Here is a 57,671-nt window from a genome sequence, read left to right on the forward strand (position 1 = left end):
GTAGATAGGTTGGGGGTGGAAGTGCAGTAATGCATGGAGCTGACCAATACTAATCGGTCGAGGGCTTATCCTAAAAATAAAACGCAAATGAGTTTCGGATCCAGTTTTCAGGGTGTAACACCTTGAAACAAATGCTTAATATTCCCTGATAGCTCAGTTGGTAGAGCACTCGACTGTTAATCGAGTTGTCACAGGTTCGAGTCCTGTTCGGGGAGCCATATGGAGAGGTGTCCGAGTTGGCCGAAGGAGCACGATTGGAAATCGTGTAGGCGCCAAAAGCGTCTCGAGGGTTCGAATCCCTCTCTCTCCGCCATAATTCATTTGTAGCATGGCCCGTTGGTCAAGGGGTTAAGACACCTCCCTTTCACGGAGGTAACAGGGGTTCGAATCCCCTACGGGTCATAAAAATATCATGAAACAACTTGCAATAAAAAGTTTATTATGGTATAATATGAAAAGTGTTTCGGTGTGGAGGCTTAGCTCAGCTGGGAGAGCATCTGCCTTACAAGCAGAGGGTCGGGGGTTCGAGCCCCTCAGCCTCCACCATTTGAAAAATTAATATTTATTATTGTCGCGGGGTGGAGCAGTTCGGTAGCTCGTCGGGCTCATAACCCGAAGGTCGCAGGTTCAAATCCTGCCCCCGCAACCAATTAAAAATTATTATGGAACTGTGGTGTAGAGGCCTAACATGCCTGCCTGTCACGCAGGAGATCGCGGGTTCGAATCCCGTCAGTTCCGCCATTAGTATTATAATGTGTAATGAAGAGCCTTATTCTAAGGCTCGGTAGCTCAGTCGGTAGAGCAGAGGACTGAAAATCCTCGTGTCGGCGGTTCGATTCCGTCCCGAGCCACTTTTAATTGAATATTTTATGTGCCGGTGTAGCTCAACTGGTAGAGCAACTGACTTGTAATCAGTAGGTTGGGGGTTCAAGTCCTCTCGCCGGCACCATTTTTGGAGGATTAGCGAAGTGGCCAAACGCATCAGACTGTAAATCTGCTCCCTTACGGGTTCGGTGGTTCGAATCCATCATCCTCCACCAGTTTTATAGGGGCATAGTTTAAAGGTAGAACAACGGTCTCCAAAACCGTTGGTGTGGGTTCAATTCCTGCTGCCCCTGCCAATTATTCATTACTTGCGGCGGTCGTGGCGAAGTGGTTAACGCACCGGACTGTGACTCCGGCATTCGTGGGTTCAAGCCCCATCGGCCGCCCTTTACTTATTGGGGATTAGCCAAGCGGTAAGGCAACGGACTTTGACTCCGTCATGCATAGGTTCAAATCCTATATCCCCAGCCATCTTTATGCGGACGTGGCTCAGCGGTAGAGCATCGCCTTGCCAAGGCGAGGGTCGCGGGTTCGATTCCCGTCGTCCGCTTTGTTACACTCTGGCGCCATAGCCAAGTGGTAAGGCAAAGCTCTGCAAAAGCTTTATTCCCCAGTTCAAATCTGGGTGGCGCCTCCATAATTGAATACGCCGGCGTGGCGGAATGGCAGACGCGCTCGACTCAAAATCGAGTGGGAAACCGTGGAGGTTCGAGTCCTCTCGCCGGTATTAACTAAAAGAGTTCATTAGAGACATTCTCTAGTGAGCTTTTTTTATTCGAGTTTTAGTACCTCACTCATTGTTTGAGCTGAAGATACTTTCGAGTAGTACTCCAAATGCGAATAAATATTGGCTATTATTGCGTAATCACTGTGACCCAGCCATTCCTGAACTTCTTTCGTGCTTCCCCCTAATACATCTACATAAATATACTCCAGGTATTCAAGACAATAAGAATTGTCAGAAGATAAGCGATAGGATTCCTGTTATTCCTTCATACGAATCAGAAGCTCATAGAACGTGTCCACCAGTTGCAGTATACGGCGACTGGCTTTATTCTTGGTTCGGTCCTTTTCAATTTCAATATATCTACCATTCAAATTGCCCGATGTGGCGGTATGTTTAATATTAATAGTCCAATTCAATAAATCAATAGCCGACCATTTTAATCCTACGACCTCGCTTCGGCTTAGCCCATAAAAGGCAGCCAGGATAACGGAAAGCTCAATTCTTTCGCCTCGGATTACTGCGAGGAGTTGATCCAGCTCCTCGGCATTGTAGAAGCTCACGACGTAATTGTTCTTTTTTGGGCTTTCAACTAAGTCAGGGAGATTCGCTACAATCAGCTTTATTTTCACGGCATACTGAAGGGCTCTGCAAATGTTCGCGTGGTAATGAATAACGGTATTGGCGCTGACACCTTGCACATTCATTTCATGGGTATACAAGGTCTGAAAATCCTCTGTAGTTAAATCATCAAGCAATACATCCCTTTCTCTCGGAAAAAGGATCTACGCGGCCTTTTACAGTGTCGGAATAGGAGATATAGGAGATAAGCCCGATACTGTTTTCATCATCTCTAGCCATTGAAGCATAAAGTCTGCGAACAGCCTTTTGCTATTACCGGATGGAGTAGCCGCTTTTACTCTTACAGCATATCTTCGTTTTCAACCGCGAGTGCTTGTCCTTCCATATGATAATTCTTCCTGGCTTCCTGAAGCAAGATTTCGGCTCTTTTCTTGGTTCCTTTTATCTTAAGCCCCGTAGGGATCCATTTTGGTTATCGTTTACCATTCTCATCTTTACAGTTAGGCGGATGTCCCGTTGCGCTTTCTCCTCTTCCAATAACTCCAGAGGGTGAACCCGATCCTTTTTCAAATACCGGTTGAGCTTCGGAATGGATTTGTTACAAAAGTGGTAGCTGAATCCGCCGATGGATTGCTTTAGCGCCCAGAAGGTGCATTTGATTTTGAACCGGGCGGTATAAAGTTCGATGATCTAGGGCGCCTCCAGTGTCAGATCGGTGCTGGCTAGAATGGAGCATTGCCTGTTCGGATTCACCAGCAAAAACCACAGTTTTTGGTATACTCTTTGGCCCCATAACATATCCAGACACAGGTAACTGACGGATTATTCTTTGCCATACATGCTCACAATAGCGTACTCAAACGCGGCGATACGGCTTTAAAACAGCTCGGCCAAGCACCACCTTTGTCCTCTTTTTACGGTAGCGACCCCGGTCTGTGGCAGGTGTACCATGACGTTCATAGGCAACGGTATTGGATTTGGCTTCGGTTACCAGATCCATCCGGGTGCTGCCGAATTGGTTCCATTGTTCAACCCCCGCAAAGCAGGATTGATCAGAGGTATTCAAAACCATTTCCGGGACGTGCCCTAGTCAAAACACAGCGTGAGGCCGATGACAATGACAACAAACCCATGAAAAGCGCCTCCAAAATTGCGTCACATTTAACACAATTGATATTGATAATCAATATCAATTGTGTTAATATAATTTTGTTCACTAGTGAACAAAAAATAATCTAATGGTGACACTGAACTTGGTCTGCAACTACTACAAGAGAGGGGAGATTGGGAAATTGGAGTTTCAAAATCATTTTAAAGGTCATCTTTACGAGCAATATATTAAAATGCTACATCTGAATGAGCTGTATACTGAACAAGAATTTAACTCGTTTCGGCAACAGGCCAGAAAGTACCAGATTGACATGCTCTCCAACAATATTACTAGTGTACACGTTATTGATTGCATTGGTGATTATGAACCGATAAATCATACCGGGATTGTGGAGAAGATGGGGTTGTCCAAAGCTAGCATTACTAAAATTAGTGCAAAGCTGCTGGAAATGGGCTTCATTATGAGAAGTCAACTGAACAGCAATCGTAAGGAGATTTACTTTAGTTTAACGGATAAGGGAAGACACGTTTATCATTTGCATAAAGAACTGCACAAAGAAAAAGAAGAAAGGTTTTACCAATTCATTGAATCCTATTCAGAGGTTGAGCTGCAGACTATTGGAAAATTTATGAGTGATTTGGTGGCGCGTGCCGAAGAATACTCCGAAGGGAAGTTTACGATAAATGACGACATTAAAGATTGAGGAATTAAGATCCAAGATTGAAGGGAAAGAAATTTTAAAAGGGCTCACACTGGAGATTCATGGCGGAGAGATTCATGCGATTATGGGGCCTAATGGGACGGGAAAAAGTACATTGGCTTCAGCTTTAATGGGCCATCCCAAATATGAGGTTACTGGCGGTAAGGTGACATTGGACAATGAAGACCTTCTGGAGATGGAGGTGGATGAGCGTGCCCAGGCAGGCTTGTTCCTCGCTATGCAATACCCAAGTGAAATTGCTGGCGTGACCAACTCGGATTTTCTCAGAAGTGCCATCAATGCACGGCGTGAAGAAGGCGATGAGATATCCTTAATCCGTTTTATCCGTGAAATGGAGAGCAAAATGAAGGGGCTCGAGATGAACCCGGAATTTGTGCATCGTTATTTGAATGAGGGATTCTCTGGCGGTGAAAAAAAGCGGAATGAGATTTTGCAAATGATGCTACTTGAACCCAAGTTTGTGATCCTGGATGAAGTGGACTCAGGGCTTGATATTGATGCACTGCGTATTGTGGCCAATGGCGTAAATGAGATGCGCAGCCCGGATAGAGGCTTTTTAATCATCACCCATTATCAACGACTGTTGAATTATATTACCCCGGATTTTGTGCATGTCATGATGCAAGGCCGGATAGTTAAATCTGGCGGTCCGGAGCTTGCCCACCGTTTGGAGGCTGAAGGATACGATTGGGTGAAGGAGGAACTTGGGATTACGGATGAGACGGTAAGGGAAGCTTAAAAGCCGGAGAGGAGGAACAGCACGTGGATATACAAGCTAGAGTTTCAATGAATGTGGACGATTTACGCGCATGGTCAAGCGCTAAGGATGAACCTCGTTGGCTGATTGAACGCCGCGTTCACGCACTCGAACTGGCAGGGACGCTGGAGTTGCCTAAAGTGGAGAAAATCAATCTTGAAAAATGGGATATCTACGAAAGTGGAGATTACAAAGCTGAGAATGCGTGGTCTAGTTTGGAGGAAGTGCCGGAGGTTGTTCGAGGTTTGGTTGCTTCTCCGGTGAAAGGCGGACTAATCGTTCAGTTCAACTCGGATGTAGTGTATACGAAATTGTCCGAGAGCTTAGCCGCCCAGGGAGTCATTTTAACGGATCTGCATACTGCGGCAAAAGAGCATGAGGAGCTGGTTCAACGTTATCTCTTTCAGGCAGTAAAGCCAGAAGAACATCGTTTATCTGCTGCACACAGTGCCTTATGGAGTGGTGGCGTTTTTCTATATGTCCCAGACGGTGTAGAGGTTGAAGCACCTATTCAAGCGATCTTTCTTAACGATACAAGCGGTGTGTGTTTTGCTCCTCACGTCTTAATTGTGGCAGGGAGCAATAGCAAGATCACTTATGTGGATAATTGTGTATCGAGTGGTGATGATGTCAAGGTATTGCATAACGGTGTGACGGAGGTCTTCGCGGGGGCGGGTTCAAAGGTGCAAGTAGCTTCGGTTCATCAGCTTGCTGCAACTACAACAGATTTCACCCAGCGACGGGCGGTCGTTCTTGCTGATGGGGGTGTGGAATGGATTATCGGTGAGATGAACAATGGTTATACCGCCAGCGATACCAAGACTTTGCTACAAGGCAACGGGGCGGTCTCCGACAATAAGGTGATTGCTATTGGCATGGGCAATCAAAAATCGAGCTATACAACTCAAGCTCAGCATTTTGGCAGAAGCTCGGTAAGCCAGATGATTACGCGTGCAGTCATGCTTGAAGAAGCTACGGCCATTATCAACGGCATTACAAAGATTGAAAAAGGTGCAACCCATTGTGATGGTCAGCAAACAGAACGCGTGCTTATGCTAAGTCCTAAAGCTCGCGGCGATGCCAATCCGATCCTGCTGATAGATGAGGATGATGTAACCGCGGGTCATGCTGCATCCGTGGGGCAAGTAAATGCAGAGCAAATCTATTATCTGATGTCGCGCGGGATATCACGGAGTGAAGCCGAACATCTTGTTATTTTCGGATTTCTCGCTCCTGTCATTTCGGAGATCCCACTGGAAGGTGTTCGCAGTCGCCTAAAAGATTTAGTGGAAAGCAAGCTCGGCAGATCATAGCAAATCAAAATGAATCTTGAAAGGTTAAAAAGGAGTGATACTAATGGCTAAAAAAGCACCAGATATGGGCGAATATAAATATGGGTTTCGCGACAAGCACCAGTCTATTTTTCAATCTGGAAAAGGTCTGACGGAAGAGATTGTCCGGGAAATTTCCCGAATCAAGGAAGAGCCGGAGTGGATGCTCAATTTTCGGTTGAAAGCTTTGAATCAATTCTACAAAATGCCGATGCCTGAATGGGGAGCGGATTTGACCGGGCTAAATCTTGATGACATCCAGTATTACGTTCGCCCTTCTGAAAAACAGGGAAAGACCTGGGAGGAGGTTCCTTCCGAGATCAAAGCAACCTTTGACAAGCTGGGAATCCCTGAAGCGGAGCAAAAATTCCTGGCGGGCGTATCCGCTCAATATGAGTCGGAAGTAGTTTATCACAGCATGCGGAAAGACCTGGAGGATCAGGGCGTTATTTTCCTTGATACGGATAGTGCATTAAAGCAATACCCCGAAGTGTTTAAGCAACATTTTGGGACGATCATCCCTCCCGCCGACAATAAATTTGCGGCGCTTAATAGTGCGGTTTGGTCAGGCGGTAGCTTTGTATACATTCCGAAGGGTGTTCAGTGCGAGGTTCCTATACAAGGTTATTTCCGTATTAATTCTGAAAATATGGGTCAATTCGAGCGGACATTAATTATTGCCGAAGAGGGCAGCTTTGTCCATTATGTTGAAGGATGTACAGCACCTATTTATAGTACCAGTTCTCTGCATAGTGGAGTTATTGAAATTATTTGCCGGAAAGATTCCCGTGTCCGTTACACGACCATTCAGAATTGGGCTCCTAATATCTACAACTTGGTAACCCAAAGGGCTGTGGCAGAAGAAAATGCCACAATGGAATGGGTGGACGGCAACATCGGCTCCAAGGTAACAATGAAGTATCCGGCAGTATTATTGAAAGGACGGGGAGCCAAGGGGTCCATCCTGTCTATTGCCGTAGCCGGTAAAGATCAGCATCAAGATGCTGGCGCGAAGGTAATTCACCTTGCTCCCGAGACAACATCTACGATTATATCCAAATCCATCAGCAAGCAGGGCGGAAAAGTAAACTACCGAGGGTTGTCCAGCTTCAGCCGCGATTCCGCAGGGTCCAAGTCCAATATTAAGTGCGATACGTTGATATTGGACAACATGTCAACATCAGATACGATTCCGTACAATGAAATTAAAAACGATCAGATTACTTTGGAGCACGAGGCAACAGTATCCAAAGTGTCCGAGGAACAATTGTTTTACTTAATGAGCCGCGGGCTTACAGAACAAGATGCTACACAAATGATTGTAATGGGCTTTATTGAACCGTTTACCAAAGAATTGCCAATGGAATATGCCGTTGAAATGAATCGGTTGATTCAATTTGAGATGGAAGGAAGCATCGGTTGATTCATTAATTTAATAGATCAAACCTTTATCATTCTTTAAAGAAGTGCGAGGTGCTAGTAATGAAGAAAAATAATTCGGACGATTCAGAACTAGCTCAAATTACCCGAGAGATACGAAAACTTCAGTTCTGCTTCAATATGCTGTCAGGATTGAGCGCAAGTTGTGGTGTGATGATACCTTTAGACTCTATTCATACGCTTATAAGGGAACTTTCGGATCAAGAGGTCACTCTTAGGCAAAAAGCAAAGGATCACTCAGACGATCTAGGGTGAAAAAAGGTCTGAATTGACGGTTGGTAAAACAATGGGAGGAGTTGACATAATGGATGAAAATGGAGTTTTATTCGATGAAGTATCGGAAGTTCTTCTCAAACTACGTCCTTTCTTACTGCGTGACGGTGGAGATGCTGAACTGGTCGAGGTTGAGAACGGTATAGCAAAACTAAGATTTTTGGGAGCTTGCAATGGTTGCCCAAGTGCTACGATTACGTTAAAGGTTGCTATTGAGCGCGCAATTCTTGAGGAAATTGATGATATTAAAGAAGTTGTACAAGTATTCTAAATTCCTTGATACTGAGCAACTGAGTTAGTCCTGTCGCAGACCATAGCTACGGAAGTTGATCCCGCTGCTCAATACCAAAGTACATCGACAGATTACCTTGCGGGTCGAAATCGACGAGCAACACTTTTTTTACTTCATCAAACAAAGTATTATCAAGATTGTATTCGGTATCGAGTGGGAAACCGTGGAGGTTCGAGTCCTCTCGCCGGTATACACAAAAGGATGATAAAGTGCTTAAAAGCATTTTATCATCCTTTTTTATTATGTATATTCATGATTTTGGCAATAAGGCTAACTTGGATTTAGATTAGTTGAAGGCAAGGACTTTGCTTAGATCTTTTTTTGATAGATATAAATTTGACCAGGTCTTTGATTGTAGTAGGATGTTGGTACTAAAAAAACATGTATAGTTTATTAAGTACAAGAGAAATGAGGACGAATATGCAGGAAAGAATTTTAGAAGCTTTTGTAGAGGAAGCACATGAAAGTGGATTGAAATTTACCATGGATGATCTTGCGAAAAGACTAGCCATCAGTAAGCGTACTTTATATGAAAATTTTTCGTCTAAGACGCTCATTTTGGAAACACTTATTGAACGTACAAATAATGATATGATTCGAAAAACTGAGCAAATTATCGAAAACGATGAATTATCTTTGTTAGAAAAGATTAAGCAGTCGATTAGGGTCATGCCTCAATATTATAAGTTTTACGATTTGCGAATATTGGATCAGATGAAAAAATATTATCCTGAGCAATGGAAAAGGGTGCATGCCGATTTAAATGATTGGTCTCAGATTAGAACATTAATTCAGGAGGGCATCCGAGAAGGAATTATTGTGAACAAAAATGAGGCTCTTATCATGAAGCTTATTATTGATTCTGTAAATTTAATGCTTGATCAGCGTTTCTTTCTGGATAACAGTGTGACGGTAGAGGAAGCAACTTATGCTATTGTAGATATTTTGTTATTTGGGTTGGTCGAAAAATAAAAAATAGCCTCAACAATATGTTGCATATTTGAAGAGGCTATTTTTTATAAGGAAACTAGAAAAACAATTTAAGTTTTTTGTTTTTTGAAGATAGCTAATAAAGAGTTTATCTAATGATAAATAAAAGGGGTACTGAAACGGAAGGGTGGAAATATGTCTATACTGACAAAAAGTCGGGGAGCAATGCTGTTATTGATTCTTAACATTTTTTTGGCATTCATGGGGATTGGATTAGTTGTTCCTGTTTTATCTAAATTTATAAGCGAACTAGGAATGAATGGTTCCTCGATGGGACTGATGGTTGCAGCTTTTACGCTGACACAGCTTTTATTATCACCATTGTCAGGAAAGTTGTCTGATCGTTATGGACGTAAAAAGTTGATTGTTTCCGGGATGTTCATCTTCATGTTATCAGAGCTTGTTTTTGGACTAGCGAGTTCTATTCCTACCCTGTTCATAGCACGAATCATGGGCGGAGCAGGGGCTGCGTTGCTTACTCCTTCTATTATGGCCTATGTCGCTGACGTGACCTCGTTTGAGGAAAGAGGCAAGGGAATGGGCATGATCAATGCAGCGATCAACACAGGCTTCATAATCGGGCCAGGGATTGGCGGTTTGCTTGCCACATATGGAATACGCATTCCCTTTTTTGCGGCAGCAGGAGCTGCGGGAATAGCAGCTATCTTGTCTCTGTTAGTACTGCCTGAGTCTTTAAGCAAGGAAAAGCAACAATATAATAGAGAGCTTCCACGTCAAAAAGAAAATCTTTTGCAGCAATTTGCCAAGTCATATCAATCTCCATATTTCATGGGTTTACTCATTGTATTTGTCGTTGCTTTTGGGTTAGCAAACTTTGAAACAGTATTTGGACTGTTTGTTGACCACAAGTATGGTTTTACACCGATGGATATTGCCATCATTATAACGACAGGCTCCATTATGGGAGCAGTTATCCAAGCAACTATATTTGGATGGATCATTAATCGTTTTAGAGAGAAAAAAGTAATTCACCTCTATTTGGCTATTGGGGGTGTGTTCATTTTTCTGGCCATGGACATTCTTCGTCCGGCAGTAAGCACATCCTTATCACGGCAGGCCGGGGATGAGCAGGGGTTCGTGGCTGGAATGAACTCATCTTATACAAGTTTGGGTAATGTGATTGGACCATTAATTGCGGGGCTGCTGTTCGATGTTCATATTAACCTGCCTTATATGGTTGCAGCTATAGCGTTACTAGCTTGTCTCGTCCTTTCACTAGGCTCCAAGCAAGCGGGTGAGCAAGACTCAATAGCCCGTGCAGCAGAACAGCATAGAGGGTGATAGCCGCAGGTCTATATTCATCCCCGACTTAGGTCTAGGTGCAAAAACCGTCTGGGGTCCGTTTTGTGGAACGCTAGGTCAGCGTACAATAAGAACATAAGCAAGACACAGTGAAAGGCGGTGAGAGATGATGAGAGTTAACAAAGGGAATGGGTTAGCAATTGTACTGATCGTGTTAGGTTCGATTATGCTGCTCGGTAAGTTTACTCCGTTTTTCGGTCACTTTGTAGGACATCTGATTGGCTACTTAATTCCGATAGCTATGATCATGCTAGGCTACTATGGTGTGAAAAAAGGAAATGCGCTCTTCGGCTGGATCGTGCTTGTACTCGGGGTACTGATTTTGCTTGGCAAACTGTCCTGGCTTCTGGGGCCTCTGCTGGCAATCGGGTTAATCATATTTGGTGTTTCCCTGCTGAGTGACCGCAGAAGACGTTACTGATTTTAGCAGTTTGGCGAAATGAAGAAAGATTGCAGTAACGAAGTGCGAAATTATGAAAATACGAATTGTGAAAGGAGTAGACGCAAATGAGTGTTTTTCGAAGAATGCGCGATATTACGGTAGCGACCTTCAATGAGCATTTGGAACAAAGCCAAGACCCGGTGCAACTGATTGACCAGTTCTTGTATAATACCCGCCAGGAAATTGCCGAAGCGGAAAAACTCCATCAACAGTATGCAGTGCATACAAGACAGATGAAGCAGCAGTTGGATCATGCATTGTCCATGCAGACCAAACGGGAGGAACAGGCGCTACTGGCTTTGAAGGCTGATGAAGAACATGTCGCGAAGCTGGCCCTTCAGGAAAAAATGCTATATGCAGAAAAAGAAGAGCAGTATAGAGAGCTGTGGGAGCAGAGCCGTGAATCACTACGTGAGCTAGAACAACAGTTAGATACGTTAAAAACCGAATATCAAACGGTACACAGCAAGCGTCAGTATTATGCGGCACGTGTACAGACGTTGAGACTCCAGCAGCAAATGAACGAACGGGCTGGTACATACGGTGGGCGAAATGTTCCCCGAATGTTCAACCGCTTGGAAGACCGGGTAGCCGATATGGAAGCAGAAACGATGAGTCTGCGTGATTTACGTCGGGGTGAGGGCGACCATGCACGGGATGCTCAAGGCGGTGGATCGCTGCTCGAACAAGAGTGGGCGAGACTGAAAAGTAAGCTGAACAACAGCGGGAAGGAGTAAGTTGATTATGACCCGAATTTACAGATCAAGCCGGGATAGAGTAATAACAGGTGTATGTGGCGGTCTTTCTGACGCAACAGGAATGGACTCAACATGGATTCGTATTCTGGTTGTGATCAGTTTCTTTATTACAGCAGGAACCACATTTATGATTTATGTGATTGCGGCCCTGGTTATCTCCAAGGAGCCGAGATCTCCTTTCGATGGAGGATTTGGCCCTGACAGCGGACCCTACAATCAACAGGATCCACGCTATTATGGCAGTAACAATACAAGATCGCAGTATGGGCAGGGAACTGGTTACAATCAGGGCGGTGCATACGGCAATTCGAACCCATTTTTTGGCCAAGATGCCCGCAGCTCATCCAAATTTAACACAGGTCAGAACAGTGACCTGGATTCCATGATGGAAGATATCGAGAAAAAAGCAATGAAAAAAGAGTTGGCAGAGTTACGCAAAAAATTAGAGCAATTTGAGAAGGGAGATCGTAAATAATGGGAATCTTTAAAAGAATGAAGGATATGACAAGAGCATCGGTGAATGAAGTGTTGGATAAAGTGGAAGACCCGATTATTATGCTGAATCAATATTTGCGCGATATGGAGGCGGAAATTCATGAGGCTGAGGTAACGGTTGCCAAGCAAATGGCGAATGAACGACGTATGAAACAGCGTTTGGAGGAAGCGGTACGTGTATCCAATGAGCGTGAAAAGCAAGCTGAATCCGCATTGCGAAATGGTCAGGAAGAAGTAGCACGCAAGCTGTTGGGAGAGAAGATTTATTTTGTGCAAAAGCAGGACGAATACCGCGACCTGCATACACAAGCTGAGCTTCAAGCAAAAGAATTGGTACAGCAGCTTCACGACATGAAAGATGAATTCTATAAAATGCGCAACAAGCGCAATGAGCTGGTATCCCGTGCTCAAATGGCGAAAGCCAAAAAGCAAATGTCTCAAATCAATAGTCTGCACACGATTGAAAGTGGGTCTGCTTCACTGGGCTTCCACCGTATGGAAGAAAAAATCATGCAAATGGAAGCTGAAGCTGATGTACTGCGTGCTCCTTACCGTCAAGCTCCAGGAGAAGCATATGTTAATCCGGCTGAGGCTGAAAAACAGTTTAAAGTGGATGAGCAGCTTCAACAACTTAAGTCCAAAATTCAGACAGGTGCTAAACCAGTCGATATGAAGAAGGACTGACTACTCGGAAACAAGACATTATGATATGCTGTATGGAATGGACACTGGTCAATGATCGTGCTCAATCTGTATGGTTCGGGAAAGCCATATGGCGGAATGTCGCGCCACTATGGCTTTTCCTTCCTGTATAAACAAAAAGGGGGTGCAGCATGGAGAGAAGAAAATCAGCCTTGGCACTGGCAGGGATCGGTATCGGAGTTATCATTTTATTCGGTCAGTGGATTGGGTTCCTCTCCGTGGTTGCACTGATCCTGATGTTGGCCGGAATATATAAGATTCGCAATTCCAAGATCAAAAAGGGTTACACGATGCTCGCGATTGGTGCCGGACTGTTGGTGCTGGATCATTTGTTCCTGTTTGTGGTGGTCACACTGGCATCATTAGCTGTATTCTATTCACGTTCAAGGAAGCTGCATAAAGGTCAAAGCTCCATATTCAAGCACAATTTTATATCCAATCATAAATGGGATGAAGTGCCTTGGAGCTTGCGTAGCACAAGTATATGGCATGTGGTTGGAGATGTGGATGCGGATCTGACGTTGGCTCTCCCAGAGGAACGTGAATCCGTCATATTTTTGCAGGGGATCTTCGGTGACATTGACATCACGCTACCGGATAATTACGGTGTAGAGGTGGAGATGTTCGTATTGTTCGGGCAAATTCAGTTTGACCGGGATCATGAGGCGGGTATGCTCAATCGACTGGTTTGGAAGTCTCCACATTTTGAGCAGAGTGAATATAAAGTGAAGTTTGTCGTTTCGTACTTGGCGGGCGATGTCCGCATCCGATTTTATTGAATCAGGAGGAGCCGGGATGAATCATAAAAAAACGTCCAACATGGTAACCCGCAGTATGGGTGAAGGTATCCTCCTGTGTGTTGTTGTGGGCGTAGTTGTCTTTTATATGCTGTATACATATGGATATGTGAAGTCGTTCCCAACCTGGGGAATGATATTGAAATTTGCAGGAGCCGTTATACTGGTGCTGATTGGTACAGGGGCAATGTACGGATTTTATGAGAGCTATCGCTTTAAAAGCAGGCTGGAAATGTTGAGAGAGACGTTGCTGATGTGGGAAAAGGGGACTCCTGCACGTGAGTTGCCACCACTGGGGCATGATGAGCTAGGCAGGCTGGGAGAGCAGCTGGAACGGATCGGGCGTAAATGGCAGGAACAGGTTACGTCGTTACAACGCTTATCCACGGATAATGCTCAGCTGGCAGAACAGGCACGGATGACTGCGATTGTGGAGGAGCGGCAGCGGCTGGCCAGAGAGTTGCATGACGCAGTATCGCAGCAATTGTTCGCTATTTCAATGACGGCGACGGCTGTGGGCAGGACGCTGGATAAGGATTTTGATAAAGCACAGCGTCAAGTTGCGTTGATTGAAGAAATGTCTTCCGTGGCACAATCCGAAATGCGGGCGTTACTACTTCATCTACGGCCTGTCTATCTGGAAGGGAAACGGCTTGAGCAGGGTTTGCGCGATTTGGTACAGGAGTTGCAGGCAAAGGTACCGATGGAGATTGATTTTGAGATGGAAAGCGGCGTACAGTTGGTTAAAGGCATTGAGAACCACTTGTTTCGTATTGTTCAAGAAGCGATGTCTAATACATTGCGCCATGCCAAAGCAACCCGCATGGAAATTCGTATCGTGCAACGCCCGGATTCCATCAGGCTGACGATTCGGGATAACGGTATCGGATTTGAACTGGATGAGAAAAAGCAGACTTCATATGGATTATCCACGATGCAGGAGCGGGTCAGTGAGATTGGGGGAGCTATTCAGTATATAACGGCTCCGGGAAAAGGGACACGGATCGAGGTGTCAGTGCCAGTTATTAATGATGAAAGTGGAAGGAACGATGATCATGGAAACGGGATTACCGATTAGCGTACTGCTGGTAGACGACCATGAAATGGTACGGATTGGACTTGCGGCGGTGCTAGGGACGGAAGATGGTATTGAAGTGGTCGGCGAAGCCGGGAGTGGAGAAGAAGGCATACGGTTGGCTTCAGAATACAAGCCAAATGTGATTTTGATGGATCTGGTTATGGATGGTATGGATGGCATCGAGACGACACGCCAAGTGACACGCCTGCTTCCAGAGACTAAGGTGATTGTGCTGACGAGTTATTTGGACGACGAGAAAATGTATCCGGTCATTGAGGCAGGGGCATTCAGCTATTTGCTCAAAACGTCCCGTGCTTCCGAGATAGCGGATGCGATCCGTGCAGCTGCACGCGGACAGTCCGTACTAGAGTCACAGGTGGCCTCCAAGATGATGAATAGATTCCGCCAGCCACAGGCTGAGGCGCCCGCGCATACGGATCTGACAGATCGTGAGATGGAGGTGCTTCGCTTGTTGGCACAAGGGAAATCTAATCAGGATATCGCAGATGAGCTGATTATCGGGATTAAGACGGTAAAATTCCATGTCACGAACCTTCTCGCCAAATTAGGAGTGGAGGACCGTACACAGGCGGCGATCTATGCCTACAAGAACGGATTAGCAGAGTAGAATGTAGAACGAACGAATACAAAGAACCGGAGACGATGAATAGTCCTCCGGTTTTTTTGCGTTCTGCAACACGATGCTTAGATAAGGAGGAATAGAAAGGCGATTAAAGCCAGATCTAGTGCAAGCCCTGCCCCGTATCCATATCCACCGTACCCGCCGCCATAGCCTGCTCCACCATTTCCATAACCACCATAGCCCTTTCCAGCAAATCCGGCTGCGTCATAAGGGACGGATGGACTTAGAGGTGCGTTGGGCGGCTTAATTAAGGTATTTAGTTTGGCAGAGGAATGAGTTTTGTTTTTAGGATTCCTTTTTTTCTTTTTAGAGGGAATTTTTTTGGATGTTTGTTTTCCTTTGTTACTATAGCTCCCGGCATAGAGACTGCCAGGAAAGGAGGGGGGATATCCGTTCAACATCAGCTTGCCTTTGCTGCACCCACTTATGATGCCGATGTGTCGTGTACCATCATGCATAACGGCACAGACCAGCCGTCCGCCATGAGGTGCCACACTGGCTTCATTTACAGGATAAATGGGAAACATGATTTCACCTCTTTTGGTGTAAGATGCGTTGTGATCATAGTCTATTCTTACGGTGCCTACGATGTATGGTCGAACACCCAGTAGGCAGATGAATATTTTTGAAAGGTTTGCTGCGTTCCTGCGCGTATAAAACCTCTGACAACGGGAATGCTATTGATAGATTCATAGATTTCAATCCAGCCGAAAAAAAGAAAGTATACCATAGCAAATATGCGAGGAACGAATGGTTATGGAGGGGGAGGAACGGCAATGTTAAAAATAGAGATGATTAAAAAGGGAGTTATTACGATTTTGGTATTAGGAACAGTGTTGGTACTGGCTGGATGGCGCTACGGAGCCCTTCAGACAAACCGATATGATTCCCGCGAGGCAGAAACGGCTTTACGCTCATTGTTAATCATCTCGGATCAGACCCCGGGTACGTTGGATAAGCTGGTTGTGAAGTGGCAAGGCGATTGGATTTCTAACAATGAAGATCCGGCAGATGTGGCCGCACAGATAGCTGATCAACTGAATATACCCACAGTAAACAAACTCGTAGAAAATGGCCACACGGTTTATCGTTCTGTTCGTGATAGTGAGAACCTAAAAATCCGCTTAAATGTGATGGAACGTCAAACTGGACAATGGTATGTAGTCGTTCAACTGGAGAGCAATGATGCAGGACGTGAGCAGTTGATCCAGCTTCATAAGCTCTGTGCTGAGCAATTAAAGTCTGTGGGGGTTCAAGCGCAGTGGAACACAGCCGTTCAGCGTTCGCTGCATGCAAAGGAATCTGTGGATCAACTGATGAAACTAACAGAGGCGAGCTTAGCAGGGAACTTCTCCATGCAGGCCAAAGAAAGATATACAGATGCAACTACTGTGGCTGTATCCTACGAAGCTCCGGAGCTGCCGTTAATGATTCAAAGCGGTGAGCATCAGGTCCACATGCAGATGGCTGTACATGAAGATAAGGAGCAGCAGGATACACGTATAACGCTCGGTTTTCCGCTCATCACGATTGAATACTGACTTATAAGGTAAATTTATGATTCATCGGATAGCTTATCCATGTAGAATATGATAAAATGTCATCAAATCTTTAGTTCCATGTTTTTCGAAAATCAAGTATGATCTTGTATAAATATACACAATACTACATGCGGATTTCGGGGATTATGGATTGCGGAATCTTGACATGGGAAGAATGAGGTACTTCATGGCTGACATACCTGCTAAAGAATCTGTTGTGACGCAAGGCGCAGTTTTGTTTATTTTTGGCGCTACGGGCGATTTGGCTCGCCGTAAGCTATTTCCTGCTATTTACAGCTTGTACCGCGAAGGCAAGCTTGCTGAAGATTTTGCCGTTATTGGTGTAGCAAGGCGTCCTCGCACAGAGGAAGAATTCCGTAATGACCTGTACGCTTCCATACAGGAGTTTAGTCGCTACAAAGCAGAAAATGATCAAGAATGGCAGGCATTTGCCGAGCATTTTGAATATAAATCGCTGGATATCAACAATGTCGAAGGGTTTCATGAGCTGAGACAGCAGACGGAGTCTATAGAAAGCAAGTTTAACATACCGGGAAATCGGTTGTTTTATTTGGCCTTGGCTCCTGAATTATTCGGAAGCGTGTCGAAGAGCTTGAAAGAGGGCGGCATGATGGATGGCAAGGGCTGGAATCGTCTGGTTATTGAGAAGCCATTCGGTTACAACCTTGAATCTGCACAAGAGTTGAACGTAGAAATACGTGAAGTATTTGCCGAAGAAGAAATTTATCGGATTGATCACTATCTTGGTAAGGAAATGGTGCAAAATATTGAGGTGATTCGCTTCGCTAACGCCTTCTTTGAACCGCTGTGGAATAATAAGCATATTGCCAATGTGCAAATTACGCTTAGTGAAACGGTAGGGGTGGAGGAACGCGGAGGTTACTACGATCATTCCGGCGCCTTGCGGGATATGGGACAGAATCATATGCTGCAAATGCTAACGATGATTGCGATGGAACCACCTAGTCGTTTGTTGCCTGAGGACATCCGCGATGAAAAAGTGAAAGTGCTGCGTTCGCTACGTCCTTTTGAATCGTCCGAGGATGTGAAGACCAATGTGGTACGTGGTCAATACACCGAAGGCAGTTATCGCGGCCAGCAGTTGCCAGGGTATCGTCAAGAAGACAAGGTTGATCCACAATCGAACACAGAGACTTATTTTGCTTCACGCGTGTTTGTAGATAATTTCCGTTGGGCTGGCGTACCTTTCTACATTCGTACGGGCAAACGTCTTCCTGTAAAAACAACGGAGATCGTTGTGGAATTTAAGAGCATGCCAACGAATGTCTACCTCGGTCAAAAGCATAAGCTGGAACCGAACTTGCTCGTCATTCGGGTCAATCCGATGGAGGGCATTTACATTAAAATCAATGCCAAGAAACCCGGTTCGGAATCAGATATTGAGCCGCTGGCTATGGATTTTTGCCAAAGCTGTATGGTGGGTATCAACTCACCGGAGGCTTATGAACGGTTGCTGATGGATGCGATTGAGGGTGATTCGACGTACTTCACGCGTTGGGATGAGGTCGCCACAGCATGGGGATTCGTCGATCGAATCGCCAAAGCTTGGCAGCAGACCCCAGATACGCTGGAAACCTATGCTGCAGGCTCATGGGGACCGGAAGGTGCTCACAAGCTTTTGGAGCAGGATGGCTTCAAGTGGTGGCCGGTTAGCGGTCAGGACGAAGATAATGTCATCTGGCGAGTAGGCGGCGTTCAGTAATCCCGATTTGTCCAGCATCCCCCTATGTCCTTTCAGGATGTAAGGGGATGCTTTGCGTTCGGAGTATGCTATAATAGCTTAGTCTCAGGTTTTCAGTTTGCAACTGATTATAAGTTAAAGGCAGGCTAAAACATGTAAATAGATCGTATTTATAATGAATATGGTAACGGAGTACGCCGAATACTGGAGCTAACGGTAATGAGCCGATGAACTTATGAAAATAGGCGTGCATCATGGCCTTTTTATGAATAGCTTGAGCAGAAATGCAATGGATTTGATCATGAAGGGATATGTGAAATGAGTAAAACAATAGATTTACTTCAACAGGAAGTCGACAAACGCCGTACGTTTGCAATTATTTCTCACCCGGATGCGGGTAAAACGACACTGACGGAAAAGCTGCTGCTGTTCGGGGGCGCAATTCGTCTTGCAGGTACAGTCAAAGCTCGTAAAGCAAGCAAGCATGCGACGAGTGACTGGATGGAGATTGAAAAACAGCGGGGGATCTCGGTAACGTCCTCAGTAATGCAATTTGATTATAATGGTCATCGCATTAATATTCTAGATACCCCGGGTCACCAGGATTTCAGTGAAGACACGTATCGCACATTAACAGCAGCAGATAGTGCAGTCATGCTGATTGACGTAGCGAAAGGTGTGGAAGCGCAAACGATTAAGCTGTTTCAGGTTTGTGCGAAGCGCGGAATACCGATTTTCACCTTCATTAACAAACTGGACCGTGAGGGACGCAGTCCTTTTGATTTGATGGAGGAACTGGAACAGGTGCTTGGCATCCGTTCGGTGCCTATGAACTGGCCGATTGGTACAGGACGCGAGCTGTGTGGTGTCTATGACCGTGTCAAAAATCAGGTCGAGCTGTTTCAGGGAGATGACCATTCCACGATCAAAGTGCAAAAAGTGGAAGATTACAATGATCCGATCATTCGCGAGATGGCGGGCGAATATTTGCATGACCAATTATGCCAAGACTTGGAGTTGCTTGACGTTGCAGGTGACCCTTTTGACATGGAGAAAGTACAGCGTGGAGAATTAACACCTGTATTCTTTGGCAGTGCGATTAATAACTTTGGCGTACAAACATTTTTGGAAAACTTCCTTCAGCTTGCTCCTAAGCCGGAGCCGCGCCGCAGTACAGCTGGGGAAATTGAGCCAACGAACGAGAAATTTACCGGCTATGTATTTAAAATTCAAGCAAACATGAACCCGGCTCACCGTGACCGTATTGCATTTTTGCGTATTGTCTCCGGTAAGTTTCAACGCGGGATGAGTGTTAAGCATGTACGGATGGGTAAGGAAATTAAGCTGTCCCAGCCACAGCAGTTCCTGGCACAGGACCGTGATATTGTCGAGGAGGCTTTTCCTGGCGATATTATAGGATTGTTTGACCCGGGTATTTTCCGTATTGGTGATTCACTCAGTCAAGGTAGCGAGGTTGTATTTGATGAATTGCCGACCTTCTCGCCTGAGATTTTTGCTAAGGTAACGGTGAAAAATGCCTTGAAGCACAAGCAGTATCTGAAAGGTATTGACCAGTTGACCGAGGAAGGTATGATTCAGGTGTTCCGTACGGTAAGCTTTGACGATACACTACTGGGTGTTGTCGGCCAACTGCAATTTGAAGTATTTGAGTACCGAATGAAGGGTGAATATGGAGTTGATGTACAGCTTCAACGTATGCCGTTCCAATTTGCACGCTGGATTGTGGATGAACAGATTGATCCGAGTAAGTTCCGTATTAACTCCACGCTGGTGAAGGATAAGAAGGGCAATTATGTCGCCTTGTTCGAAAACGAGTATGCAATGCGTACGGCTATGGAGAAAAATCCGACAGCTAAGTTTTTGGAAATGGCTCCATAAGATTTAAGGAACAGTCTGATCTCAGTCATTTGATGTATACAACGAATAGTCCACTCGAGGTTAATGCGAGTGGACTATTCTCGTTTTCGAATACGGGTAGAATAATGAGCACAATTACAATTAAACCTGAACAAGAACTTGATTAGCTAGAGCTAGGTTAAGGGTACGGGTTTGATTTTATCAATTTGTTCATGTGCCAAATGGACGAAATCGTGCTGCTGGTTTGGACTCATATGCTTCCAAGCAATTTCAAGAATGACACCCAATCCAGGCAAAGCGGCCTCCGGTCCGTCCACTGATCCAATAATCATATCCGTAAGATCAGCTTCTGATTTGCCGTGTACTTTGTGAACAATTGCTTGTCGTAAATCCATTGTAATGGGCATGTGTACCTCCCGTATGTTGTAGTAGTGGTCGAATGTATTATGGCTTGGGCTGTTGTCCAGTATACATGGAGAAGCATTTGGCATAAGTATGTCAAAATTTATGTTTGTAGCATGATATGCTATACTATGACGGACAGTATGGTGATCGGGAGGTAAAGAAGGAATGGCAAAAAAACAGTATGCGGTCATTGGTATGGGCCGTTTTGGTTCCAGTGTTGCCAGTGCGCTGAGTGAGATGGGTTTTGATGTGCTGGCTATTGACTCGGACGAGCAGCGTACACAGGAAATGTCGAATATTGTGACGCATGCGGTGTCTGCTGATTCGACGGATGAGGAAGCGCTGCGAGCGCTGGGTATCCGTAATTTTGACGTAATCGTAGTTGCGATTGGTGAAGATATACAGGCCAGTATTCTGACGACATTGATTCTCAAGGACATGGGCGTACCAGCTCTTGTGGTCAAGGCACAAAATGAACTGCATGGGAAAGTGCTGCAAAAGATAGGTGCGGATAAAGTAGTTTATCCTGAACGAGATATGGGGCTGCGGGTAGCCCATCATTTGACATCTCCCAACATTTTGGATTATATCGAGCTATCCAAGGACTACAGTATTTTGGAGATGAGAGCCGCCGATTCCATGATTGGCAAAAATCTGAAGGAGCTAGACATACGTGCACGCTTCGGCTGCAATGTGATGGCGATTCGCAGAAATCAGGAAATGAACATTTCCCCTTATGCCGAAGATCGTCTGGAGTCGGGTGATGTGCTGGTCATTGTGGGCCACAAGGATGATCTGACCAAGCTGGAGTTGGCTTTTGCAGCCTAATGAGGCTTGATGTTCAAGTACAAGTGATGCATCATTTATTTTTTAAGAAACGGACAAAAGAAATGGAAGGTTAAACGAATGGAAATCATTTCACCGAATAATGCGCGTGTAAAAGAATGGGCGCAACTGCTGGAGAAAAAGCATCGCACACGGCAGCATAAATATATTGTCGAGGGTATTCATCTGGTGCAGGAAGCGCTGCGCTCAGACGCGGCTGTCGAAAGCATCGCTTATGATTTGGACAAGGGCATTCCCGCAGAGCTGAATGGCCTGGATCAAGCCGACCAGCCGGTGGAATGGATTCCCGTGTCGGCGGCGGTCATTGCGAAATGCACCGATACGAAGACGCCGCAGTCCGTCTTTGCAATCGTGCGTAAGGAGGAACGCAGTGCATTCCCGGCATTGCTGGAGCAGCCGGATGCACTGGTGATGGTGCTGGACGGGGTACAGGACCCCGGCAATGTAGGTACCATCATACGCAGCGCGGACGCTGCCGGAGCCGCAGGCGTTATATTGGGTCATGGCTGCGCCGACCTGTACAATCCCAAAACGATCCGCTCCACAATGGGATCGTTGTTTCACCTGCCGGTGATTGAAGGCAGCCTGGAGGAGCTTTTACCGCAGGCCAAAAGTAAAGGTGCCCGCTTGCTCAGCACCTCGCTGGATGCGAGCTTGTCATGCTATACCATAGATTTGCGCGCTTCCACTTGGCTTGTGATCGGAAACGAAGGCCAGGGTATTTCTGCTGCTACCGCGCGCATGGTGGATGAGTCGGTATTCATTCCGATGCAGGGGCAAGCGGAATCACTAAACGCAGCGATGGCTTCTACGGTGCTATTATTTGAGGCCATGAGACAACGAAACTTTAACAAATAAAAAATTCCAGTTGTGGGTTATATCATCAATTGAGACTAATTATATTATCGAATGAGACAGCTTATAACATCAAATGAGACAAAGCAAATGCCCGTAAAGCGAGTAAAGACGGAATAAATGAAAAAAAGTACCTGAGTGTTTATTATTCACTGATTCGAGTTTTCATGTTTTTATAGTGAAAATGGACAGGGTATTTTCTATATGATGTTATAAGATAAACATCTTCCTAAGAATAACTTAATAGCTTAGCTAACTTGACAGTCCCTATAAATAAAATTATTTTGGGGCTGTTTTTTAATTTTTAGACAGAAGGTGGAATAATGAGGAGTATAGGAGAAAAGTTAAAATATATCAGAAAGTTGAACAAGCTTAGTCAAACTGAATTCTCACAGATCATTGGGGTATCACAAGGAGTATTAAGCGAATTAGAAAAAGATAAATACAAGCCATCATTGGATCTTGTGATTGCTTTGAAAATGAAGTTTGATGTTGATTTAGATTGGTTTTTATCCAGCAGCCAAGCAGTTTATAAGTGTTATGGGTCAGTTGTATGGTGAGAGGATTTAATGTGTCTATATGTGATGGCTGCGATTATATGATATTTACGATGCTTTCAGCGCAGTTGTTTAGAATTGATAAGGCAGGCCATCCCACAAAGTATGGCCTTTAAACTTGCCGTTACAGACAGCGCGGTGAACCGTATCATAAGTAACGGAGGTTTTTGCATACATAAGTATGTTTCATAATAATTCCATCAAAAAAGTCCCTCATTGATTATTCATGTGCAACACTGGGCAGTACATGAATATGCATCAAAATACCCTCCAAATCTGCGGGATTAGAGGGTATTTTGATTCGAGCATAAGAAATTTATTCTCGGATACCGCAAGCTCATACGGATTAAAACTGTTCAACTTACTTCTCCCGGTGCTGCTCATGTGATTCATCAGCAGCGCAATATTTTGTACATAAGGATTAAAATGTTTACTAGAGCTTATAAAATCTTAACCCTGCTTTCTCTGAATTACTACCTTTCCCCTCTTAGGATTTGTTTCGCACCTGTGGTACGCTTCGGCTAATCCTTGAGATGTAAATGGGAAAATCCCGCTTAAATGAACCTTTAATTTTTCTTCATGTACGTTTCGAAGAATGGATAACAAATCATCGTGGTTTGGCTCTGCATGAACAAATTGAGCTTCGATTCCGCGAATTTTGGGATGTTCATTAATTGCCATGGCTACCAGTGAGATGAGCTTGCCTCCATCCTTCAAAACAGAGTAGCTTTTTCGCCCAGTTTCACTTATCTTCGCATCCAGAACGGTAGCTGATCTATCCATAACCATATCCAGTACAATATCTACTGGACTACTTATAGCCTTTGTGAAATCAGTTTTGGTATAATCAATTGCCTCGTCGGCACCTAACTGTCGCACAAATTCATGGTTAAATTCACGGGCTGTTGCAATCACATATGCACCTGCTTGTTTGGCGAGTTGAACAGCAATATGTCCCACACCGCCTGCGCCTGCATGAATCAGAATACGCTGTCCAGGTTGTAGTTTGCCATACTTAAACAAAGACTGCCAGGCAGTCAATCCAACCGTTGGCAATGCAGCAGCTTCATGAAAAGATATCCCTGGTTGGATTATCGCAAGTGCGTTTTCTTCCACTGCTACATAATCTGCATAGGCGCCACCATTATTAATAGGAATACCCATAACACGATCGCCAGGTTTGAAATGAGTTACCTTACTTCCAACCTCAGTGACCACACCCGCAAAATCTGCACCGAGAACATATGGCAACTGAACTGGCAAAATATCCTTAACAGCCCCAGAACGTAGTACATAATCTGCTGGATTTATCGAAGCAGCATACATTTCCACTAGCACCTGTGTTTCTGTAATTACTGGCACAGTTATCTCTTCATCTTGTAAAACTGCTGGAATTCCGTACTCTTTTAAAACAATTGCTTTCATAATAAATTCCTCCTATTTTTTAAATTTGTTTCAAACAATGAATGATTTATAAACACTTATTTACTTATTAACAACTGTCTGATATCGTGATATTAACAAAGTTACTTCTTCACTTCAATCGTTAAAATAACTGCATTTGATCATTAATTAACAAAATTCGATTCATTGTTCAATAACTAATAAATATTTCATGAACCCAAATGCATATGGTTAAATTCATTGGAAAAATTTTACGCTATATTTTAAGGAGGGTCTTATGGATAGACGAATACTAAAAACACAAAAAGTAATTATCGGGGCTTTTATCGAACTGCTCTCAGAGAAAGAATTTGAAGATATTACAATTAGTGAAATAGCAGATCGAGCTGATGTTAGCCGCGGGACTGTCTACTTGCATTACATTGACAAGTTCGATTTGTTGGATAAATGTATCGATATTTATTTTAAAAAATTATTTGAAAGTTGCATGACTCTCGACGGCACTGCGCTTTTACTTTCCAAATCCATTATGATCCGCACATTTGAGTATTTGGAACAACATGCTTTAATATATACTACTCTGCTGGTTAACAAAGGAATCCCTGCGTTTAGAAACCTCATGATGAATGTGATTCTAGGGAACCTTAGTGAGCTGATCGATGTCAGTAGCATAAAACAAGATATGAACAAGGAGGTGATGTTACAGTTTTTGGCTTCGGCTATTGTTGGTTTACTAGAGTGGTGGATTATCCAGTCAATACCCATTCCAGCTAAGGATATAGCAGAACAATTGTGGTCACTGCTGGAACGTATTCAAGTTATGCCTCATTTACCGGATTCTAATTAATCAGACAGTAGGGTACAAGGACACTATCCCTTATATATCTAGGAGGAAGTGCTAGCAATATAGGCCGAAGGGGTTCTAATAAAGCAAATTTCCTCAAATTAAAAACTGCAGTTAAAGTGATACGGTGAACCGTATCACAAGTAGGGCAAGTAGGGGCAAGTTTTTTGAGGAATAGCTCGCAGGAGGCTGTTAGATCAACGGGTAGAGAAAAAATCTCCTGGACGTTAAATGAAATTGATCAAATTAATTTTGAATAATTCAATAGCAATCATGCTGCCGAAAAGTGGATTCCTTTTGGACAGCATGGTTTTTTTGTAGGAGAATACTTGCGCTTTATTGGAGGTACTGCCTCTATAAGCGGTAAATATATGCTTTTACTCAGTAGTGAATGAGTTTAGCCGTTATAGCGTGTACGGTGAACCTTACCATAAGTAAGGCAAATTTTATTGGGGGAAACAACGGGGTTTATCATATCCTAAACGTGAACGTTTATATTTAAATCATTTTTGGTATAATATTTGGCAGATAAGGAAGATTAAATTTCTGTTTTTAGAAAATAGTGAGAGAAAACGAGGGATGGAAATGTCGTATATCGTTGATTTTAAAAATGTGTCTACGGTAGGCTTAGAGTCTTCACCTGTAGTAGAAGCGCTTGCTGGTTTACGTGCACATGGGCCAAACTCACCGGGTTGTCACTCTCATTACTACGCATGTCTTCAATATCCGCTTTTCGCCTCAACATTGCCGTTTCCTGCTCAGCCAGTTCACCTACTCGTTCCTTAAGCAAATGAACCTCCAGCATATCTTCCTCGGAGATGGTGAAAAGCCAGTTTGCTATGTCCTGTTTTGGACACTCATCGTATTTCCCTGTATTTTTATTTATGAAAAAGTCGGATGAGTGCGGATATTTCTTCTATAGTTTCTTGTTGACCATTCTTTATCCACATCACCCAAATTTCAAAAACACCGGCACTCATAAAATGAATCCAATAATTTCGTTTCGCACCTGTCCAGTCTGGAAAGGGAATAAGCTCATCATAAAATTGGGTAATATGATTTTTGAAGATTTGATAAAGTAGCCCTGTGTAATCACTCTCAATGGCCAATCGAAAATCATCAGAGAATGTTAGAAAAAAGTTGGTCAAATCTGTTATTTTTTGCTCGTGATTCTTTTTGTTCGCAATTTTATTGAAAATATCTGCAAATTTAGGCTCGTAGTACTCCACTAATACCTGTTCAAGACTTTCATAATTTCTATAGAAGGCCATTCGGCTGACGCCGGCTTTTCTAACGAGTTCTGAAATCGTCAGCTCTGATATTCTTTTCGTTCGCAATAGCTCCAGCAATGCAATAGTAATCCATTCTTTGGTGTCTTTTTTAATAATTTGTGCGTGATCCGTTGCTGCCATTACACTTCCTCCATTCTGTCACACATGCTTGTTTCTTGCTTGCTATTGATAATGCCTGGTCCTATTATAGTGTAAAAAGCGTTACAAGTGTAACGCCACCTGAAGGGAGTATTTAAGATGGCAGACTCTAGCAAACCTGTAGTGCTGGTGACCGGAGGTTCAGGATTTATCGCTGTTCATATCATTGTGAAATTACTGGAGAAGAAGTATCGTGTGCGGGCAACCCTGCGTACAATGAGCAGACAAGATGAAGTGAAAGCCATGATTATGTCAGGTGGAGTGACAAATATGGAGGATTTGTCGTTTGTTCAAACGGATTTGACTTCTGATAAGAACTGGAATAATGCGGTTAAAGGAGCGGATTATGTCATCCATGTGGCTTCTCCAACCCCCAATAGAATTTATAAAGATGAGAATGAAATGATTGGGCCGGCACGTGAAGGTGTTTTACGAGTGTTGAGGGCAGCACGTGATGCAGGGGTCAAGCGTGTTGTTTTAACTTCTGCTTTTGGAGCCATTGGTGTGGGACATAAGCATCACATAGGGCCATATACCGAGGATGATTGGTCCAATACAGATGCAAAAATTCATCCATATCAAAAATCCAAGACACTTGCTGAAAAAGCTGCCTGGGAATTTATTCAACAAGAAGGGAAGGGTTTAGAATTTGCAACCGTAAATCCTGTTGGTGTGATGGGACCAATTCTAGGCAATGATTATTCGCATTCAAATGATATTGTCCGCCAAATGTTAGAAGGCAAGCTAAAGTCTGTCCCCAAAATTTATTCTGATTATGTGGATGTTCGAGATGTTGCAGAGCTGCATATCCTGGCAATGGTTCATCCCGAAGCAAGTGGAGAGCGGTTTATAGCTTCTAGTGCAGAAAATCTCTCAACACTTGAGATCGCAAATATTCTGAGAAAAAATTTAGGGGAAGATGCGAAACACGTGCCTATGAAGGAAATTCCAAATCCTATCGTTCGTGTTGCGGCGATTTTCAATCCTAAATTAAGAATGATTGCAACACTCTTGGGCCAAGACATGTCAACGAGTAATCAAAAAGCCAAACGTTTACTGGGATGGACACCACGCCCGGCAGAAGAAGCAATTATAGCCACTGGTAAAAGTATGATGAAAGTTATCAAGGGACAGATGAAGGTATAAGTTATTGTGGGGACAATTTGCGTTTAACAACTGTCCCCTTTTATGTTAGATCGCCTGCACAGCTCCGGTGTTTTGGCAATCCTGCATTGGTGATCATGTCCTTGAGCTCGTTGACAAATGAAGTCAAACTGGTCGTAGAGGCCTTCCCGAATCGGTTCTCCCCGGTCAGATTCCCGATCGGTTTGGCTGCATCCTCTCTGTATTTGCTTTTTAGTATATGATCCACCACTCTACATTAAATCTATAATCTATTTTTAATTCTCAATTCTCCAACATAACTCCTGTAAAACCTCTTTCATCCTTCTGGTTTCTCATAATATGGGCTAACTTCATGTGATACTGAGCAAGTTGAGTGAATATGAATTGTGGTCAGAATACTACCATAACGAAGGCATGAGACACTTGTTTGTCGAACTGCCCTATTTTACCGCCGAATATTTGAACCTATGCACGCTGTCGTTCGATTGTGGCCGGTTCATTTTCAGAAGATAGATTGAATAGAGAGAGTTGTAGAATTTTTAATTCTTCACGTTGAGAGTTGATTTGTCACAAAGGTCTCGAACTGAGAGCAATAGATTAATGTTATCGCAGAAGGCCCCCTCACATTTTGCTTCAAGAAAATTTTGAGCTCTAATTGCATTGAATTTAAAGTTCTTTTTTATATCGACATGTATTTATTTATGGGAAGGGTAGGAAGGATACATGATGTTAGAAAAATCGGATATGGAGCTTTTGATTGAAGCAGAACGAGCTCCTGATAAGTCTTTAGCTGTATTAATATGTGGGATAGCGGATTCGGGGAAAACTACCTTTTCTCAAAAAATGGAGGAGTATGGGTACATACGCCTTTCCATTGATGAGGAGGTATGGTCCGCTAACGGATGATATGAAATTGATTTTCCTATTGAAAAGTATAGGGATCACTCGAATGAAGCACATATAGGTTTGCGTAATATAATTGTGCACTTCATTCAAGATAAAAAACAGGTTGCGGTTGACTCTAGTTTTTGGAGCAGGTCGGAAAGAAATGAATATAAGCGGCTTATCGAAAACGCCGGAGGGAAGTGGAGACTCATTTACTTGAAAGTGAATTGCGAAAGTGCCTTAAGATTCGTAGCCAACGCTTTGATGCAAATGCTGCCTTTATGATTACAGAGGAGTTGTTAACGACTTTTCTTAATTGATTTGAAGAGCCAAAAGATGAAGGAGAAATTGTCATAGATAATTAGAAAATCACTGACTGATATTTAAGTGACAAAAGGCAATCCTATAAGAATAGCCCTAAAACTTGCCGTTACAGACAGCGCGGAGAACCGTATCATAAGTGACGGCAATTTTTTTACAAAGTTTGGCAATATTTTGTCTCGCCCACACCATACCGTTGTACACAAAAAGGCCCCATAGGGGGCCTTAGTCTTGTCTATACACATTACCGCTTTTTGGAACCAAACGCGCCTTCTTCGTAGTATCAGAAGTTTTCTAAAACAATTTTTCCAATGGACCGTCCAGTTTCCAACTTCTCATGTGCTAAACGTAGGTTTGCTGCATTAATGGGTTCTAGTCGTTCATTTAGCGTAGTTTTTAATTTTCCATCATCGATTAAGTCCGCCAGGTCATTCAACAATTCGTGTTGTTTAATCATGTCTTTGGTATGAAACAAGGACCGTGTAAACATGAACTCCCATACAAACGTTACACTTTTAGAAAACAGCAAGTCCATTTTCAGGCTTCCTGCCCAGGTAGCCTTATCTGCAGGAACGATACAGCAAATTACACCTTGAGGGGTAATGACCTCCGCCATATTCGCTAGATGTTGTACAGTATCATTCAAGCAAAAGATATAATCTACGGTGTCTAGACCAACTTCCTTGAGCTGAGGTTGAAAAGGGTTGTTGTGGTTTATTATAAAATCCGCACCTAGACTTTTAACCCATTGAGTTGACTCTGGACGCGAAGCAGTACCGATGACAGTCAAACCTGCTAATTTGGCAAGTTGAATGGCAATCGATCCTACCCCTCCAGCTGCACCGATAATAAGTATACTTTTGTTTTCATTTGCGTTTAGGCTAATTCCTAAACGATCAAATAGGCCCTCCCATGCAGTTATCGAGGTAAGCGGTAATGCGGCTGCGGCTGCGAAATCCAAACTTTTCGGCATATTTCCTACAATTCGTTCATCAACCAAGTGAAATTCACTATTACTACCTGGTCGAGACACACTGCCCGCATAATAGATCTTGTCCCCAGGTTTAAACAATTGACAATCAGGACCAACTTGTTCTACGATTCCAGCAGCATCCCAACCAAGAATTTTCGGTGATTCGGCTTCGTAGTTATGGTTTTCGCGAACACCTACGTCTGCAGGGTTGACAGAGATTGCCTTTACATTTACAAGCAAATCACGGCCCGTAGGTTCCGGTTTATCCAAATGCAGATCAATAAGGCTTTCCGGATTGGATATTGGGAGGTATCGGTAAGCACCGACTGCTTTCATCTTTTGGTTGGTATTCATGGATATCCATCCTCTCAAATAGGAAATGTTGTACAGTTGCATTGTAAATCAATTCGATTACTTTAAGTAAGTACGCATATTTTTATGATATAGTATTAAAAATCAAACCTTTAGGGAGATGAGCTGATGGGAGACCGAAGAAACAAATATGGAGCGAGTCCGGATATGCAAGCATGTCCGGTTGAAACAACGCTGGATGTTATTGGTGGAAAGTGGAAGGGGATCATTCTCTATCAGCTCCTGGACGGAACGAAAAGATTCAATGAATTTAGGCGCCTCAATCCAGGAATTACGCAGTTTATGCTCACATTACAGTTAAGAGAGCTTGAACGGGATGGCATCATTCATCGAGAAATATATAAAGAGATTCCGCCAAAAGTGGAATACTCCCTTACTGATTTCGGTAGGACTTTGGAACCGGTCATTATGTCTATGAAAGCATGGGGGGAGTCTTATAAAATGCGGCTTGATGAAAATCGAACGATACAAGGGGAGGAAAGTTAAAGGCAAGTTGGGTAACAAGCTAGGGGGGGGTACAAGGCCACAGTTACAGGAAGTAAATAGAATAATACCAGGCCTGTTGATTAACTAAAAATAGGATAAAAAGAGCCGCCTTGAGCAGTGGAAAGGCTATCGCTCCGGCGTGGATCAAGCGTCGTTAAGTGGTTTGCCGACGGTTCATTACTCTACCTTCTCCGGGAAAGCCGTCGAGGTTCCTTTTGCTGTGTTCAAAACATGGTTTCACCAACTTCTTCAAAGCCGAGGACGAGCCGAACGGCGAACTTTACAGAATGTATTCACTGTAATTCTAAATTAACAGTTGAACAGTCACTAACCAGACTTAAAGTTAAAAATAATTTATATGAGATTGTAAATCAAATTAATTCCAACAAATATGATAGGACAAAATTAGAAGAACAAAAAAGAAACATACTATTAGCTAAGGACGTTGTTATTGACACAATCTCAAAAACTGAGGGAATCGTTAAAGAAACAAAAGAATTTAATAGTATAGAAACCTTTATAGAGGAACAAGTAAATCAAAAAATCGCGTATAATTACTTGTCTGTAGAGCAAAAATTAATAAATGAGCAGTATGAAAAAATTAATTCTATAAAAGAGATTTCTAAGGAAATTACAAAGGCAAGAAGACTTGGAGCTCAAAAGAGATCAGGAATTAAGAAGAGGTATTACGAGTTAATTAATGAATACGAAAGACACTTTAAAGACGTCAAGCTAGATGACATTGAATTCTATATCTTTAAAGAAGTTAAAGGGAGTGGTATGGACTCTAATAAAAAACTATTAGCTTTGTATACCCTCTATTCCAACTTAATAAATGAATTCTCAAAGGTAAAAATCCCATTTGCAATGGATTCATTTATAAAAAATGAAACTTCGAGTGAACTGAAAGAGAAAATGTTCAGTTTCTTATCTAAGTATTATCTATCAATTGAAGGGCAATCCTTCTTTTCAATAATAAAAGAAAACGTGGAGTACCTGGGTCCAGATGAAAATAAATATCACTTTGTTGACTTAAAAAAACCAATTTTAAAAGATATAGACGAGACAAATGGCCATTTAATTAAAGCATTTGATATTTTATAGTCGCAGCTTATAATGATGTTGTATTTCATTGTCCCTTTTAGAAAGCATTACTTCTTTCTTCAGATTTTGATAAAATCTCAGTTTGTTGTATAGAAAAAGTAGGTTTATCCTGACTCATGTTATAATTTCCTCAAATTCATGATATAAGAACAGCCTAAAATGGGCTGTTTTTGTCTCAATAGATGTTATAACTCACACCAGTTGTGGTTTATAACATCAAATGGGACAAGTTATAGCACTAAATGAGACTGTTTATAAGATCTGAATGAGACAGACATTCCCTTAAGAATCCAGTAACGGCGGGGATTTTGATTAAGTATTCAAATGAGTATCCTCAAAGGTGATTTATCTTGATGGAATTTTCGTATGAAAAACGATAGTCCATTTTTTATAACAAGAAGTAAGATAATCCTCTTTGAGGATATTCTTTTATTTAAGTACGCATTAGAGTTGCGACTTTTTTAGTGAGCAATTTGAGTAATTCAAATTCAGTTTCAAAGTCATAACCAGGCCACAGCCAAAGTTCTTAAAACTATAGCCAGATTCTATAGCAACAAGAGATGTATTGCTTGTAGTAAGTCGTTTGAAGGTTGTCACATATGTAAAATATATTTTTGTCACTATTATAAATCCTGGTCGTCAAAAACTTTGATGAATCAGGATTTCTTTTTGGAGAGTTATAGAAAATCATTGAAAAAAGAGTGAGACAAAATGGAATCAACCCGGGCAATACCAAATCTGCGCTGCTAAGTGTCATTTCCTCCGTTGTGGCAGTGTGGGTTCCTCTCCATAGGACGTCATGTACCAGGATTCATCATCTCTCACGTCTACATGTTGCAGCTCAGCCTCATCTACCGTTGTACCCATACCGGAACTCGTTGATACGATTGAATTCATTGGAATAGATGGATTTTAACCTGAAAAATATCGAGGGAAAATCATTTTTTTCATCACTATATTGTACAACCGGTTGTCTATAAAGTGGGATGTAAACGAATACAACATTTGAATTCATCATGTTATTATGAATCCACAGCAAGAAAGAAGTTAATCCTGCTGAGTAAAAGGAAATATAAAACAATTTGCAAGGAGGATTTTTTCAACCCTTTGGGATTGGAAATGGATTTAAACCTAGCTTCGAAAACTAACATACCAGGAGGAATTAACATGTCAAATTCAAAAATTAAAATCGCCGTAGCTTGTGGAAGCGGAGTAGCAACTTCTACTATCGCAGCAGATGGAGTGAAAGAGGTATTAAAAGAAGCAGGAATTGAACATTACGATATCATTAAAACGAGTATGACGGAATTACCGAATATTATTGACAACGTCGATATTGTTCTGACAACTAATAATTTTAAAACCGATGAAAAGCCATATATGAACATCATGGGATTTGTAACCGGGCTTAATGAAGAAAAATTAAAAAATCAATTGGCTGAAAAACTGCTGGATTTAAAAAATAGTTAAGGTGGTAGATCATAATGGATACTGTGCATAATATTATTAAATCTATTACTGATATGGGAGCAACGGCTATTTTACCAATAATAATCACCGTATTAGGTCTAGTTTTTCGAATGAAAATTGGAAACGCTATCAAATCAGGCCTTTTAGTTGGGGTAGGCTTCTTAGGTTTAACATTAGTTGTTGGCTTGCTCAATTCCTCTCTAAAACCGGCAGTTGATTATTATGCAAAAATCGGTTCTGGATTTACAATTGCAGATATTGGATGGCCAGCTGTAGGGGCGGCATCTTGGGTGCCTCCTTTTGCAGCATTAGCAATCCCTCTTGGTTTAATTATTAATCTAGTATTAGTTCGACTTAGATGGACAAAAACGTTAAATGTGGATATATGGAATTACATGCATTTTTTAATTCCAGGAGCTTTGGCTTACTTTCTTTTTGACAGTTTCTGGTTAGGGTTGGTAGTAACATTGGTGATGTCTGTTATTGCTCTATTCGTTGGTGATTTAATTGCTTCAAAATGGCAAGAATATTTTGGTTTAGAAGGTACAACCTGCACAACTATTATTTATTCAGCTTGGGGTTATCCGATTGCCTGGCTGGTAAATAGAATCATTGATTTCATTCCTGGTTTAAATAAATTGGAGTTTTCGCTGAGTAAAATTAATAAAAAAATAGGCGTTCTCGGGGACCCAGTTATTATTGGATTTATTGTTGGGTTAGTTTTAGGGGCAATTACTAAAAGACCTGTTACAGAGATAGTGACTATGGCCACAGGGATAGCTGGAGTTATGGTATTAATGCCTAAAGTTGTTGGAGTGATGATGGACGGGCTATCTCCAATTGGGAAATCGGCAAAAGACTTTATGATTAAACGCATGGGGAATAACTCCAATCTAAATGTGGGGATGGATATTGCGCTAGGCTTAGGCGATCCGACTACTATTACAACTACAGTCGTTTCTATTCCAATTGTTATGTTATTGGCACTCATTTTACCTGGAGTTCAGTTTTTTCCAATAGGACTGTTAATGTCTGTTACCTATATTTCTGTAATGTGTACGTTAACAAGTAAAGGAAATCTATTCCGTTCTATTGTGTCGACAGTAGTATTTTGTATTATCACATTTTATTTGGCAGGATTTGTTGCACCAGGTGCAACACAGATGCTTAACAGCGCAGGTGTCGAGTTAAAAGGTTTAGGGACAGATGTTACTTTTTCTGAGATATGGAACTTATTAATTTATTGGGTAAGCACTTTAGTTAAATAAAGACTAGAGAAGAGGAAAAATAATGAATCTGATTTTACCTTCAATATTTGCAGCAGATTTAATGAACTTAAAAAGTGAATGCGATGTTTTATATGAAGAAGGATTTCAAGTACTTCATGTAGATATGATGGACGGAAACTTCGTCCCTCATATCGCATTTGGACCAGAACAAATTAAAAATATAAAAAAACAAGTGAATATGAAATTAGATGTTCACATGATGGTATCAGCCCCAGAGCAGCATATAGCGAGTGTGTTGGACACTGGAGCAGAAATGATATCAGTTCACTATGAATCAACTCCTCATATTCGTTTTGTCATTGATCAGATTAAGCAACATGGAAGGAAAGCAGGGATCGTCATTAATCCTGGGACCGACACCTTTTTATTGAAACCTTTTCTAAACATCATTGACTATGTTCTAGTTATGTCGATCAATCCGGGAAGACCTAATCAAGTTTTTATGGAAGAAACGATTGATAGAATAAGAGAACTGAAAATAATGATAGGTCAACGAGATATTCAGATCGAAGTTGATGGTGGAGTCGATGAGAGTATAGCTAGTCAATGTATCGAAGCTGGAGCATCTTTGGTTGTCATCGGATCATATTTATTTTCGAATAACAAAGCACATGTGAAGAATTTGAAAAGTCTAGAACATGGAGAGAGAAAGGATGAGAGAAAATGAAATCATTAAAACTGTATGGTGCCAGAGACATACGTTTTGGAGGAGCGGAAAAACCTCAAATACTGGATGGAAAAGATGTCATTGTAAAAATAAAAGCATGTGGCATTTGTGGATCTGATATCTCTCGGTATAAAAAATTGGGTGCAGTCACACCTGGTCAGGTATGGGGACATGAATTTGCAGGTGTTGTAGAACAAGTTGGCGATCAAGTAACAGATCTAAAAGTTGGAGACCATGTTGCTGGATGTCCAGCACTAATTGAAGAAGATGATTATTATTATCGAGCAGGTCAACCAGCTAGAGCGAATTCATTGCATGCAATAGGTGCTAAGGAACCTGGTGGATTCGCCGAATACATTAAACTCCCAGAGAAGAATTTAGTTAAAGTACCTGATGATTTGGATTTCGAATCAGCTTCAATGGTAGAACCTTCTACTGTAGTTTTACATGGGTATTATCGAACCAATCTATCGGTGGGCGACGATGTGGTCATTGTTGGAGCAGGGGGAACCATCGGGTTGTTTGCTGTTCAATGGGCAAAAATATTTGGCGCGAAAAAAGTAATTGCGGTTGATATTGATGATGAAAAGCTTCAAATTGCGAAGGAATTAGGCGCCGATTATACGATAAATTCTCTGAATGAAGATGTTATGACAAAGGTCGCTGAATATACGGATGGCATGAATGCAGATATTGTAGTTGAAGCAGCTGGAACGCCACATACAGCAGCAACTGTGTTTGGTTACGCCAAAAAAGGCGGTGGAGTTGTGTTCCTAGGTATCCCTTATGCAGACGTTGCGATGGAAAGATTTTATTTTGAAAAAATCCTAAGAAGTGAGTTAACCGTGTGGGGATCATGGAGTTGTGTATCCGCACCATTCCCAGGTAAGGAATGGGCAACGACTGTTCACTTTATGCACAATAACAGATTAAATACTAAAAAAATGATTACACATCGTATACCGCTTGAAGAAGGTTCAGAAATGTTTGAACGATTAATGGAAAGAAAAGAACTTATCGGCAAGGTAATCATGTATCCAGAAAGCTGAAGGTGAACTTATGGACAAATTAATTAAACAAATGGAAGTCATTATGAAAGAATTAGAAAGAAGTATTTCCTTAATGAATGTTGGTGAAAGTGAACAAATTCTGCAGGCCTTGTATAATACAAAGCGGATTTTCCTTGCTGGTTCAGGGAGATCAGGTTTAGCGATCCGTGCTTTCGCTAATCGATTGTTGCACTTAGGTAAAACGATTTATATTGTTGGTGATATTACTACTCCAAGCATTCAAGCAGAGGATATTTTATTTATTGGTTCTGGTTCAGGAGAAACTGCTGGTCTAATAGTAAATGCAAAAAAAGCAAAGCAATCAGGAGCAAAGGTAATTCTTAATACAACGAATTCGCAGTCCACTTTGGGGAAACTAGCTGATTACATGCTTTTAATTAATGTTGACAATAAAGAAACGGATACTGATTTAATGGATTCTTCTATTCAACCAATGGGATCGGCATTTGAGCAATTAAGTCTTCTCTTGTATGATGCGATTGTTTTGGAATGGGTAGCTACTTTTAATGAAACCTATGATGACATGAAATTAAGACATGCTAATTTGGAATAAACGTTTGATTTGGAGGCAGAACAAAATTTCGATTCTTCACAGAGCGCCTCCAAGAGCAAAGATTAAATTGAGTAATTTGAATACGACCTAAACTTGAAGCCTCTTATAAAATCCTCTGGAGCAGTCAATATTATTATTAACAAGGAAGGAGGAGAGAGAGCCATGCAGCTTGATGATAGAAGCAGCAGCTTGCTGCAAGAATTGTTATCAAATCCAAGTGTGAAGAGTAAGAACTTGGAACATAAGTATGGTTTAAGCCGCAGGCAAATCAGTTACAGCCTTGAAAAAATCAATGACTGGTTAGAGGGCCAACGCCTACCAAAAATTGAACGGAATAAACAGGGTGTTTTTATTGTTGATGCTACTCTCTTCTCTGCTGTGCCTAATGAAGTAAACAAGCCTTCGACAAAAAAGTATATTTTTTCTGAAGCAGAGCGAGTAGAACTTATTATTCTGATCCTACTGAGTCGTAGTGAAGAATTATCTTTATTTCATTTTACCAGTTCCATTTACGTAAGCAAGAATACCATACTAAATGATCTAAAAGCAGCACAAGAATTAGTCGAACCTTATGATCTTAGTATCCGTTATTCCCGGTTATCTGGTTACTCAATTGAGGGTGTTGAATTTCAAAAAAGAAAGTTATTAATTGATGTCGTTAACAAAATTCATCACATGTACAATGGGGAAAAATGGGTTCAACAGTTAGCAGAGATCACTGAAAAAGAAGTGCAACAGATTCATGAACGTCTTGAAAAGATTGAAAGCCATCTGAGCTTAAAATTTACAGATGATAAGATGAAAACTTTGCCGCATATCCTACTGATCTTGCTGCGAAGAATCAAACTTGGGAAAACAATAAATTCCTTTCATATTAGCTATGAAGAATTATCGGATACCAAGGAGTACCAAGCGGTTCAAGAACTACTATCGGATTTGGAGCATATACCGACCGAGGAAAGATTATTCATCACACTGCAAATTCTTACGACGAATGTTTCCTCATCTGAGCTCCTTGGGGAAGACATTGTATCAGATTTAAATCAGGCATTGAAAAAGATGCTGGAGCGATTCGAGAAAATGTCCTGCATCCTCTTACAAGACAAAAAGCAGTTGTTGCATATGATCATGCTGCATATAAAACCTGCATATTATCGCATTAAATACAAACTTACTATTACTAATCCACTACAAGAAACAATTAATAGTGAATTCATAGAACTGCACCACCTTGTAAAAAAGTCAGCAAAACCTTTAGCTGATTACATTGGCTGTGATATTCCAGATAGTGAATGCACTTATTTAACGATGCTGATAGGCGGTTGGTTAACAAAGCAAGGAGACAGCATTCTGAGTAAAACAAAAGCAGTAGTGGTTTGCGCTAACGGAGTATCCGTTTCTAAGCTTTTACTAATTACTTTGAATGATTTATTTCCTGAGTTTATTTTTCTGGATTCCTTATCTGTGAGAGAATTTAAGATGTATGATTTGGAATATGACATTGTTTTTTCTTCCGTATATCTGCAAACGAACAAACGACTATTTATAGTCAAGCCAATATTACAAAAGGAAGAAAAGATCTCTCTACGAAAACAAGTGATGGAATTATTGCATGGATTCACTCCATCTGAATTAAGTTTGAAAAATATTCTGGAGATCGTTGAGAAATATGCAACCGTTCAGAACAGGCAACTTCTTGCAAAGGAATTACAACAATACTTTACAAGCCATCACTCGTTGTCTTTCAAATCACAACCCGAATTACAAAAGACAAATTTGCATGATCTGATAATGCCGGAGAATATTACATTGCTTCCTTCAGTATCATCTTGGGAAGAGGCTATACGATTAGGGGCGCTACCGCTGCTGCTTCAAGGGAGTATCCAACCTTCTTATGTAGAAGCTATGATCCAACATTACGATGTGGAAGATCCGTATATCATTATTAGTCCAAATGTGGCAATTCCTCATGATAGTCCCGAAAGTGGCGTAAACGAAGTAGCTATGAGCTTGCTCCGTTTAGAGCAAGGCGTTGAATTTGCAAGAAATAGGCCGATAAACATCGTTATTATCATAGCCGCTGTTGATAAACAACAGCACTTAAGGGCATTAGTTCAGTTAATGAAACTTGTTGAAAGTAAAGATGATTGTGAAGCTATCATTCAAGCCCAAAGTGCAATGGATATCCATAGTGTCATTAAAAAATATGGTAATTATTAACAGAAATAAATCTATGTTTTCCGATTTTTATAAAAGGGAGTAATTATTATGAGCGCAAAAACGATAAATGGACTCGTGTTTGATCAGGATTTAATTCAACTGCACGCACGTTACGAATCGAGGGAAGAGCTTATCAAAAGCTTTGGAAAAAAGATAGAAGAGAAAAATTATGCCAAAAAAGGATATACAGAATCATTGCTCCAACGTGAAATCGAATATCCGACCGGAATCAACATGGGGACAATTGGTATAGCAATTCCACATACAAATAAAGAATTCGTTAACGAAACTGCTATTGCCGTTGCAGTTTTAGATAATAGCATAGAGTTCGAGGATATGGGGGGATCTGATGAAACTGTCAACGCAGAAATCGTGATGGTACTTGTAGTGAAAAATCCTAAGATGCACATCTCATTTTTAAAGAACTTAACAAGTTTGTTTCAAGAAGAAAAATTCGTTAAACGTTTTCAAGATGCAACTAATCCTGCTGAGATCGAGGAAATACTCTTGAAGTTGCTTTAATAGAAACACATAAAATAATGTTGTAAAATTAATTAAATTTGTTGATGGGACCGGATATGAAATTGCAACATATAACAATGATGGAAAACTGGATTTACAGCCCAATACAGATTATCATCTCAAAGTAGAAGCGCAAGGCAATATCACTAAGGTTTATTTGAACAATAAATTAGTTATCGACACAAAAGATCAAACTTATAAAGAAGGATACTTTGGTCTCAATGTATGGGATACAACGGCTTTTTTTAATGATGTTAAAGTGAAACTAAAACATAAAGATGAATGATTAAGAAAAGTTAAATAATGATATTTGTATCTCTATGGATTTAGTTTGTGTCGCCGCACAGCGACACAAACTTTTTTTAATTATTTGGTCCATTTTCAGAGACAGAATACTTAATCCTGTTTGGTTCAATGTACATCGACACAAAGTTTCCAATCAAAACTACCTTATAAAATCCAAGCTTAGTAGGAAATTTGCAGAAACGGTTATGATTGAAGACGATACCTTCTATATATGGGGTGAAGAATACATTGTAAGCAAAATATCAAGTGGGAAAGGCAAGTTAAAAGAGCAATTTTTTTGTTTGTATTTAATCGAATTGAACAAACCAAACATAACTTAATGATGGGGGCATTATCAATGAAAAAGGATGATGAGAAATTACTGCAATATTATCTGAAACTCAAAGGTCCAAATGCGGGGGAATGGAACTCCTCTCCACAGTGCCTGTCCACACACAGTTGGTGACAAGAGATTACGTAAAGAAGACATTCGATATTTTTGATGAAATCCAAGTATGTAATGTTGGTATCGGAACTGGAGATTGGGACGATTACATTGGATATTGGCTTAAGGGAAGAGGTGGTTTAACCAGCATTGATATTGACGAAAGTATTTGCGAGATATTTGAGTATAGACAACAGAGGGAGCGGCATCCGAATCCATCAAAGGTTTTATGCAGGAGCATATTCGATTCCGATTTGCCTCAAGAAGCCTTTGATATTGTAACCCTAATGGGTCCGCTATTAATGAAACAGGGGACTTCAAAAAATGCTTAGATTCGTGTTTTAGTTTAATCAAGCATGGGGGATATTTGATGTTTATGGCAAGTTTAAAATATACACCCGTTGAAATGTTAGAGGAATACATATTAATACTAAATATCATATTGTGCAAAAAAATGTATACGAAGTGTTCCCTGAATATCCGTTTTTCATCAGCAAAATCAGAAAATAATCAGGCTAAGTGTAAATTGACTTACTGCAACCACTCTAATTTTTTCTTTCATTTGCGATATAAAAGTTTTCATTTGTAAAGTGATTATATATATTCTTACCTTCATTCAGTCATTTTCATCGACCTATCAATTATAAGGACGCGATGCTCTCGCTTCATTTTATTAATCGAGAGCACAGGGATGCGCATCATAAATAATAAGTTTAAATTTTCACCAAGCTTTCCGTCATTCATTAGAAGGTGCCCTGATCAGTAGCATCTTTCCAATGAATGACGGACCTCTACATAAAAAGGTGTCCAGCGACCTTAGGGATCGTCTGACACCTTTTGCTGTTTTTACGCTTCATTCCTTGATTCAACCTTGCGCTACGAAACGATTAACTTCTTCCAACGACGGCAAGGCTGCAATCGCTCCAACTTTAGTGCACACGATGGCGCCGACTTGATTGGCAAGTGTCACAAATTCCTGCTGCTGCTTCGCATTGGAGGTAAATGCCTTAGGCTGACTCAGCTGGCTGATTTGCTCCGACGAAGGCATCTCCGGCACCAGTAGAGTCGATCGATTTGACAGCAATACTGCCGATTAACGAATGGGAGGCACCACTTGAGATGAGAGTTCCCTCTTTCCCCAAGGTAACTGCCACCGTCTTGGCTCCCAACCCATGCAAAAGATCCAATGAAGCTTCGCGGTTGCTCACTGGAATCGAACGCAAGTATCGGACAATCCTGCAATAGGTTAACCGAGTGGGAACAAGTTATCAATTCATCCAAGGATGGATTACCAAAGTTAGAGACGTGAGCCGTGGATAATGTGCTGAATCAAATCAGCTTTGAATGATTGGGTATGCATCTAATGGAATACCACTAGAAAAGTTGTATCGTTGAAAGTTCTTTACCTCGGTTGGTGACGGTAAAGAACTTGCCAACGAGATCCGAAGGGGTTGCCTATGAGAGCGATACCTTGCCCCGCTCCGATGCAGTTCGGCATATTTCTACGTGTTTGTCCCATATAATTTCCTCCTTAGGCTTAGATTTTGTTCAATCAAGAATGAGGGTTGACACCTATATCGGGAACAAATATAATAAGGCTAATCAAAACATATGAACAGTTGATCATATGTTTATATAAATTCAATTCGTTTCTTTCAAACTGTATAGAGAGGGAATGAAAAGTCGATCGAAACAGTGGAAAGGTATTATGACAAACCATTCAATTAGTTTAAGGAGAGGATAACGGTGTCCGTAAACAATCACGGTCATGACCATGGACATAACCATGGACATAACCATAAGCATGTACATACCAACAATAAAAAAGTACTCCTGATTTCATTCATCATTATTACGGCGTATATGATTATCGAAGCGGTTGGAGGTGTGATTACCAACAGTTTGGCTCTGCTTTCCGATGCGGGTCATATGTTGTCCGATTCCATCGCTTTAGGGGTGGCTTTGCTTGCATTCACATTTGGCTCCAAAGCTGTAAACACAGGGAAAACATACGGTTACAGGAGATTTGAAATTTTAGCTGCAGCCCTTAACGGTGTTACGTTGATCGGCATTTCACTTTACATTTTTTACGAGGCGATTGAGCGGTTTATGAATCCTCCGGAAGTAGCCACCTTTGGCATGTTGATTATCAGTACCATCGGATTGCTTATAAATCTGTTGGTTGCGTGGATTATGATGCGTGGAAGTGACACCAAGGAAAACCTGAATATGCGCAGTGCCTATTTGCACGTGCTCAGTGATATGCTGGGGTCAGTTGGCGCCATTGCCGCAGCTCTTATGATGATGTTTTTTGGCTTGGGCTGGGCAGATCCGCTTGCTAGTGTCGTTGTCGCGGGACTTGTTTTACGTAGCGGTTACTTTGTCACAAAATCGTCCTTGCATGTTTTGATGGAAGGGACGCCCGAAAATGTTGATATGAACGAAATTGTCAATTCGATCCGAAGGGTAGATGGTGTTAAGGGAGTTCATGATGTACACATTTGGTCCATTACAAGCAGCATGAACGCTCTTACTGCTCATGTTGTCGTTAACGGAGAAAAATCGATCTATGAAACCGAAGTGATTCTAAAAAAAATCAAACACATGCTGGAACACAAAGAAATCTGGCACGTGACCTTACAAGTTATGTCCGAACGGCATGCTCACGATAGCTCGATTTTATGTACCGTCAAAGCCGATGTGACGGATGCGCATGCTCATCATCACCATTGATGGACACGGAATCGTCAACATCAACCGCTGTAGACGAAATGAATTTATTTCCCCTGTCCAGAGAAAATAAAGTCTTAGACTGGACTGCCTGTCATTATAGGATCTTTGAATAAAAAAATCGTCAGCCCATTCAAAAATAGTATTAGACTGACACTCCAAAACAAAACAGCGGCAACTAAGGTTGAAAATAAAGTCTTAGACTGCCGCTGCTTTTATTGAGCTATCGTATCCGTTAATTCAATAACCAGAACTTCTATTGATGATAGGGTTCAGCGCGCTGTCTGGATCGGCAAGTTTTATTTATTGAAGACATTGATTTTGACGCGTCCCATGTCCAACTTGAACAAACATCTCACGCACAAGCGTCAGGAAAGCTTCAAGAGAAGGAGACAGCCATTTGTCCTTATGCCAGACCAGATGCGTCTTAACCGTGAGATCTGAACCGCCCCAAGGTAGCCGCACAAGTTGTCCGCGAGAGACTTCTGTGGAGACGGAAGCCGCCGTCATGACGGTTACTCCCAGTCCATTTATAACGCATTGCTTGACTGCTTCAATACTGTTAAACTCAAGCATCGTCTTCGGGTGAACTCCTTCCCGGTTTAATATCCGTTCAAAATGGCTACGATAGCAGCAACCCGCCTCGGTTAAGAGCAGATCCATCTTCGACATATCGAGCGGAACAACAGTACGGTTGTTCGCCAGTGGATGATCGGGGGCCGCGACTACCCATACCGGCTCATATCCAAGCAACTCATCCCCAGGCCCTTCTTGGTGTTCTGCCTCATCGAACACAAAAGCCACATCAAGATCACCTGAATGAACGAGACGCCTAAGCTCCGCTACAGGGCTTGGACGAAAAATGACTTGCACTCCCGGATAACTTGCTCGAAATGCGCGAAGCAGAGAAGGAAGACGATAAATACAGAGTGTTTCCGTTGCTCCGATCCGGAGCGTTCCCGTTGGCTCTCCCCTCATGGAGACCGTTGCTTGGGCCTCTTCCGCAAGCAGCAGCAGTTTCTCCGCATATTGCAATAGCTGGCGTCCCGCGTCCGTCAACACTACTTGCTTGCCTCCCAGACGGTCGAACAAGGGCACACCCAGTTCTTTCTCCAGAACATGAATTTGCGTTGTGACATTGGATTGGACATAGTTCAGACTGAATGCCGCCTTGGTAAAACTCAGATTGGCAGCTACCGCACGAAATATCGTCAATTGGCGTAAATCCATTTACAACACCATCTTTTTCAGTGATTATAACAATCAATTCTAATCATTATTATTAATAATATCAGAACGGTATAATCAATTCAGCACCTAATTATGGTTTTAAAATACTTATTAATTACAGGAGGTATAACTATGGCGCTTACAAGAATTTCTATACGGAAGGGAAAGTCTGCCGAATACAAGCAGGCGATTCTTAATAGTCTGTATTCCGCGATGCGTGAGGTGTTTGACATAGCGGATGACAATGACTTTATGGTAATTCACGAGCATGAACACGACGGTTTTGTTTACGGGAAAAGTTACTTGAATATTGAACGTACCGACGACTTGGTCATCATTCAAATTACAGCAAACGATACGCGCACAACAGAGCAGAAACAGGCACTGTATTCCCGGATTGCCGAACTTCTTCAGTTGGAACCGGGAATCCGGCCCGAAGATGTCTTCATAAGTCTCATTGAGATAAAAAAAGAGAATTGGTCGCTTGGCTCCGGTCTGGCACAATATATAGATTAAGTAAATCAGCCGTTATCGTTTCTTATCGATTGTCACCAAAAACTTGCTATTACTTGTGATCGGGTTCACCGCGTTGTCTGTAACGGCAAGTTTTAAGAGCCATCCCTAGTCGGATGGCTCTTTGTTTGAAATCCTGAACTAACGGAAATCGTTAGCTTATTCCTTATCTCCAGTCTAATACTTTATTTTCCTAGTCTACAACTTTATTTTCACTGAACACCCCCACAAGCGGCCTCTCCACTTCATAGTGTGATGAGGCTGTTCTTCTACTTATGGAAACAAAGTCAATCAAATCAAGATAACTTGTAAAATGAGTTTTTAATAAAAGGTGTCTGGCCTACATTCAAGTTCGGAACTAATTCTTACTAAAATAGTATCTCAGTGTATTAGAAAAAGTACTTTTATCCAACTGGATTGTTATAAAAACTAAGTCTCAAAGGATGTTATAACCCATACTACTGCGAGTATTATGCGGCACGCCGATAAACAAGCCGGAGCTGCTGTTTCGCTTGCTCTTTTTGCAGATCCTATACAATCTCTTGGATAACCGAATGACTTAGGAAGCCAAAGTGAATCTGGCATCGGGATTAATCCGGAGGATCCGCTGACAGATCGAGTTTGACCTTAGAGATACGTTCAAGAAATGGATCAAGCGCAGGCCGATCGTTGAACACAAAAACGTGGAGATGAAGAGATTCCGGTATGGATTCAGCCAGGTACTAGGGTCTATTTCGCATGCGATTACAAGCCTACCTCACCAAGTTCGTTGTAAACGCGAAACGGAGGCAAAGCTAATAGAGCAAAAGCAGCCCATCCTCGGGTAGAGGATGGGCTGCTTTTTCGTCTCATCTCATCGTATCCATTTTTCCTGTCTGGGCTTTCACAACTATATAAGCGAGGGTTTGCAGGAAACTCCTAATTCGGGGCTGGTTTTACGTTATGGATGGTAGGTGAAATGGTGAACCGTTTTTGGGGGAATGTTGCCCTCATTCAAATCTCTTTCTGCTATTTGGAAGCTACATCCATCGATACTCAGGAAAAGTTTGTCTTTAGCTTTCGGAGATATTTAGATAATTAACAAGCCTGTTTTTAGATTGTATTTGTTAAGCTGGGATGAAAAAGTGTCCATCAGTTTTTTCACTTTTTATTAATTTTTGAGAAATATTAGATATGTAAATTGTGTATTTCGTTTGATATACGGGGATAATGATGACGAAAATAAAAAGGGAGGAGATTAAGATTAATTATAAAGATATATATAATTTACATATTCGGCTTCTTGATGTATATGAGAGGAACCAACAGGATCGCCATCCTTATCAAAAGGATATTAATTTTTATAAACGACAGCTTAACTTTTTTTGTGAAAACATTGTACAAAAGATTTTTGTTTTAAACCAACTAATAAAAATTTATGAGAAGAATAGAGAGCCTAAAATTAAGTGGTGCTCAGAGACTTATTATTCAAAACAACATGAGGATATTGAAAAAGTAACAGATTGAAAGATGATAAGACCAGTGGGTGGTTTCATTTCAGCGTAATTGAAATATGGTTCTATATGAATAAATAGACATGCCAAAGCGAAATATTCAAGAAAAGCAAAATCATAGATGAGTCCCAGTTTGGGATTTGATTCTGTGATTTTTCTTATTTCACGAGCGGAAAAATGTTTAAATTGGAGGCTATTACAAAGAAAATATAACGAAAATTACTGCTAGAAGCAGGCTAAATTGCTGCTCAAGAGCCTGTTTCTACAAGTAGTCACCATAGTTTAGACCTGCAGGAGAAGTTAACCTCGTATGCAAAAGATTAAATCAGATCTACAACAATACAGAAACAACCTCTCGCCAGTATTGCTAAGTAAAAAGGGACGAAGCGGGCTATCGTAAAGCTTAGCAATAAATCCAATTACTAACTCGGGTACCGTTTCTTTGTCCTCTGAGAAATGAATACGAACCCATTTCTCAGAATCCAGGCGAAGATTAGGGAGTTTGATCACTTCATCTGGATCCTAAAATTCCAGTCTGGGTATACCAGATGAACCAAAGCCAGTAGCTCCGTTTTCCTTGGCTGTGGAATAGGGCGGTTATTATCGTTTTTTTTCTATATGGGCTTTATTTAATCTTGGCAGCTATATGGTGTGGATTACTTGAGTTTGAAGACACGCCCTAGTTAATCAAAATCTTAAATAAGTTGAATCTTAGCCGTTGATCTAAATCAAAAGATCTTCGGCTTTTTGGTTTAAGAACAAAATAGACTTAGTAGTTTAAACGGGAAAGTAATACAGGTGCTGTAAAATGAACTTAAGTTCTGTTCTGAGATATAAAGATTAGATATTAAAAAGTTGACTAAATTTGATTTAAAAAGTATAATTCAATTAATCGATTGAATAATTGATAAATTAATTGAGGAGGATTCTATTTATGGGAGCAGTATCTTTAACAAAACAGAATTTTGAATCGAACATTAACAGCGGAGTGACACTAGTCGATTTTTGGGCACCGTGGTGTCCACCTTGTCAAGTGCAACTTCCAATCGTAAATGAGCTAGCTGAGGATTTGGCTGGACAAGCAACAGTAGCTAAAGTCAACGTTGATGAAGAAATCGAATTGGCTCAACAATTTGGAGTTAGAAGTATTCCTACGCTACTCTTATTTAAAGATGGTAAATTGGCTGAGACAATGGTGGGGATCGAGCAAAAGCAAGCTCTTAGAGCAAAAATTCTAGGATTGCTTAATTAACAGAGTATTCAACAAATCCATTTTTGTAATAATCATTGAAATACATGTGAAGAGAACGACGGATTTGGATTTTTCTGAACCGTCGTTTTTTTCAATTTATTAAGTGAATTTTTGAGCTAGAACCAAAATGAACGGAAAGTAAATGTTGGATTGCTATTTTATACTTGGACATACTAGTGAGTAATTCGAATGCAGGAAGGCATACCCGAAAATCCAAGGTATTGCAACAAAGAGGAGGTTCCAAATGGAAAGTAGATGTCCTGAATCGGATATTAAAGAACGTTTATATCAGCAATTTGCTCGAATTGGGAAATGTTTATCCAGTGACAAAAGACTTGAGATTATGGATCTCTTATCAAACGGACCCAGGTCTGTTGAAAGTTTGGCTACACAAACTGGTATGAGTGTTGCGAATGTATCCCGTCACTTACAAATTTTGCTGGAAGCGAAATTGGTTAGATTTCAAAAGAAAGGTACTTTCGTTATATATAATATTAGTGATTCATCTGTGACTCATTTTTTGTCCTCTTTATGGAATTTGTGTGAGGACAGACTCTCTGACATAAAACAGATTAAAGATGAGTTGAAAAGGCAATATGTAGGTGTCCAAAGTATCACAAAAAATGATCTATTGGCAAAAATGAAGCAGGATAACATGGTTCTCATAGATCTTCGACCAGTTGAGGAGTATAACACATCTCATATCCCAGGTGCTATATCTGTACCTTTAGAGCAGTTGGAAGAATACCTAAAAACATTAAATAAAGCTGATGTAGAACTTGCTGCATACTGTCGTGGCCCTTATTGTTCTCTTGCATCTCAAGCTGTTGATTATATTCAAAAACAGGGCTTCACAGCGTATCGAATAGAAGAAGGAGCCCGAGAGTGGAATGCTTACGATGGAGAATGAAGAACGAAATTTTAATAAAAGATGCAAGTGGAAAAAATAGTGCTTTTAACATTTAAAGTTCGATTTAAAGAGTTGATAAAACTGAAATTTAATCATTAGATTCAACTGTTCATAAGTTACTGGCTAATCAACATTTTCGCTTCTTTCGCGGTAAAAGATGTTATTTTTAAAATCAAACCCAATCCAGGTGCCTGATCATATTAAATGGCTTGACATTAAGAGATAATTCCGATTTTGAAAAAGAGCAAGTTCCGGAATCCATCAATAGGATTGTCTTTTGTTTGGAGAAAATATAAGTCTCCCACAGATAGTGTAATTATATTGACCGATCAATATTTTAAAGGAAAAAAAGCGGTACCCGAAAATAGGGATTTTATGATTTGTATTTATTAGTAGATCGAGTTTCTCAATTAATTGAATGGAGTCAGAAAATTAAATTAGAACAATCTTGCATTGAATATTATTGGATCTGTAGCTATTCAGTTCCGAATAACATACAGTAAGGTGGGAGTTTAATGATAAATGTCCAAGAAATAACTTCAGTGAATGAAATAGATTCGTTTATCCAAAATAACCAATTAAGTATGCTATATGTATCTCAAGAGGATTGTAATGTATGTCATGCGATTTATCCCAAACTAAAAGAATTACTCAACAACTATCCAGAAATAAAACTTGCGCATATAGATGCTAGTCAGGTAGAGGCGGTTGCAGGCAAATTATTGATTTTTACCGTTCCCACGATCATCTTATTTTTTGGTCAAAAGGAATATCTTCGTGAAGGACGTTTTGTTCAGTTTGAACAATTAGAAGCACGATTAGAACAGTTATACAATGCGGTATAAATTCTAAGGTAATATCAACATGAAAATAAAACTATATCATTGCGATTTTCAGGTGGCGTACCTCTTTAATAGACGTATTAGCAAGTAAGTTGCCACCTGAAATCTTTGATTTGGAAACACGTGTGAAGACAATAAATTAAACGATCAAAACTCCATCACGATAACCACAAAACTTGCAGATGGAAAAATAAAAGAGTTTATCGCTCGTGCTGTTATTCTAGCATTACCACCTCATCTCTGATAAACGGGTTGGGTCAAGAAAGCGAACTAATCATTGTGGCGGTTTCTGGTGATCAATTAGAATTGTCAGCGATGGACTTTTTGAAAGGGCCTAACACGGTCAAAGGTACGTTTACAGGCGGAGCTAAAGAAATACAAGCAACGATTAATTTCAGTGTCCTGACGGATACTCGCCCCATGATTGAGACATTCCCATTAGATCGTGCTAGCGAAGCATACGATAAAATGATGTCAGCATCGACTCGATTCCGTGCTGTCCTGAATATTTCTGAGTGAAGATATAATCCTATGGGTGGGTAGCTTACGACTCGCGCGTTAAATGATATGGTGAGTCTGGTTTAATCTTTTTAATCTCAATCCCACGACTAGAATTCAACCTGAATACGATGTTATGCAATGGTAACGTATGTGAGAAAGGGTTAATAGAACCACTTGTTCAATTTGAACAAGTGATTTTTTTAATGTACTGTAGGATTTACCATACGCCTGTATAAGATACTGCGTTATGTCGATCTTCGCTCAACTAACTTGTATGTTAAAGTGTTTAGCCTGTTTTTGGTGTTATTCAACTTATTTTGCAAAATAAGAAATGCATTCTCAGCTTGCTGGTCGATAGGATAGTCAATCGTTGTCAAATCGAGCAAGTGAGCCACCTCCGTATTATCGAAGCCCATAATCCCCAAATCTCCCGGAATGGAAAATCCCAATCGACGCAGGGCTGTCATAAGACCAGCTGCCACTTCATCATTGGCACAAAAAATAGCATCAGGTCGGTCTTCCTGCGATACCCACCATTTAGCAAGCTCCTCCCCATCACGAACTAAAGTTTTATCTTCGAAATGGGGAAATGGATACGCCATGAGATTGTGTTTCTTAACGAATTCTGTATGGGCACGAATGCGTTCCTTTGTGTTCAGTCCTTTGGACATCGGATATATGCTAAGTATTTTTCGGTAACCTTTGGAATGAAGATATTCAAGACCTGTCGAATAGGCATGAAATTGATCCATAAAGACAGAAGGGAGATTCTCGTTTTGAAGACGTTGCCATATAACAATGGGGCCATACCGGGCATAGGATTCAATGACATCCCATTCATTGGACCGTATCAAACACACGATAGCATCTAATTGCTTCCGTTTTAGCATTTCCAGGGCGATAAGCTCCTTTTCAGGTTCTCCATTCGTGATAAAAAGAGTGATGATAAATCCGTTTTTCTCAGCAAAAAGAGTGAATGCACGAACAAAATTAATAATAATGGGACTAAAGGAGACCGTCATTATTCCAATCTGACGAGTTTTACCTTTTTTTAGAGAGATCGCATTAGCATTGGGGACATAATCAAGCTCCTCGATAATTTCTAAAACTTTTTGTCTGGTTAAATCACTTACGTAGCCGTGTTTATTAATTACTCGTGATACAGTTGCTGTGGATACTCCCGCTAAGCGGGCAATTTCTTGAATATTCGCCACTTCTAACCACCTCTTAAGAGAAATCATATCATGTTTCCTAAGTTTGTCTTAACTAAAAAGGACTTCAGAGCCTAATAATATTGGCCTTGAAGTCTTTTAGTTAAGAATTGGAGAAATTAATTGTTCTTCGTTTGTTCTTAGAAGTCAGCTTAGTGTAACTGAAAATGTTCTTGCCACTCATTTAAGCCCTCTTCCATGCGAAAAGCTGTAAAGCCTTCAGATCGTAATTTCTGTGTTGCCAGAGCTGAGTAGACACACAGTGGGCCTCTGCAATATGCGATGATTTCTGTGTTTTTCGGTATCTCTCTTATTAGTGCATCTAATTCTTCCATCGGCATCGAAATTGCTCCCGCAATATGATCCATGTCATACTCTTCTTTAGGACGTAAATCCACCAAAATTATTGAATCATTATTAATCTTCTCCCTAACCTCATCCATCGTAAGCGTTTGAACGTCATCAAGATTATTTAGGAAATCATCTTTCATTCTACTAATGTCAGGAAGTTGTTTTTCGCTGATTCTCCATAAATAGGAAAGAAATTCGATGATTTCTGGATCAGCCAAAGAATAGATCACATATACTCCTTTTTTTGTGAATTTAACCAGTTTTGCATCGAGCAGAACTTGAAGGTGGCGGGATACATTCGCAATATTCATGTCTGTGCAAGTAGCTATTTTTTCTACGGTTCTAGAACCATTGGATAGCACATTTAAGATCTCAAGGCGCTTATCACTGGATAAACATTTTCCGATTCTAGCCAATTGTTTATAGAGATCTTCCTTAAAAATTTTCGCAGAGTTCAGCATATCTTCCATTATTCTCAACCTCTATTCTTGTCGTATTATAAAACGGGAATCCCCAATTTCAATTCATGCATAGCAGAAGCCTTAAAATACACCTTAAAATATAATCCATAGCTGAAGAATCATAATGAGGAAATTAGATGCTCAAAAATTGACTCTACTCACGAAATCGAGCTCTTGGTCATTCAATTGAATATTAAAATTTTAACATGAACAACCCGAGTGGAGTCAAGTCAAAAGGATATAACTTGATAAAATTTATAAGAATACCCTATTTAGAAAGTTAAAAAGAAAGCCTTTCTATTTCATGTATCTCATAAACGCATAGACGACCAAGGCTATAACATATAAGTTTGGGCTAAGCAATTCGTTCCAATCTATTGATAGAGGACCAAAGCACATCCTAGTTGCATCTTTCTATGTGTAAGGCGAGTATATAAAAAGAAAATCTTAAATTCTGGATTACATATCCAACATACAACGCATATGAAACATAAACTCTCAAAGGTTGACACTGCCATTGCGCTCTGTCAGCTTTTTTCATAATGCAAAGATTAGTCAAACATCCGCCCCCAAATATATTTCTACAATGTGTGTCTCATTTGTAGTCATTTCTATCCGTGTATTGACGAACAGATTTCCTAATGCTATAATTCAATTAATCAATTGAATATTAAAAAATATGGTTATAAGCAACTGTAAAAACAATCAAATTTGGAGGGATGAATATGTATAAATCTGTAATTGTCGGAACTGGTCCAGCAGGACTGACCGCAGCGATCTACCTGGCTCGTGCTAATATGAATCCGCTCGTCATTGAAGGACTTGAACCAGGAGGACAGCTTACAACAACAACTGAAATCGAGAATTATCCTGGATTTCCAGAAGGCATCATGGGCCCTGAATTAATGGATAATATGCGTAAACAAGCGGAACGCTTCGGGGCTACATTTCTTAATGGTTGGGTAAAGACGGTAGATTTGGAAAAACGACCGTTTAAACTGGAAGTGGAGGGCAAAGGTGAAATCATTACTGAAACTCTGATCATTTCCACCGGTGCCAGTGCGAAATATTTAGGAATACCAGGCGAAACAGAAAATGTAGGCCGGGGCGTGAGTACTTGTGCCACTTGTGATGGGTTTTTCTTTCGAAATAAGGAACTCATTGTAGTGGGTGGAGGCGATACTGCATTGGAAGAAGCAAACTTTCTAACACGATTCGCTTCCAAAGTTACTGTGGTGCATCGTCGAGAAGAACTGAGAGCCTCAAAAATTATGCAAGATCGCGCTCGTTCAAACCCTAAAATTGAGTGGGCTTTAAGCAGGACCCCGCTTGAAGTTGTTGCGGAAGAGCGTGGAGTGACAGGATTGAAAGTCCTGAACCATATCTCAGGCAAAGAGGAAATCCTACATGCACATGGTGTATTTGTAGCCATCGGCCATCATCCGAATACGGACTTTTTAAATGGTCAAATTGAAACGGATGAGAATGGCTATATCGTCACAGTACCCGGCACATCAATGACAAATGTTTCAGGTGTGTTTGCTTGTGGAGATGTACAGGATACTCGCTATCGTCAAGCTATTACAGCAGCAGGAACTGGAGCCATGGCGGCTATGGATAGCGAAAAGTTTATCGATTCTTTGGAGAATAATTAAAAACTTGTTAACCGAATAGATCCTTGCGAAATTTTCGGAATCGAAAGATTTTAGTGACAAGTACAAGTATTAAAAATATGGGAAAAGGAGCATGTTAAAATGCCGGATCAAAAAGTGAATATGAATACGGTTTGGTTCAAAGACGCGAAAGGTTTTGGTCGTATGAAAGGCGACAATTTACAAACCCAAATTGCTATCCCTGTTATGAAAGGCGGAAGTGGAGAAGGTGCTAATCCACAACAACTCCTGATGTCTTCTGCCATTGCTTGTTATGCTCTGACACTAGCGTACATGCTCGATCGCAAGAAAGTACCCGTTGTCGGGTTCTTTATGGACACAGAAGGGGACATAGCTAGAGGGGACCAACTGAGCATTACACATCGTCCGCATGTTGTTTTATCCTCGAGTGCATCAAAGGAAGATATCACTGTGGTCGAAGCATTATTCTTACAAGCAGAAGAAAAATGCCACATTGGTCAGCTGCTTGTCAAAGCAGGTGTGCCGGTAGGTACCGAAGGTAAGGTATCGATTGATGCTGGAGATGATCTGACAAGTAACTATATTGAACAACATCAATTGGAATGGTAAACCATCCATTAAAAAAGGAGAAATTAAAATGAAAAAAGTTACCTCTAAATCAGATTTTGATACAGCTATCCGTTCCCCAAAAATTACAGTTGCTGTTTTTAAAGCAGACTGGTGCCCGGACTGCAAATTTATTGATCCATTCATGCCTGAAGTTGAAGAAAAATTTGCGAATGATCTGGATCTCATCGAGGTGGATGTAGATCAAGTAGGTACTGTAAGTGAAGAACAAAATATTATGGGTATTCCAAGCTTTGTAGCCTATGTCGACGGTAAAGAGCTTACTCGATATGTCAACAAGCTTCGTAAATCACGCGAAGAGATTGAACATTTTCTGCAAAGTGCTGTTGAGGTATATAACAAACGTTCATAAGGGATTTTTCGCTATTGCATATCTATATAGAAACTACTCGAAGAAGCCACGTTTACTTCAAAAAGCAAATTTGGCATAAAGAACGGTACGACACCAACTTAGAAGGCCTTATTAAAAAATATGATCAAACGATCTCCAACTACATGGATAAACGTACAAATGGAAAAGAAACAAGAGGTTGGAGTCAAGAAGTATCCTCCTTTTATAACCACATTTATTATCCTGAAGTGAGAAGAATGTTGGAGCAGCAAGGATTCGATTTCAAGTAATTTTATTGATGGAAGAGTGTTTTCCAAAATTACATGAAAATCAATGTCTTAGGTTAAACAAGCCCTAAGCCGAAGATCGAACCGATTTGGATATCTGCTTTAATGGAGGAAAGCTGTCCTATTTAACAGACTTCTGTGGGTGATGCAACCATAACTTGGTTCTCAGTTCATTTTATAAACGTTAGAACGAGAGTCTTTTTATATGCACTGTTAGGGTTAGATAAGTTGATTTAATTGTTGCTAATATACGAACGTCTACGTTATAAAATGACAATAATAAAACTTGGAGGTTTTTTTGTGAATAATTCTCAATCTGTTGAAGCTCTTTTTAAACCATTCGAAATGGGAAATCTCAAACTATCTAATCGTATTATATTGGCACCTATGACTCGAAATTTTTCTCCAAATGGAGTGCCAGGGGAGGATGTCGCTGCGTATTATCGTCGTAGAGCTGAAAATGGTGTTGGACTTATTGTGACAGAGGGTACGTTTATCAACCATCCTGATGTTGCATCCGAGGTGCCAGCATGGCAGGAGGACGTACCACACTTATACGGAGAAGAGGCGCTAAACGGTTGGACAAAAGTAGTTGATGGAGTACACGAGGCCGGTGGGAAAATTTTCTCTCAAATGTGGCATATGGGTGCACGAGGCAACGTTAATGATTACTCAAAACAAGAAATTTCGGAATTGGTTGAAGCTTTCGTACAGGCAGCAGTCAATGCTAAAAAAGTTGGTTTTGATGGCATCGAGATTATGGCAGCCCATGGATTTTTAATCGATCAGTTCTTCTGGGAAAAAACAAACTCGCGTAACGATGAATACGGTGGCGACATTGTCAAACGTGCACGCTTTGCTAGTGAGGTTATCGCAGCTTGCCGACGTGCTGTTGGACCAGAATTTCCAATCGTGTTGCGAATCTCACAGTGGAAATATGATGCCTATACAGCAAAATTAGTTGAAACTCCAGAACAACTAAAACGTTTCTTAACGCCATTAGTTGATGCAGGCGTTGACATCTTTCATGCCTCTCTTCGTCGTTTTTGGGAACCAGCTTTTGAAGGATCTGAACTGAATCTCTCAGGATGGATAAAAAAACTGACAGGGAAACCAACAATTACAGTTGGATCTGTCGGTCTTGACGCTGATTTTTTGGATTTCTTTAATACCGGGGAAGAGGCTAATGGCAAAGCCAACAAGATGGGCGATTTAATCGAGAGATTGGAACGTGAAGAATTCGATTTGGTCGCAGTCGGGCGCGCATTATTGGCTGACCCTGACTGGGTAAACAAAATCCGCGATGGACGAACAGAAGAATTACTTCCGTTTACGCGTGAGGCAATCGAAACATTGTATTAAACGGGAGTATGAAAATTAACGAAGAACCTATATCGATTTGAAATGCACCCCCTAGAATATATTAGATAAACCCTGGGTTTAACCAATGTATTCTAAGGGTTCATTTTTTTATGGCTATTCGCATGCATATTTTGGAAGGTTGGATATAAAAGATTCATTAAATATCTGGATATTCATGGCTTCCAAGGTGTCCTCCTGTTCGCATAAAAAGGACTTGACTTAAATGCCTACACATTCTATAATTCAATTAATCAATTGAATAATGTTTTCTTGTTTCGACTAAAAGGAGGCATTTAATGAGAGAAACTTGTTGATTCAATCGTAGGATCTATGAAAAAGCGTAAGTAAGGAAAAAATTCTGAGCGTGATGAATAAAAGCTCAGCGTACACTCAAATTTCTAATGAATAGAGGGGTTTTCTATGAGTCATCAAGACAGTTTATTTAAAAAATCGAATTTTAAACGTATTGGAGAATTTAACTCGGTTTCTCCAGAGATATTCAAGGCGTTTGTAGCCTTTGAAAAGTTAGCATTGGCTGAAGGTAAACTTACAGCAAAATACAAGGAACTAATTGCAATTGCTATAGCCCACACCACGGGATGCCCTTATTGCATTGAGGTTCATGTAAAACAAGCTAAGAAACATGGTGTTTCAAAAGAGGAAATGGCAGAAGCTATAATGGTTGCCACCGCGCTCAAGGCAGGTTCGGCGATGGCTCATGGCGTTAATGCTTTAAATGCGTATGATGGTACCGATGACGACGAGTTATACCGTGCATCTTATATTAATAGACTGCGGGAGTTTACCCAATTAAGTGATTCGTTTAAATCCTTTGCTTCTTTTGATCAGCAAGCGTTGAAAGCCAGTATACTCAGTACCAAGGAAAAAGAATTGATTGCGGTTGCGGTTGCCCATACCACTGGGTGTCCATATTGCATTGATATTCATACGAAAGCAGCCAAAAAAGCCGGAGCAACCAAAGAAGAACTGGCTGAGTCGATTATGGTAGCTACTGCTTTAAAAGCTGGTTCCGCTCTTGCTCATGGAGTAAATGCACTGGTTGCATTTGACGAATAACTAAAACTGAGAAGGGGTAGAAACATGAAAATTGAAATCTGGTCTGACATTGCATGTCCATTCTGCTATATTGGTAAACAAAATCTGGAGCGAGCCTTAGATGGATTACCGTATAAAGATGAAATAAGTATTGAATACAAAAGCTTTGAGCTTGATCCGGGAGCTTCTTCGTATGATGGAACAAGTTTTGTAGAAAAATTAACCCCTAAATTTGGCGGAAGAGAACAAGCAAAAGAATTTCTTAGCCACTTAACTCAACAAGCCAAGAACGTGGGATTATCCTTTCAATTAGATAGTCTTAAACC

General features: G+C 41.2%; 55 protein-coding genes, 15 tRNA genes and 3 pseudogenes (1 of these 73 running past the window's edge). 62 read left to right on the forward strand and 11 right to left on the reverse strand.

Annotated features, from left to right (window positions below; all coding sequences use genetic code 11):
* The first annotated feature begins 142 nt into the window (after positions 1-142).
* The 15 genes from AC6EJC_RS05990 to AC6EJC_RS06060 all read left to right on the forward strand — a co-directional run bounded on the left by AC6EJC_RS05990 (position 143) and on the right by AC6EJC_RS06060 (position 1,552).
* Positions 143-218, forward strand: a tRNA-Asn gene (locus AC6EJC_RS05990).
* 3 nt (positions 219-221) lie between these two features.
* Positions 222-313: transfer RNA gene (locus AC6EJC_RS05995), tRNA-Ser, on the forward strand.
* Positions 314-330: 17 nt separating this feature from the next.
* Positions 331-402, forward strand: a tRNA-Glu gene (locus AC6EJC_RS06000).
* Between the two features lie 68 nt (positions 403-470).
* Positions 471-546: transfer RNA gene (locus AC6EJC_RS06005), tRNA-Val, on the forward strand.
* Between the two features lie 26 nt (positions 547-572).
* Positions 573-649: transfer RNA gene (locus AC6EJC_RS06010), tRNA-Met, on the forward strand.
* Between the two features lie 15 nt (positions 650-664).
* Positions 665-741: transfer RNA gene (locus AC6EJC_RS06015), tRNA-Asp, on the forward strand.
* Between the two features lie 37 nt (positions 742-778).
* Positions 779-851, forward strand: a tRNA-Phe gene (locus AC6EJC_RS06020).
* A gap of 22 nt (positions 852-873) precedes the next feature.
* Positions 874-949: transfer RNA gene (locus tag AC6EJC_RS06025), tRNA-Thr, on the forward strand.
* Positions 950-954: 5 nt separating this feature from the next.
* Positions 955-1,040 (forward strand) — tRNA-Tyr (locus AC6EJC_RS06030).
* 7 nt (positions 1,041-1,047) lie between these two features.
* Positions 1,048-1,121, forward strand: a tRNA-Trp gene (locus AC6EJC_RS06035).
* 17 nt (positions 1,122-1,138) lie between these two features.
* Positions 1,139-1,211, forward strand: a tRNA-His gene (locus tag AC6EJC_RS06040).
* Positions 1,212-1,221: 10 nt separating this feature from the next.
* Positions 1,222-1,296: transfer RNA gene (locus tag AC6EJC_RS06045), tRNA-Gln, on the forward strand.
* A gap of 7 nt (positions 1,297-1,303) precedes the next feature.
* Positions 1,304-1,375, forward strand: a tRNA-Gly gene (locus AC6EJC_RS06050).
* A gap of 12 nt (positions 1,376-1,387) precedes the next feature.
* Positions 1,388-1,462: transfer RNA gene (locus AC6EJC_RS06055), tRNA-Cys, on the forward strand.
* 11 nt (positions 1,463-1,473) lie between these two features.
* A tRNA-Leu gene (locus AC6EJC_RS06060) sits at positions 1,474-1,552 on the forward strand.
* Between the two features lie 257 nt (positions 1,553-1,809).
* On the opposite strand, the gene AC6EJC_RS06065 is transcribed toward AC6EJC_RS06060, so the two are convergent.
* Both AC6EJC_RS06065 and AC6EJC_RS06070 read right to left on the reverse strand, forming a co-directional pair.
* On the reverse strand, positions 1,810-2,307 hold the full coding sequence (locus AC6EJC_RS06065; protein ID WP_444953184.1) for a tyrosine-type recombinase/integrase: 498 nt from the start codon (positions 2,305-2,307) through the stop codon (positions 1,810-1,812).
* A 680-nt stretch (positions 2,308-2,987) separates the two neighbouring features.
* Positions 2,988-3,203, reverse strand: coding sequence for a hypothetical protein (locus AC6EJC_RS06070; RefSeq protein ID WP_444953185.1), 216 nt, complete (start codon positions 3,201-3,203; stop codon positions 2,988-2,990).
* Between the two features lie 220 nt (positions 3,204-3,423).
* Between AC6EJC_RS06070 and AC6EJC_RS06075 the strand changes: the two genes are divergently transcribed.
* The 14 genes from AC6EJC_RS06075 (at position 3,424) to AC6EJC_RS06140 (ending at position 15,269) form a co-directional block, all read left to right on the forward strand.
* Positions 3,424-3,945, forward strand: coding sequence for a MarR family transcriptional regulator (locus AC6EJC_RS06075; protein WP_023990248.1), 522 nt, complete (start codon positions 3,424-3,426; stop codon positions 3,943-3,945).
* A complete protein-coding gene (gene sufC, locus AC6EJC_RS06080; protein WP_023990247.1) occupies positions 3,926-4,702 on the forward strand; it encodes a Fe-S cluster assembly ATPase SufC in 777 nt (258 codons plus the stop codon). The genes AC6EJC_RS06075 and sufC overlap by 20 nt, the downstream gene beginning before the upstream one ends.
* 23 nt (positions 4,703-4,725) lie before the next feature.
* Positions 4,726-6,033, forward strand: a complete 1,308-nt coding sequence (gene sufD, locus AC6EJC_RS06085) for a Fe-S cluster assembly protein SufD (RefSeq protein WP_444953186.1) — start codon at positions 4,726-4,728, stop codon at positions 6,031-6,033.
* A gap of 43 nt (positions 6,034-6,076) precedes the next feature.
* On the forward strand, positions 6,077-7,474 hold the full coding sequence (gene sufB, locus AC6EJC_RS06090) for a Fe-S cluster assembly protein SufB (RefSeq protein WP_190297942.1): 1,398 nt from the start codon (positions 6,077-6,079) through the stop codon (positions 7,472-7,474).
* A 321-nt stretch (positions 7,475-7,795) separates the two neighbouring features.
* On the forward strand, positions 7,796-8,035 hold the full coding sequence (locus tag AC6EJC_RS06095) for a NifU family protein (protein WP_013373004.1): 240 nt from the start codon (positions 7,796-7,798) through the stop codon (positions 8,033-8,035).
* 441 nt (positions 8,036-8,476) lie between these two features.
* Positions 8,477-9,028 (forward strand): TetR/AcrR family transcriptional regulator, encoded by a 552-nt coding sequence (locus AC6EJC_RS06100; protein ID WP_444953188.1) that lies wholly within the window; start codon positions 8,477-8,479, stop codon positions 9,026-9,028.
* A 153-nt stretch (positions 9,029-9,181) separates the two neighbouring features.
* Positions 9,182-10,348, forward strand: coding sequence for an MFS transporter (locus AC6EJC_RS06105; RefSeq protein WP_444953189.1), 1,167 nt, complete (start codon positions 9,182-9,184; stop codon positions 10,346-10,348).
* 130 nt (positions 10,349-10,478) lie between these two features.
* Complete coding sequence (locus tag AC6EJC_RS06110) at positions 10,479-10,790, forward strand: LiaF transmembrane domain-containing protein (RefSeq protein WP_444953220.1); 312 nt, start codon at positions 10,479-10,481, stop codon at positions 10,788-10,790.
* Positions 10,791-10,876: 86 nt separating this feature from the next.
* Positions 10,877-11,548, forward strand: coding sequence for a PspA/IM30 family protein (locus tag AC6EJC_RS06115; RefSeq protein WP_444953190.1), 672 nt, complete (start codon positions 10,877-10,879; stop codon positions 11,546-11,548).
* A gap of 7 nt (positions 11,549-11,555) precedes the next feature.
* Positions 11,556-12,044: a PspC domain-containing protein gene (locus tag AC6EJC_RS06120; protein ID WP_444953191.1), complete on the forward strand. Its 489-nt coding sequence runs from the start codon at positions 11,556-11,558 to the stop codon at positions 12,042-12,044.
* Positions 12,044-12,748 (forward strand): PspA/IM30 family protein, encoded by a 705-nt coding sequence (locus AC6EJC_RS06125; protein WP_061829898.1) that lies wholly within the window; start codon positions 12,044-12,046, stop codon positions 12,746-12,748. Before AC6EJC_RS06120 ends, AC6EJC_RS06125 begins: the two co-directional genes overlap by 1 nt.
* 149 nt (positions 12,749-12,897) lie before the next feature.
* The gene (liaF, locus tag AC6EJC_RS06130) at positions 12,898-13,545 is read left to right on the forward strand and encodes a cell wall-active antibiotics response protein LiaF (protein ID WP_444953192.1); all 648 of its coding nucleotides are present in this window, start codon (positions 12,898-12,900) and stop codon (positions 13,543-13,545) included.
* Between the two features lie 16 nt (positions 13,546-13,561).
* Positions 13,562-14,641: a sensor histidine kinase gene (locus tag AC6EJC_RS06135; RefSeq protein ID WP_444953193.1), complete on the forward strand. Its 1,080-nt coding sequence runs from the start codon at positions 13,562-13,564 to the stop codon at positions 14,639-14,641.
* The gene (locus AC6EJC_RS06140) at positions 14,619-15,269 is read left to right on the forward strand and encodes a response regulator (RefSeq protein ID WP_444953221.1); all 651 of its coding nucleotides are present in this window, start codon (positions 14,619-14,621) and stop codon (positions 15,267-15,269) included. The genes AC6EJC_RS06135 and AC6EJC_RS06140 overlap by 23 nt, the downstream gene beginning before the upstream one ends.
* A 77-nt stretch (positions 15,270-15,346) precedes the next feature.
* Here the strand turns inward: AC6EJC_RS06140 and AC6EJC_RS06145 are convergent, their stop codons facing one another.
* Positions 15,347-15,811: a hypothetical protein gene (locus AC6EJC_RS06145; protein WP_444953194.1), complete on the reverse strand. Its 465-nt coding sequence runs from the start codon at positions 15,809-15,811 to the stop codon at positions 15,347-15,349.
* Between the two features lie 249 nt (positions 15,812-16,060).
* Between AC6EJC_RS06145 and AC6EJC_RS06150 the strand changes: the two genes are divergently transcribed.
* From AC6EJC_RS06150 to AC6EJC_RS06160, 3 genes are all read left to right on the forward strand, one after another.
* Positions 16,061-16,825: a YwmB family TATA-box binding protein gene (locus AC6EJC_RS06150; protein WP_444953195.1), complete on the forward strand. Its 765-nt coding sequence runs from the start codon at positions 16,061-16,063 to the stop codon at positions 16,823-16,825.
* Between the two features lie 187 nt (positions 16,826-17,012).
* Positions 17,013-18,569, forward strand: coding sequence for a glucose-6-phosphate dehydrogenase (gene zwf, locus AC6EJC_RS06155; RefSeq protein ID WP_444953196.1), 1,557 nt, complete (start codon positions 17,013-17,015; stop codon positions 18,567-18,569).
* 297 nt (positions 18,570-18,866) lie between these two features.
* Positions 18,867-20,447, forward strand: a complete 1,581-nt coding sequence (locus tag AC6EJC_RS06160) for a peptide chain release factor 3 (RefSeq protein WP_444953197.1) — start codon at positions 18,867-18,869, stop codon at positions 20,445-20,447.
* A 152-nt stretch (positions 20,448-20,599) separates the two neighbouring features.
* On the opposite strand, the gene AC6EJC_RS06165 is transcribed toward AC6EJC_RS06160, so the two are convergent.
* Positions 20,600-20,833, reverse strand: a complete 234-nt coding sequence (locus AC6EJC_RS06165) for a small acid-soluble spore protein SspI (RefSeq protein WP_016819939.1) — start codon at positions 20,831-20,833, stop codon at positions 20,600-20,602.
* 160 nt (positions 20,834-20,993) lie between these two features.
* Here AC6EJC_RS06165 and AC6EJC_RS06170 point away from each other — a divergent pair.
* The 3 genes and pseudogenes from AC6EJC_RS06170 to AC6EJC_RS06180 all read left to right on the forward strand — a co-directional run.
* A pseudogene (locus AC6EJC_RS06170) lies at positions 20,994-21,659 on the forward strand (potassium channel family protein); the annotation flags it as partial.
* Between the two features lie 78 nt (positions 21,660-21,737).
* The gene (locus AC6EJC_RS06175) at positions 21,738-22,535 is read left to right on the forward strand and encodes a TrmH family RNA methyltransferase (protein WP_444953198.1); all 798 of its coding nucleotides are present in this window, start codon (positions 21,738-21,740) and stop codon (positions 22,533-22,535) included.
* A 320-nt stretch (positions 22,536-22,855) separates the two neighbouring features.
* Complete coding sequence (locus AC6EJC_RS06180; RefSeq protein ID WP_444953199.1) at positions 22,856-23,092, forward strand: helix-turn-helix domain-containing protein; 237 nt, start codon at positions 22,856-22,858, stop codon at positions 23,090-23,092.
* Between the two features lie 447 nt (positions 23,093-23,539).
* On the opposite strand, the gene AC6EJC_RS06185 is transcribed toward AC6EJC_RS06180, so the two are convergent.
* Complete coding sequence (locus tag AC6EJC_RS06185) at positions 23,540-24,514, reverse strand: NADP-dependent oxidoreductase (RefSeq protein ID WP_328800550.1); 975 nt, start codon at positions 24,512-24,514, stop codon at positions 23,540-23,542.
* Positions 24,515-24,770: 256 nt separating this feature from the next.
* Here AC6EJC_RS06185 and AC6EJC_RS06190 point away from each other — a divergent pair, with 256 nt between their 5' ends.
* Positions 24,771-25,340, forward strand: a complete 570-nt coding sequence (locus AC6EJC_RS06190) for a TetR/AcrR family transcriptional regulator (protein ID WP_103049405.1) — start codon at positions 24,771-24,773, stop codon at positions 25,338-25,340.
* A 582-nt stretch (positions 25,341-25,922) separates the two neighbouring features.
* Positions 25,923-26,012 (forward strand): annotated as a pseudogene (locus tag AC6EJC_RS06195) (DUF8821 family protein); the annotation flags it as partial.
* A 203-nt stretch (positions 26,013-26,215) separates the two neighbouring features.
* On the opposite strand, the gene AC6EJC_RS06200 reads toward AC6EJC_RS06195, so the two are convergent.
* Positions 26,216-26,749 carry a TetR/AcrR family transcriptional regulator gene (locus AC6EJC_RS06200; protein WP_025716458.1) on the reverse strand — a complete coding sequence of 178 codons (534 nt, stop codon included), beginning with the start codon at positions 26,747-26,749 and terminating at the stop codon, positions 26,216-26,218.
* Between the two features lie 117 nt (positions 26,750-26,866).
* On the opposite strand from AC6EJC_RS06200, the gene AC6EJC_RS06205 reads away from it, so the two are divergent.
* Positions 26,867-27,913, forward strand: a complete 1,047-nt coding sequence (locus AC6EJC_RS06205; protein ID WP_444953200.1) for an SDR family oxidoreductase — start codon at positions 26,867-26,869, stop codon at positions 27,911-27,913.
* Between the two features lie 1,468 nt (positions 27,914-29,381).
* Here AC6EJC_RS06205 and AC6EJC_RS06210 read toward each other — a convergent pair.
* Positions 29,382-30,425: a zinc-binding alcohol dehydrogenase family protein gene (locus AC6EJC_RS06210; RefSeq protein WP_444953201.1), complete on the reverse strand. Its 1,044-nt coding sequence runs from the start codon at positions 30,423-30,425 to the stop codon at positions 29,382-29,384.
* A 126-nt stretch (positions 30,426-30,551) separates the two neighbouring features.
* Here AC6EJC_RS06210 and AC6EJC_RS06215 point away from each other — a divergent pair, with 126 nt between their 5' ends.
* The 11 genes from AC6EJC_RS06215 to AC6EJC_RS06265 all read left to right on the forward strand — a co-directional run bounded on the left by AC6EJC_RS06215 (position 30,552) and on the right by AC6EJC_RS06265 (position 40,886).
* On the forward strand, positions 30,552-30,929 hold the full coding sequence (locus AC6EJC_RS06215) for a winged helix-turn-helix transcriptional regulator (protein ID WP_226002244.1): 378 nt from the start codon (positions 30,552-30,554) through the stop codon (positions 30,927-30,929).
* A 117-nt stretch (positions 30,930-31,046) separates the two neighbouring features.
* Positions 31,047-32,033 (forward strand): hypothetical protein, encoded by a 987-nt coding sequence (locus AC6EJC_RS06220; RefSeq protein WP_444953202.1) that lies wholly within the window; start codon positions 31,047-31,049, stop codon positions 32,031-32,033.
* Positions 32,034-33,200: 1,167 nt separating this feature from the next.
* Positions 33,201-33,503 (forward strand): PTS sugar transporter subunit IIB, encoded by a 303-nt coding sequence (locus tag AC6EJC_RS06225; RefSeq protein ID WP_034095039.1) that lies wholly within the window; start codon positions 33,201-33,203, stop codon positions 33,501-33,503.
* A 14-nt stretch (positions 33,504-33,517) separates the two neighbouring features.
* Entirely contained in the window at positions 33,518-34,771 is a 1,254-nt protein-coding gene (locus tag AC6EJC_RS06230) for a PTS transporter subunit IIC (protein ID WP_023988790.1), read from the forward strand.
* 22 nt (positions 34,772-34,793) lie between these two features.
* Positions 34,794-35,459 carry a ribulose-phosphate 3-epimerase gene (gene rpe / locus AC6EJC_RS06235; RefSeq protein ID WP_444953203.1) on the forward strand — a complete coding sequence of 222 codons (666 nt, stop codon included), beginning with the start codon at positions 34,794-34,796 and terminating at the stop codon, positions 35,457-35,459.
* Complete coding sequence (locus AC6EJC_RS06240; protein WP_444953204.1) at positions 35,456-36,508, forward strand: galactitol-1-phosphate 5-dehydrogenase; 1,053 nt, start codon at positions 35,456-35,458, stop codon at positions 36,506-36,508. Before rpe ends, AC6EJC_RS06240 begins: the two co-directional genes overlap by 4 nt.
* A 10-nt stretch (positions 36,509-36,518) precedes the next feature.
* Entirely contained in the window at positions 36,519-37,082 is a 564-nt protein-coding gene (hxlB, locus tag AC6EJC_RS06245; protein ID WP_444953205.1) for a 6-phospho-3-hexuloisomerase, read from the forward strand.
* A gap of 162 nt (positions 37,083-37,244) precedes the next feature.
* The gene (locus tag AC6EJC_RS06250) at positions 37,245-39,302 is read left to right on the forward strand and encodes a BglG family transcription antiterminator (protein ID WP_444953206.1); all 2,058 of its coding nucleotides are present in this window, start codon (positions 37,245-37,247) and stop codon (positions 39,300-39,302) included.
* A 48-nt stretch (positions 39,303-39,350) separates the two neighbouring features.
* Entirely contained in the window at positions 39,351-39,824 is a 474-nt protein-coding gene (locus AC6EJC_RS06255; protein WP_444953207.1) for a PTS sugar transporter subunit IIA, read from the forward strand.
* A 61-nt stretch (positions 39,825-39,885) separates the two neighbouring features.
* Entirely contained in the window at positions 39,886-40,110 is a 225-nt protein-coding gene (locus tag AC6EJC_RS06260) for a DUF6250 domain-containing protein (RefSeq protein WP_444953222.1), read from the forward strand.
* A gap of 422 nt (positions 40,111-40,532) precedes the next feature.
* Positions 40,533-40,886, forward strand: coding sequence for a hypothetical protein (locus tag AC6EJC_RS06265; RefSeq protein WP_444953208.1), 354 nt, complete (start codon positions 40,533-40,535; stop codon positions 40,884-40,886).
* Between the two features lie 533 nt (positions 40,887-41,419).
* Here AC6EJC_RS06265 and AC6EJC_RS06270 read toward each other — a convergent pair.
* Positions 41,420-41,732 (reverse strand): annotated as a pseudogene (locus tag AC6EJC_RS06270) (PfkB family carbohydrate kinase); the annotation flags it as partial.
* A 568-nt stretch (positions 41,733-42,300) separates the two neighbouring features.
* Here AC6EJC_RS06270 and AC6EJC_RS06275 point away from each other — a divergent pair.
* Positions 42,301-43,287 (forward strand): cation diffusion facilitator family transporter, encoded by a 987-nt coding sequence (locus AC6EJC_RS06275; protein ID WP_444953209.1) that lies wholly within the window; start codon positions 42,301-42,303, stop codon positions 43,285-43,287.
* Between the two features lie 300 nt (positions 43,288-43,587).
* Here AC6EJC_RS06275 and AC6EJC_RS06280 read toward each other — a convergent pair whose 3' ends face one another.
* A complete protein-coding gene (locus tag AC6EJC_RS06280; protein WP_444953210.1) occupies positions 43,588-44,514 on the reverse strand; it encodes a LysR family transcriptional regulator in 927 nt (308 codons plus the stop codon).
* A gap of 132 nt (positions 44,515-44,646) precedes the next feature.
* On the opposite strand from AC6EJC_RS06280, the gene AC6EJC_RS06285 reads away from it, so the two are divergent.
* The 5 genes from AC6EJC_RS06285 (at position 44,647) to AC6EJC_RS06305 (ending at position 50,043) form a co-directional block, all read left to right on the forward strand.
* Positions 44,647-45,030, forward strand: a complete 384-nt coding sequence (locus AC6EJC_RS06285) for a tautomerase family protein (RefSeq protein ID WP_444953211.1) — start codon at positions 44,647-44,649, stop codon at positions 45,028-45,030.
* A 2,424-nt stretch (positions 45,031-47,454) separates the two neighbouring features.
* A complete protein-coding gene (gene trxA, locus AC6EJC_RS06290; RefSeq protein WP_444953212.1) occupies positions 47,455-47,772 on the forward strand; it encodes a thioredoxin in 318 nt (105 codons plus the stop codon).
* A gap of 244 nt (positions 47,773-48,016) precedes the next feature.
* The gene (locus AC6EJC_RS06295) at positions 48,017-48,682 is read left to right on the forward strand and encodes an ArsR/SmtB family transcription factor (protein ID WP_444953213.1); all 666 of its coding nucleotides are present in this window, start codon (positions 48,017-48,019) and stop codon (positions 48,680-48,682) included.
* Positions 48,683-49,197: 515 nt separating this feature from the next.
* Positions 49,198-49,527 (forward strand): thioredoxin family protein, encoded by a 330-nt coding sequence (locus AC6EJC_RS06300; protein WP_444953214.1) that lies wholly within the window; start codon positions 49,198-49,200, stop codon positions 49,525-49,527.
* A 312-nt stretch (positions 49,528-49,839) separates the two neighbouring features.
* Positions 49,840-50,043, forward strand: a complete 204-nt coding sequence (locus tag AC6EJC_RS06305; RefSeq protein ID WP_444953215.1) for a hypothetical protein — start codon at positions 49,840-49,842, stop codon at positions 50,041-50,043.
* Between the two features lie 227 nt (positions 50,044-50,270).
* On the opposite strand, the gene AC6EJC_RS06310 is transcribed toward AC6EJC_RS06305, so the two are convergent.
* Together AC6EJC_RS06310 and AC6EJC_RS06315 are read right to left on the reverse strand one after the other, a co-directional pair.
* The gene (locus AC6EJC_RS06310) at positions 50,271-51,239 is read right to left on the reverse strand and encodes a LacI family DNA-binding transcriptional regulator (RefSeq protein WP_190299543.1); all 969 of its coding nucleotides are present in this window, start codon (positions 51,237-51,239) and stop codon (positions 50,271-50,273) included.
* 149 nt (positions 51,240-51,388) lie between these two features.
* Positions 51,389-52,057 carry an ArsR/SmtB family transcription factor gene (locus AC6EJC_RS06315; protein ID WP_190299330.1) on the reverse strand — a complete coding sequence of 223 codons (669 nt, stop codon included), beginning with the start codon at positions 52,055-52,057 and terminating at the stop codon, positions 51,389-51,391.
* 716 nt (positions 52,058-52,773) lie between these two features.
* On the opposite strand from AC6EJC_RS06315, the gene trxB reads away from it, so the two are divergent.
* From trxB to AC6EJC_RS06350, 7 genes are all read left to right on the forward strand, one after another.
* A complete protein-coding gene (gene trxB, locus AC6EJC_RS06320; RefSeq protein ID WP_190299332.1) occupies positions 52,774-53,703 on the forward strand; it encodes a thioredoxin-disulfide reductase in 930 nt (309 codons plus the stop codon).
* 99 nt (positions 53,704-53,802) lie between these two features.
* Positions 53,803-54,291: an OsmC family protein gene (locus AC6EJC_RS06325; protein ID WP_444953216.1), complete on the forward strand. Its 489-nt coding sequence runs from the start codon at positions 53,803-53,805 to the stop codon at positions 54,289-54,291.
* A 28-nt stretch (positions 54,292-54,319) separates the two neighbouring features.
* Positions 54,320-54,661, forward strand: a complete 342-nt coding sequence (locus AC6EJC_RS06330) for a thioredoxin family protein (RefSeq protein ID WP_444953217.1) — start codon at positions 54,320-54,322, stop codon at positions 54,659-54,661.
* 14 nt (positions 54,662-54,675) lie between these two features.
* Positions 54,676-54,930, forward strand: coding sequence for a hypothetical protein (locus AC6EJC_RS06335; RefSeq protein WP_498474318.1), 255 nt, complete (start codon positions 54,676-54,678; stop codon positions 54,928-54,930).
* Between the two features lie 297 nt (positions 54,931-55,227).
* Complete coding sequence (locus tag AC6EJC_RS06340; protein WP_444953218.1) at positions 55,228-56,289, forward strand: NADH:flavin oxidoreductase; 1,062 nt, start codon at positions 55,228-55,230, stop codon at positions 56,287-56,289.
* Positions 56,290-56,709: 420 nt separating this feature from the next.
* Complete coding sequence (locus AC6EJC_RS06345; protein ID WP_254349315.1) at positions 56,710-57,366, forward strand: carboxymuconolactone decarboxylase family protein; 657 nt, start codon at positions 56,710-56,712, stop codon at positions 57,364-57,366.
* A 24-nt stretch (positions 57,367-57,390) separates the two neighbouring features.
* A protein-coding gene (locus AC6EJC_RS06350) for a DsbA family oxidoreductase (RefSeq protein ID WP_444953219.1) crosses the window boundary here: on the forward strand, positions 57,391-57,671 show its 5' end (the start). Its footprint extends 448 nt past the window's final position; the window shows 281 of its 729 coding nt (coding positions 1-281); the start codon lies at positions 57,391-57,393; its stop codon lies beyond the right edge, outside the window.

It is taken from the genome of Paenibacillus sp. TY11 (genome assembly GCF_059772165.1).

Excerpts from the sequence above, each read along its gene's own strand:
- trxB (WP_190299332.1), top strand. The coding sequence starts at position 52,774 with ATGTATAAATCTGTAATTGTCGGAACTGGTCCAGCAGGACTGACCGCA.
- AC6EJC_RS06285 (WP_444953211.1), top strand. The coding sequence starts at position 44,647 with ATGGCGCTTACAAGAATTTCTATACGGAAGGGAAAGTCTGCCGAATAC.
- AC6EJC_RS06070 (WP_444953185.1), bottom strand. The coding sequence starts at position 3,203 with ATGGTTTTGAATACCTCTGATCAATCCTGCTTTGCGGGGGTTGAACAA.
- AC6EJC_RS06180 (WP_444953199.1), top strand. The coding sequence starts at position 22,856 with ATGAGGAGTATAGGAGAAAAGTTAAAATATATCAGAAAGTTGAACAAG.
- AC6EJC_RS06250 (WP_444953206.1), top strand. The coding sequence starts at position 37,245 with ATGCAGCTTGATGATAGAAGCAGCAGCTTGCTGCAAGAATTGTTATCA.
- AC6EJC_RS06140 (WP_444953221.1), top strand. The coding sequence starts at position 14,619 with ATGGAAACGGGATTACCGATTAGCGTACTGCTGGTAGACGACCATGAA.
- AC6EJC_RS06190 (WP_103049405.1), top strand. The coding sequence starts at position 24,771 with ATGGATAGACGAATACTAAAAACACAAAAAGTAATTATCGGGGCTTTT.
- AC6EJC_RS06175 (WP_444953198.1), top strand. The coding sequence starts at position 21,738 with ATGGAAATCATTTCACCGAATAATGCGCGTGTAAAAGAATGGGCGCAA.
- sufC (WP_023990247.1), top strand. The coding sequence starts at position 3,926 with ATGACGACATTAAAGATTGAGGAATTAAGATCCAAGATTGAAGGGAAA.
- AC6EJC_RS06110 (WP_444953220.1), top strand. The coding sequence starts at position 10,479 with ATGAGAGTTAACAAAGGGAATGGGTTAGCAATTGTACTGATCGTGTTA.
- AC6EJC_RS06210 (WP_444953201.1), bottom strand. The coding sequence starts at position 30,425 with ATGAATACCAACCAAAAGATGAAAGCAGTCGGTGCTTACCGATACCTC.
- AC6EJC_RS06255 (WP_444953207.1), top strand. The coding sequence starts at position 39,351 with ATGAGCGCAAAAACGATAAATGGACTCGTGTTTGATCAGGATTTAATT.
- AC6EJC_RS06280 (WP_444953210.1), bottom strand. The coding sequence starts at position 44,514 with ATGGATTTACGCCAATTGACGATATTTCGTGCGGTAGCTGCCAATCTG.
- AC6EJC_RS06230 (WP_023988790.1), top strand. The coding sequence starts at position 33,518 with ATGGATACTGTGCATAATATTATTAAATCTATTACTGATATGGGAGCA.
- AC6EJC_RS06215 (WP_226002244.1), top strand. The coding sequence starts at position 30,552 with ATGGGAGACCGAAGAAACAAATATGGAGCGAGTCCGGATATGCAAGCA.
- AC6EJC_RS06295 (WP_444953213.1), top strand. The coding sequence starts at position 48,017 with ATGGAAAGTAGATGTCCTGAATCGGATATTAAAGAACGTTTATATCAG.
- AC6EJC_RS06160 (WP_444953197.1), top strand. The coding sequence starts at position 18,867 with ATGAGTAAAACAATAGATTTACTTCAACAGGAAGTCGACAAACGCCGT.
- AC6EJC_RS06325 (WP_444953216.1), top strand. The coding sequence starts at position 53,803 with ATGCCGGATCAAAAAGTGAATATGAATACGGTTTGGTTCAAAGACGCG.
- AC6EJC_RS06185 (WP_328800550.1), bottom strand. The coding sequence starts at position 24,514 with ATGAAAGCAATTGTTTTAAAAGAGTACGGAATTCCAGCAGTTTTACAA.
- AC6EJC_RS06125 (WP_061829898.1), top strand. The coding sequence starts at position 12,044 with ATGGGAATCTTTAAAAGAATGAAGGATATGACAAGAGCATCGGTGAAT.
- AC6EJC_RS06105 (WP_444953189.1), top strand. The coding sequence starts at position 9,182 with ATGTCTATACTGACAAAAAGTCGGGGAGCAATGCTGTTATTGATTCTT.
- AC6EJC_RS06150 (WP_444953195.1), top strand. The coding sequence starts at position 16,061 with ATGTTAAAAATAGAGATGATTAAAAAGGGAGTTATTACGATTTTGGTA.
- AC6EJC_RS06305 (WP_444953215.1), top strand. The coding sequence starts at position 49,840 with ATGGACTTTTTGAAAGGGCCTAACACGGTCAAAGGTACGTTTACAGGC.
- AC6EJC_RS06330 (WP_444953217.1), top strand. The coding sequence starts at position 54,320 with ATGAAAAAAGTTACCTCTAAATCAGATTTTGATACAGCTATCCGTTCC.
- AC6EJC_RS06300 (WP_444953214.1), top strand. The coding sequence starts at position 49,198 with ATGATAAATGTCCAAGAAATAACTTCAGTGAATGAAATAGATTCGTTT.
- AC6EJC_RS06100 (WP_444953188.1), top strand. The coding sequence starts at position 8,477 with ATGCAGGAAAGAATTTTAGAAGCTTTTGTAGAGGAAGCACATGAAAGT.
- AC6EJC_RS06345 (WP_254349315.1), top strand. The coding sequence starts at position 56,710 with ATGAGTCATCAAGACAGTTTATTTAAAAAATCGAATTTTAAACGTATT.
- trxA (WP_444953212.1), top strand. The coding sequence starts at position 47,455 with ATGGGAGCAGTATCTTTAACAAAACAGAATTTTGAATCGAACATTAAC.
- rpe (WP_444953203.1), top strand. The coding sequence starts at position 34,794 with ATGAATCTGATTTTACCTTCAATATTTGCAGCAGATTTAATGAACTTA.
- sufB (WP_190297942.1), top strand. The coding sequence starts at position 6,077 with ATGGCTAAAAAAGCACCAGATATGGGCGAATATAAATATGGGTTTCGC.
- AC6EJC_RS06095 (WP_013373004.1), top strand. The coding sequence starts at position 7,796 with ATGGATGAAAATGGAGTTTTATTCGATGAAGTATCGGAAGTTCTTCTC.
- AC6EJC_RS06265 (WP_444953208.1), top strand. The coding sequence starts at position 40,533 with ATGGAACTCCTCTCCACAGTGCCTGTCCACACACAGTTGGTGACAAGA.
- AC6EJC_RS06240 (WP_444953204.1), top strand. The coding sequence starts at position 35,456 with ATGAAATCATTAAAACTGTATGGTGCCAGAGACATACGTTTTGGAGGA.
- AC6EJC_RS06120 (WP_444953191.1), top strand. The coding sequence starts at position 11,556 with ATGACCCGAATTTACAGATCAAGCCGGGATAGAGTAATAACAGGTGTA.
- zwf (WP_444953196.1), top strand. The coding sequence starts at position 17,013 with ATGGCTGACATACCTGCTAAAGAATCTGTTGTGACGCAAGGCGCAGTT.
- AC6EJC_RS06115 (WP_444953190.1), top strand. The coding sequence starts at position 10,877 with ATGAGTGTTTTTCGAAGAATGCGCGATATTACGGTAGCGACCTTCAAT.
- AC6EJC_RS06205 (WP_444953200.1), top strand. The coding sequence starts at position 26,867 with ATGGCAGACTCTAGCAAACCTGTAGTGCTGGTGACCGGAGGTTCAGGA.
- liaF (WP_444953192.1), top strand. The coding sequence starts at position 12,898 with ATGGAGAGAAGAAAATCAGCCTTGGCACTGGCAGGGATCGGTATCGGA.
- hxlB (WP_444953205.1), top strand. The coding sequence starts at position 36,519 with ATGGACAAATTAATTAAACAAATGGAAGTCATTATGAAAGAATTAGAA.
- AC6EJC_RS06135 (WP_444953193.1), top strand. The coding sequence starts at position 13,562 with ATGAATCATAAAAAAACGTCCAACATGGTAACCCGCAGTATGGGTGAA.
- AC6EJC_RS06200 (WP_025716458.1), bottom strand. The coding sequence starts at position 26,749 with ATGGCAGCAACGGATCACGCACAAATTATTAAAAAAGACACCAAAGAA.
- AC6EJC_RS06145 (WP_444953194.1), bottom strand. The coding sequence starts at position 15,811 with ATGTTTCCCATTTATCCTGTAAATGAAGCCAGTGTGGCACCTCATGGC.
- AC6EJC_RS06165 (WP_016819939.1), bottom strand. The coding sequence starts at position 20,833 with ATGCCCATTACAATGGATTTACGACAAGCAATTGTTCACAAAGTACAC.
- AC6EJC_RS06225 (WP_034095039.1), top strand. The coding sequence starts at position 33,201 with ATGTCAAATTCAAAAATTAAAATCGCCGTAGCTTGTGGAAGCGGAGTA.
- AC6EJC_RS06315 (WP_190299330.1), bottom strand. The coding sequence starts at position 52,057 with ATGGAAGATATGCTGAACTCTGCGAAAATTTTTAAGGAAGATCTCTAT.